Annotated in this window: 57 protein-coding genes (2 of these 57 running past the window's edge); 33 read left to right on the plus strand and 24 right to left on the minus strand. The window is 69.2% G+C overall.

Annotated elements, in window-relative coordinates:
- Both feoB and IT182_11640 read right to left on the minus strand, forming a co-directional pair.
- Positions 1–597, minus strand: the 5' end (the start) of a protein-coding gene (gene feoB / locus IT182_11635) for a ferrous iron transport protein B (protein MCC6163988.1). The gene continues 1446 nt to the left of window position 1, outside the view; 597 of the gene's 2043 nt are visible here — the first part of the coding sequence; it begins with the start codon at positions 595–597; its stop codon lies beyond the left edge, outside the window.
- A gap of 1 nt (position 598) precedes the next feature.
- Entirely contained in the window at positions 599–913 is a 315-nt protein-coding gene (locus IT182_11640; protein MCC6163989.1) for a ferrous iron transport protein A, read from the minus strand.
- Between IT182_11640 and IT182_11645 the strand changes: the two genes are divergently transcribed.
- Complete coding sequence (locus IT182_11645) at positions 912–1325, plus strand: OsmC family protein (GenBank protein ID MCC6163990.1); 414 nt, start codon at positions 912–914, stop codon at positions 1323–1325. The genes IT182_11640 and IT182_11645 overlap by 2 nt on opposite strands.
- A complete protein-coding gene (locus tag IT182_11650; protein MCC6163991.1) occupies positions 1318–2433 on the plus strand; it encodes a DUF1624 domain-containing protein in 1116 nt (371 codons plus the stop codon). The genes IT182_11645 and IT182_11650 overlap by 8 nt, the downstream gene beginning before the upstream one ends.
- Positions 2434–2471: 38 nt before the next feature.
- Here the strand turns inward: IT182_11650 and IT182_11655 are convergent, their stop codons facing one another.
- Positions 2472–5231 (minus strand): hypothetical protein, encoded by a 2760-nt coding sequence (locus IT182_11655; GenBank protein MCC6163992.1) that lies wholly within the window; start codon positions 5229–5231, stop codon positions 2472–2474.
- A 165-nt stretch (positions 5232–5396) separates the two neighbouring features.
- On the opposite strand from IT182_11655, the gene IT182_11660 reads away from it, so the two are divergent.
- Together IT182_11660 and IT182_11665 are read left to right on the plus strand one after the other, a co-directional pair.
- The gene (locus IT182_11660) at positions 5397–6293 is read left to right on the plus strand and encodes a LamB/YcsF family protein (GenBank protein ID MCC6163993.1); all 897 of its coding nucleotides are present in this window, start codon (positions 5397–5399) and stop codon (positions 6291–6293) included.
- Between the two features lie 44 nt (positions 6294–6337).
- The gene (locus IT182_11665) at positions 6338–8476 is read left to right on the plus strand and encodes a S9 family peptidase (protein MCC6163994.1); all 2139 of its coding nucleotides are present in this window, start codon (positions 6338–6340) and stop codon (positions 8474–8476) included.
- Positions 8477–8488: 12 nt separating this feature from the next.
- Here the strand turns inward: IT182_11665 and IT182_11670 are convergent, their stop codons facing one another.
- The 7 genes from IT182_11670 to argC form a co-directional block, all read right to left on the minus strand.
- On the minus strand, positions 8489–8710 hold the full coding sequence (locus IT182_11670) for a hypothetical protein (protein MCC6163995.1): 222 nt from the start codon (positions 8708–8710) through the stop codon (positions 8489–8491).
- A gap of 10 nt (positions 8711–8720) precedes the next feature.
- Complete coding sequence (gene argF / locus IT182_11675; protein ID MCC6163996.1) at positions 8721–9650, minus strand: ornithine carbamoyltransferase; 930 nt, start codon at positions 9648–9650, stop codon at positions 8721–8723.
- 133 nt (positions 9651–9783) lie between these two features.
- Positions 9784–10992 carry a bifunctional glutamate N-acetyltransferase/amino-acid acetyltransferase ArgJ gene (gene argJ / locus IT182_11680; protein MCC6163997.1) on the minus strand — a complete coding sequence of 403 codons (1209 nt, stop codon included), beginning with the start codon at positions 10990–10992 and terminating at the stop codon, positions 9784–9786.
- Positions 10989–11594 carry a GNAT family N-acetyltransferase gene (locus IT182_11685; GenBank protein MCC6163998.1) on the minus strand — a complete coding sequence of 202 codons (606 nt, stop codon included), beginning with the start codon at positions 11592–11594 and terminating at the stop codon, positions 10989–10991. Before IT182_11685 ends, argJ begins: the two co-directional genes overlap by 4 nt.
- Before the next feature lies 1 nt (position 11595).
- Entirely contained in the window at positions 11596–12807 is a 1212-nt protein-coding gene (locus tag IT182_11690; protein ID MCC6163999.1) for an acetylornithine/succinylornithine family transaminase, read from the minus strand.
- Between the two features lie 59 nt (positions 12808–12866).
- The gene (gene argB / locus IT182_11695; protein ID MCC6164000.1) at positions 12867–13655 is read right to left on the minus strand and encodes an acetylglutamate kinase; all 789 of its coding nucleotides are present in this window, start codon (positions 13653–13655) and stop codon (positions 12867–12869) included.
- Positions 13652–14653 carry an N-acetyl-gamma-glutamyl-phosphate reductase gene (gene argC / locus IT182_11700; GenBank protein ID MCC6164001.1) on the minus strand — a complete coding sequence of 334 codons (1002 nt, stop codon included), beginning with the start codon at positions 14651–14653 and terminating at the stop codon, positions 13652–13654. Before argC ends, argB begins: the two co-directional genes overlap by 4 nt.
- 139 nt (positions 14654–14792) lie before the next feature.
- On the opposite strand from argC, the gene argR reads away from it, so the two are divergent.
- From argR to IT182_11725, 5 genes are all read left to right on the plus strand, one after another.
- Positions 14793–15275 carry an arginine repressor gene (gene argR / locus IT182_11705; protein ID MCC6164002.1) on the plus strand — a complete coding sequence of 161 codons (483 nt, stop codon included), beginning with the start codon at positions 14793–14795 and terminating at the stop codon, positions 15273–15275.
- A 15-nt stretch (positions 15276–15290) separates the two neighbouring features.
- Positions 15291–16319, plus strand: coding sequence for an argininosuccinate synthase (locus IT182_11710; GenBank protein ID MCC6164003.1), 1029 nt, complete (start codon positions 15291–15293; stop codon positions 16317–16319).
- 59 nt (positions 16320–16378) lie between these two features.
- The gene (argH, locus tag IT182_11715; GenBank protein ID MCC6164004.1) at positions 16379–17758 is read left to right on the plus strand and encodes an argininosuccinate lyase; all 1380 of its coding nucleotides are present in this window, start codon (positions 16379–16381) and stop codon (positions 17756–17758) included.
- A gap of 84 nt (positions 17759–17842) precedes the next feature.
- Positions 17843–18541 carry a hypothetical protein gene (locus IT182_11720; GenBank protein MCC6164005.1) on the plus strand — a complete coding sequence of 233 codons (699 nt, stop codon included), beginning with the start codon at positions 17843–17845 and terminating at the stop codon, positions 18539–18541.
- A 22-nt stretch (positions 18542–18563) separates the two neighbouring features.
- The gene (locus IT182_11725; GenBank protein MCC6164006.1) at positions 18564–19340 is read left to right on the plus strand and encodes an enoyl-ACP reductase; all 777 of its coding nucleotides are present in this window, start codon (positions 18564–18566) and stop codon (positions 19338–19340) included.
- A gap of 55 nt (positions 19341–19395) precedes the next feature.
- On the opposite strand, the gene IT182_11730 is transcribed toward IT182_11725, so the two are convergent.
- Positions 19396–20115: a hypothetical protein gene (locus IT182_11730; GenBank protein MCC6164007.1), complete on the minus strand. Its 720-nt coding sequence runs from the start codon at positions 20113–20115 to the stop codon at positions 19396–19398.
- Complete coding sequence (locus IT182_11735) at positions 20108–20566, minus strand: hypothetical protein (GenBank protein ID MCC6164008.1); 459 nt, start codon at positions 20564–20566, stop codon at positions 20108–20110. The genes IT182_11730 and IT182_11735 overlap by 8 nt, the downstream gene beginning before the upstream one ends.
- Positions 20567–20662: 96 nt before the next feature.
- Between IT182_11735 and IT182_11740 the strand changes: the two genes are divergently transcribed.
- A complete protein-coding gene (locus tag IT182_11740; GenBank protein ID MCC6164009.1) occupies positions 20663–24862 on the plus strand; it encodes a DUF11 domain-containing protein in 4200 nt (1399 codons plus the stop codon).
- Positions 24863–24888: 26 nt separating this feature from the next.
- Here IT182_11740 and IT182_11745 read toward each other — a convergent pair whose 3' ends face one another.
- The 3 genes from IT182_11745 to IT182_11755 are packed head-to-tail and all read right to left on the minus strand — an operon-like array spanning position 24889 to position 28912.
- Positions 24889–27501 (minus strand): CHAT domain-containing protein, encoded by a 2613-nt coding sequence (locus IT182_11745; GenBank protein MCC6164010.1) that lies wholly within the window; start codon positions 27499–27501, stop codon positions 24889–24891.
- An 8-nt stretch (positions 27502–27509) separates the two neighbouring features.
- The gene (locus IT182_11750; protein ID MCC6164011.1) at positions 27510–28454 is read right to left on the minus strand and encodes a hypothetical protein; all 945 of its coding nucleotides are present in this window, start codon (positions 28452–28454) and stop codon (positions 27510–27512) included.
- Positions 28451–28912 carry a sigma-70 family RNA polymerase sigma factor gene (locus IT182_11755; GenBank protein MCC6164012.1) on the minus strand — a complete coding sequence of 154 codons (462 nt, stop codon included), beginning with the start codon at positions 28910–28912 and terminating at the stop codon, positions 28451–28453. Before IT182_11755 ends, IT182_11750 begins: the two co-directional genes overlap by 4 nt.
- A gap of 66 nt (positions 28913–28978) precedes the next feature.
- Between IT182_11755 and IT182_11760 the strand changes: the two genes are divergently transcribed.
- The 5 genes from IT182_11760 to IT182_11780 all read left to right on the plus strand — a co-directional run bounded on the left by IT182_11760 (position 28979) and on the right by IT182_11780 (position 34465).
- Positions 28979–30046, plus strand: coding sequence for a HupE/UreJ family protein (locus IT182_11760; protein ID MCC6164013.1), 1068 nt, complete (start codon positions 28979–28981; stop codon positions 30044–30046).
- Positions 30043–31737 (plus strand): carboxypeptidase regulatory-like domain-containing protein, encoded by a 1695-nt coding sequence (locus tag IT182_11765; protein ID MCC6164014.1) that lies wholly within the window; start codon positions 30043–30045, stop codon positions 31735–31737. Before IT182_11760 ends, IT182_11765 begins: the two co-directional genes overlap by 4 nt.
- Before the next feature lie 78 nt (positions 31738–31815).
- The gene (locus IT182_11770) at positions 31816–32235 is read left to right on the plus strand and encodes a DUF5615 family PIN-like protein (GenBank protein MCC6164015.1); all 420 of its coding nucleotides are present in this window, start codon (positions 31816–31818) and stop codon (positions 32233–32235) included.
- A gap of 87 nt (positions 32236–32322) precedes the next feature.
- Positions 32323–33516, plus strand: a complete 1194-nt coding sequence (nagA, locus tag IT182_11775; protein ID MCC6164016.1) for an N-acetylglucosamine-6-phosphate deacetylase — start codon at positions 32323–32325, stop codon at positions 33514–33516.
- A gap of 46 nt (positions 33517–33562) precedes the next feature.
- Positions 33563–34465 (plus strand): DUF4097 family beta strand repeat protein, encoded by a 903-nt coding sequence (locus IT182_11780; protein ID MCC6164017.1) that lies wholly within the window; start codon positions 33563–33565, stop codon positions 34463–34465.
- A gap of 92 nt (positions 34466–34557) precedes the next feature.
- Here the strand turns inward: IT182_11780 and IT182_11785 are convergent, their stop codons facing one another.
- Complete coding sequence (locus tag IT182_11785) at positions 34558–35250, minus strand: 7-cyano-7-deazaguanine synthase (GenBank protein ID MCC6164018.1); 693 nt, start codon at positions 35248–35250, stop codon at positions 34558–34560.
- On the opposite strand from IT182_11785, the gene IT182_11790 reads away from it, so the two are divergent.
- Positions 35236–35901, plus strand: a complete 666-nt coding sequence (locus IT182_11790; protein MCC6164019.1) for an HAD-IA family hydrolase — start codon at positions 35236–35238, stop codon at positions 35899–35901. The genes IT182_11785 and IT182_11790 overlap by 15 nt on opposite strands.
- Here the strand turns inward: IT182_11790 and IT182_11795 are convergent, their stop codons facing one another.
- Complete coding sequence (locus tag IT182_11795; protein MCC6164020.1) at positions 35902–36576, minus strand: metal-dependent transcriptional regulator; 675 nt, start codon at positions 36574–36576, stop codon at positions 35902–35904.
- A 2-nt stretch (positions 36577–36578) separates the two neighbouring features.
- On the minus strand, positions 36579–37724 hold the full coding sequence (locus IT182_11800; protein ID MCC6164021.1) for a glycosyltransferase family 4 protein: 1146 nt from the start codon (positions 37722–37724) through the stop codon (positions 36579–36581).
- A gap of 75 nt (positions 37725–37799) precedes the next feature.
- Between IT182_11800 and IT182_11805 the strand changes: the two genes are divergently transcribed.
- From IT182_11805 to IT182_11820, 4 genes are all read left to right on the plus strand, one after another.
- A complete protein-coding gene (locus tag IT182_11805) occupies positions 37800–38231 on the plus strand; it encodes a hypothetical protein (protein ID MCC6164022.1) in 432 nt (143 codons plus the stop codon).
- 229 nt (positions 38232–38460) lie between these two features.
- A complete protein-coding gene (locus IT182_11810) occupies positions 38461–39201 on the plus strand; it encodes an SIMPL domain-containing protein (protein ID MCC6164023.1) in 741 nt (246 codons plus the stop codon).
- Positions 39202–39303: 102 nt separating this feature from the next.
- Positions 39304–40752 carry a molybdopterin-synthase adenylyltransferase MoeB gene (gene moeB / locus IT182_11815; GenBank protein MCC6164024.1) on the plus strand — a complete coding sequence of 483 codons (1449 nt, stop codon included), beginning with the start codon at positions 39304–39306 and terminating at the stop codon, positions 40750–40752.
- 244 nt (positions 40753–40996) lie between these two features.
- Entirely contained in the window at positions 40997–41212 is a 216-nt protein-coding gene (locus IT182_11820; protein MCC6164025.1) for a hypothetical protein, read from the plus strand.
- 45 nt (positions 41213–41257) lie between these two features.
- Here the strand turns inward: IT182_11820 and IT182_11825 are convergent, their stop codons facing one another.
- Both IT182_11825 and IT182_11830 read right to left on the minus strand, forming a co-directional pair.
- A complete protein-coding gene (locus IT182_11825; GenBank protein MCC6164026.1) occupies positions 41258–43972 on the minus strand; it encodes a serine/threonine protein kinase in 2715 nt (904 codons plus the stop codon).
- A 19-nt stretch (positions 43973–43991) separates the two neighbouring features.
- Positions 43992–44132: a hypothetical protein gene (locus IT182_11830; protein MCC6164027.1), complete on the minus strand. Its 141-nt coding sequence runs from the start codon at positions 44130–44132 to the stop codon at positions 43992–43994.
- 126 nt (positions 44133–44258) lie between these two features.
- On the opposite strand from IT182_11830, the gene IT182_11835 reads away from it, so the two are divergent.
- From IT182_11835 to IT182_11875, 9 genes are read left to right on the plus strand one after another with little or no spacing between them, the layout of a single operon-like run.
- Positions 44259–45668, plus strand: a complete 1410-nt coding sequence (locus IT182_11835) for a F0F1 ATP synthase subunit beta (protein MCC6164028.1) — start codon at positions 44259–44261, stop codon at positions 45666–45668.
- Positions 45668–46057 (plus strand): F0F1 ATP synthase subunit epsilon, encoded by a 390-nt coding sequence (locus tag IT182_11840; protein MCC6164029.1) that lies wholly within the window; start codon positions 45668–45670, stop codon positions 46055–46057. The genes IT182_11835 and IT182_11840 overlap by 1 nt, the downstream gene beginning before the upstream one ends.
- Positions 46050–46385: an AtpZ/AtpI family protein gene (locus tag IT182_11845; protein MCC6164030.1), complete on the plus strand. Its 336-nt coding sequence runs from the start codon at positions 46050–46052 to the stop codon at positions 46383–46385. The genes IT182_11840 and IT182_11845 overlap by 8 nt, the downstream gene beginning before the upstream one ends.
- Positions 46378–46671, plus strand: coding sequence for an ATP synthase subunit I (locus tag IT182_11850; protein ID MCC6164031.1), 294 nt, complete (start codon positions 46378–46380; stop codon positions 46669–46671). Before IT182_11845 ends, IT182_11850 begins: the two co-directional genes overlap by 8 nt.
- Positions 46672–46693: 22 nt before the next feature.
- Positions 46694–47389, plus strand: a complete 696-nt coding sequence (locus IT182_11855) for a F0F1 ATP synthase subunit A (GenBank protein ID MCC6164032.1) — start codon at positions 46694–46696, stop codon at positions 47387–47389.
- Complete coding sequence (locus tag IT182_11860) at positions 47386–47667, plus strand: F0F1 ATP synthase subunit C (GenBank protein MCC6164033.1); 282 nt, start codon at positions 47386–47388, stop codon at positions 47665–47667. The genes IT182_11855 and IT182_11860 overlap by 4 nt, the downstream gene beginning before the upstream one ends.
- 1 nt (position 47668) lies before the next feature.
- The gene (locus IT182_11865) at positions 47669–48454 is read left to right on the plus strand and encodes a F0F1 ATP synthase subunit delta (GenBank protein MCC6164034.1); all 786 of its coding nucleotides are present in this window, start codon (positions 47669–47671) and stop codon (positions 48452–48454) included.
- On the plus strand, positions 48447–49991 hold the full coding sequence (locus IT182_11870; protein ID MCC6164035.1) for an alternate F1F0 ATPase, F1 subunit alpha: 1545 nt from the start codon (positions 48447–48449) through the stop codon (positions 49989–49991). Before IT182_11865 ends, IT182_11870 begins: the two co-directional genes overlap by 8 nt.
- A complete protein-coding gene (locus tag IT182_11875) occupies positions 49978–50880 on the plus strand; it encodes a F0F1 ATP synthase subunit gamma (protein MCC6164036.1) in 903 nt (300 codons plus the stop codon). Before IT182_11870 ends, IT182_11875 begins: the two co-directional genes overlap by 14 nt.
- A 111-nt stretch (positions 50881–50991) precedes the next feature.
- Here IT182_11875 and IT182_11880 read toward each other — a convergent pair whose 3' ends face one another.
- Positions 50992–51585, minus strand: a complete 594-nt coding sequence (locus IT182_11880) for a DUF4256 domain-containing protein (protein ID MCC6164037.1) — start codon at positions 51583–51585, stop codon at positions 50992–50994.
- Between the two features lie 66 nt (positions 51586–51651).
- On the opposite strand from IT182_11880, the gene IT182_11885 reads away from it, so the two are divergent.
- The 4 genes from IT182_11885 to IT182_11900 all read left to right on the plus strand — a co-directional run bounded on the left by IT182_11885 (position 51652) and on the right by IT182_11900 (position 53994).
- On the plus strand, positions 51652–51825 hold the full coding sequence (locus IT182_11885; protein ID MCC6164038.1) for a hypothetical protein: 174 nt from the start codon (positions 51652–51654) through the stop codon (positions 51823–51825).
- Between the two features lie 41 nt (positions 51826–51866).
- Positions 51867–52355: an Rrf2 family transcriptional regulator gene (locus tag IT182_11890; protein MCC6164039.1), complete on the plus strand. Its 489-nt coding sequence runs from the start codon at positions 51867–51869 to the stop codon at positions 52353–52355.
- A 15-nt stretch (positions 52356–52370) separates the two neighbouring features.
- Positions 52371–53579: a cysteine desulfurase gene (locus tag IT182_11895; GenBank protein ID MCC6164040.1), complete on the plus strand. Its 1209-nt coding sequence runs from the start codon at positions 52371–52373 to the stop codon at positions 53577–53579.
- Positions 53580–53667: 88 nt separating this feature from the next.
- On the plus strand, positions 53668–53994 hold the full coding sequence (locus tag IT182_11900) for an iron-sulfur cluster assembly accessory protein (GenBank protein ID MCC6164041.1): 327 nt from the start codon (positions 53668–53670) through the stop codon (positions 53992–53994).
- A 127-nt stretch (positions 53995–54121) separates the two neighbouring features.
- On the opposite strand, the gene IT182_11905 is transcribed toward IT182_11900, so the two are convergent.
- The 3 genes in view from IT182_11905 to IT182_11915 are tightly spaced (each overlapping or abutting the next) and all read right to left on the minus strand, a layout consistent with a single transcriptional unit that may run on beyond the window.
- Positions 54122–55441 (minus strand): cation:proton antiporter, encoded by a 1320-nt coding sequence (locus IT182_11905; protein MCC6164042.1) that lies wholly within the window; start codon positions 55439–55441, stop codon positions 54122–54124.
- A complete protein-coding gene (locus IT182_11910) occupies positions 55441–56619 on the minus strand; it encodes a hypothetical protein (protein MCC6164043.1) in 1179 nt (392 codons plus the stop codon). The genes IT182_11905 and IT182_11910 overlap by 1 nt, the downstream gene beginning before the upstream one ends.
- On the minus strand, positions 56616–56820 hold the final stretch of the coding sequence (locus IT182_11915) for a PDZ domain-containing protein (protein MCC6164044.1). Its footprint extends 1136 nt past the window's final position; the window shows 205 of its 1341 coding nt (coding positions 1137–1341); its start codon lies beyond the right edge, outside the window; the stop codon is at positions 56616–56618. The genes IT182_11910 and IT182_11915 overlap by 4 nt, the downstream gene beginning before the upstream one ends.

Below are 56820 nucleotides of genomic sequence, written 5' to 3' on the forward strand. Positions count from 1 at the left end.
CAACGCATCGGGTGAAGGTCGGGCTCGGAGAGCCGACCCTACCTCATCGAGTGCGGCGGCGAGTGCGGTACGTACGTCGTGGAGACCGTCGCCGCGGCGCGCGACGACCGGCACCACGCGACAGCCCAGGCGCGACGCCAGTTTCCGTGCGTCGATGGTGAGCCCGCGCGCCTGCGCGAGGTCCACCATGTTGAGCGCGACGACGACCGGCAGGCCGTGCGCGAGCAGCTCTCCGGTGAGTACGAGGTTTCGGGTGAGGTTGCACGCGTCGACCACCACGAGCACCGCGTCGGGCCGACGGTACACGCCCGTTCCCTGCAGCACGTCGCGGACGATGCGTGTCTCGGGCACGTCGAGTCCGAGCTCGTACACCCCAGGCAGGTCGATGACGTTCACGACGCGATCGCCGGGAAGGGCCGTTCGCCCCATGCGCAACGACGTGGTGGTACCGGGGAAGTTCGACGTCTTCGCGCGGACGCCGCAGAGGCGGTTGAACAGCGTGGTCTTGCCGGTGTTGGGGTTACCGATCAGGACGACGCGGGCGTCGCTGACCAAACCGTCCGGCGTGGCGGGCGTCGCCTGCGTCACCGTGGCCACGTCAGGCGCCGGCGGGATCGGGCTCGACGAGGATGCCGTCGGCCACCGCGCGCGACAGCCCGATGCGCGTCGATCGCACCTGCACGATGCACGGGTCGCCGGCCTTGCAGAGCGTGAGCCGACTCGCTCGCGTGATGCCGAGCGCGCGCAGCAGATCGCTCGATCCCGCGTCGAGCTCAGTGCCGCGGAACCGTACGATTGCTCCTGGCGCGAGTGAGCTCAGTGGAACGGGTGTGGAGTCTGACGTGGCAGCCATGGCGCCCTGCCGCGCCATCCTAGCACGCGCCTTTCGCACGCCGTAGAATCGTCTGACCATGGCCAAGCCTCCTGTAGACGCCACCCTCACATGGACGCACGATCTCGTCTTCGAGACGCAGGTGGCGGCCGTGCCCGGTCCCACGCTCGACGGCGATGCCGCTGTCGCCACGTCGCCCGTCCAGGCCCTCGCGCTCGCGCTCGGCGGCTGCATGGCGATCGATCTCGTGGTCATCCTGAAGAAGGGCCGCCACGATCTCCGCGGCCTCTCCCTGCATCTGGTGGGCACGCGAGACGATGGACCGCCGGCCTACTTCACCAGCTACACCCTGCGGTTCACCGTCACGGGGGGCATCCCCGACGAGGCCATCCAGCGCGCGATCGATCTGTCGCGCGACAAGTACTGCTCGGTGTGGCACAGCCTGCGGCAGGACACGCCGCTCGACGTGACGTTCACGCGCGTCGATGCCTGAACCCGTGGAAGCCGGCGGCGCCCCGGTGCCGCCGACGCGCACGCGCGCGGGCTACATCGACTGGATGCGGGGGCTGGCGGTCCTCGTCATGATCCTCGCGCACGTCATCGACGCGTGGACCGTGACAGGTCCCGCGCGGCAGACGCGCGGCTACTTCTGGTTCATGGTGATCGCCGGCATGGGCGCGCCGATGTTCCTCTGGCTCGCCGGTCTCGCGGTCCCACTGGCCGCGCACGCGAGGATGCGTCGCGGCGCGTCGGTCGCCGACGCGAGTCGCGCCCTGCAGCGGCGCGGCTGGGAGATCTTCGGGCTCGCGCTGCTGTTCCGCCTCCAGGCGTACGTGTTCAGCTCCGGCGCCTCGCTCGCCGGTCTGCTGAAGGTGGACATCCTGAACGTCATGGGCCTGTCGCTGGTCGCGGCGGGGTGGTGCTGGGGACGATGCCGCACGTCGGCGGGGCGCATCGCGTTGGCATCAGCGGTGATGGTTGCCGTTGTCGTGCTGTCGGCGCCACTGCGCGTGTGGCAGTGGCCTGGCCTGCTGCCGGACGCGATCGAGTGGTATCTGCGACCGGCACCCGCGCGTACCACGTTCACGCTGTTTCCGTGGAGCGCGTTCGTGTTCGCGGGGCTCGCGCTCGGCGAAGCGCTCGCGACCCTCGGGCGAGACGCGCACGCGCAGTGGCGGTTTCACGCCGCATGCGCATTCGGCGGTCTTGCCCTCGCCGGTGTGGCCTACCGGCTCTCGTACCTGCCGACGCTCGTTCCGGGCTCGGCGTTCTGGACCACCTCACCCGCCTTCTTCGCGATCAGGACAGGTGCGCTGATCGCCACGCTCGGCATCCTCTACTTCGCGCTGAAGCCGGGCGGTCTCTGGGATCGCGTGACGATGCCGCGTGCGTGGAGCCCGATGGAGTTGTTCGGGCGGACGTCGCTGTTCGTGTACTGGGTACACGTCGAACTCGCGTACGGCATGCCGTCCAAGCCGCTGCACAAGGCCCTCTCGTTCGAGGGCGCGCTCGTGGCGTGCGCGCTCTTCACGGTGTTCATGCTGCTGCTCGCCATGGCCAAGACGAAGCTCTGGGACAGGCAGACACCGTGGCGCACGTAGGGGCGGCCCTCCGGGCCGGCCGCCCCACGCGTCCGGTGTCACCAGGCGGGGGCCGTGGCCGTGGCGGTCGGTAGTGTGCGCGCCGGGCGATCGTTCCAGAACAGCACCGCCGCGTTGAACAGCATCCCGAATTCGCCGTGGTTCTGCCACCTGTAACACGGGTTGGTGGCGAACGCGACGATGCGACCCTTGCCGACGGGCGTGTCGAGGATGGCGGCCCTGCGACGCGTTTCACTGGCGCCGCGCATCAGGCCGCTGAGCACACCCTCGTCGCCACCCGTGAACCGCATCAGTATCTGCCCCTCGTCTTCCTCGGGGACCTGGAACAGCGGTCCGTTCGCGTAGCGCACAGGCACCTCCTTGGAGGCATACCCGAAGAAGATCGGATGCTCGGGCTTCTGGATCTCCGCCCGGACGATGGGACCCGGCGCGTAGAAACCGGCGCTCGGCCGTCCTGCCGTCACCGTCCGGAGCAGGCCGAATTCCGCGGGCATGTACGACGAGGCGCCGAGCGTGATGAGTACGCCGCCGTCCTCGACGAACGCCTGCAGCGCGAGCACGCCTTCGAGACCCATGCCGCCGGAGATGTCGTCGGTCTCGCCATACGTCCCGAGCGAGGGGAACTGCGCGTCCTTGCGATACGGCAGCGGACGACCCTTGCTCTCCACGTCGTACACCAGCGACTTCCCGGTGGTGGCCTGCGTGGGAATCAGGATGACGTCGTAGGACGACCGCAGCGATCCGCGGCGGATCCGTTCCTTGTAGATCAGGTCGTACGGGATGCCGAACTCGTCGAACGCGTGGCGCACCCAGCCCACTTCCTGCGTGCGACCCCACGTGGAGAACATCGCGAGTCGTGGGAGATCCACCGGTACCGTCGCCACGTCGGGCATCGTCGCCAGCGCCGTGGCGTCGAGGCCGACGCGTGCGATCGCGTCGGTGAACGTACGTCCCGCGCTTGCGGGAATCAGGAATGAGCCGGCGGGAATGCTCCCATCGCCAAGCGTGAACGCCGACTGCGCCGCGCGGACGTCGACTGCCGATCCGAGCGCGAGGCGCAGGCGCAGCATGTCGTTCGAGCCGTGGTGAGCGACGAGCCAGCCTGCCGTCGCCGGTCCGCCCGCGACGCTGCCCGTCCGCGCCGTACTCGTCGCCGCCGTCATCGCGGCGTCGAAGATCGCCTTGTCGGCCGTGGGCTTCACGTCCACCTGCAGCATCAGCCCCATCGTCCAGCCCGTGTCGTCGTAGGTACGCAGCGACGGGTCGGGGAACGTCTGCTTCTCGAGCAGCGTCTTGACGAGGCGGCCGTACGGCTGGTCGCGTCGCACCACGAACGAGCCCGCCTGATACGTGCCGTCCGAGAGCGTGACGTCCCTGGTGAGCGTCGAGATCTCGATCCCCTGCCGTCGCAGCAGCGTGAGCAGCAGCTCGACGCGCGTGTGATCCTTCTGCCCCGCGGGCACGATGAAGGCGAACGGCGCGTCAGTGCGCCCCGACTCGAGGCTGTTGCGGCTCTTGCGATAGAAGTTCTCGACGATCACCTCGGGGAACGCCGCCGCGTACTGCAGCGCCGAGAGGACGGCCGTCTGCATGTAGTTCGTGTTGTTGCGCATGGACCACACGACTTCGCGGTAGGGCGGCAGCGGGCGATACCATTCCCGGCTCGTCTGCCCGGCACCCTGCGGCGGTGCCACCCGCCGCTTCATCGTCGTTGCCCCGCCGTTGCCGAACGTCTCGTACATGCGGACGAGCCCGTTGTGGTTGGACGACATGAACGCGAGATAGCCCGGCGACCACATGTCCACGAATCCGTGCGTCCACACGCCGGGCATGCCGTACTTGGTGAGCTGCGCCATCTCGAAGTTGGCAAACATCGGCAGCTCGCCGTACACGATCGGATCGAGGTTCGGATTGTGCGGCGCCTGCCCGGAGAACGTGTACAGGAATGGCACCGACTCGTGCAGGTCGTGCATCACCGGCGGGTGCGTCTTCAGGTACCACTCCAGGTGCGCTCGCATCGTGACCTGCGAGTAATTGATGTCGCGATTGTTGTCGTGGAAGATGTACTTCCCCCAGTACGGCGGTCCGTAGATGCGGTCCTTCTCCTCGGTGATGTCCACCATGTGCTGCCGGTACCAGTCGATGTAACGGTCGCGGCCGTCAGGGTCGCTGGCCGGCGTGAAGCTGACGATCACGCGATCGCGGATCTGCCTGAACAGCGGGCCCTCGCTCGCCACGAGGCGATACGCCAGCTCCATCAGCATCTCGGGCGGTCCCGTCTCGCCGCTGTGCAGGCCCGCCATGAGGTGATACATCGGCGGCGTCGTGGCGATGAGGCGCTTTGCCTCGTCCTCGGACAGCCCCCGCGGATCGGCCAGACGCCCGAGGCTCGCGATGTGCGCGTCGAGCTGCTTCATCGTGGACTCGCCGGCCACGTAGACCACCGTCACGTCGCGCCCCTCGTCGGTGGTGCCGATCGTCGTGACGCGGATCCGCGGAGACGCCTTCTCGAGCGCGCGATAGTAGGCAAGGGCCGCGTCCGTCTTCGTCAGGCGCTTCGGCGTGCCCACGTGATATCCGAGCACGTCCTTCGGCGTCGGGATGCCCTTCACGATCGGCAGCTGATCGACGAGCGGACTCAGGAACTCCGGCGACGTCGTCCACTCGCGGATGCTGCTGGCGAAGTCCGCGTCGAACGTCTCGCGAGGCGAGTGGACGGGCTGAGCGTGAGGCAGCGCGCCGGCCAGGGCGACCAAGCCGATGACGAGCGCCCAGGGGCGAAGTCTGGAAACACACATGGCGCGCACTATACCGCCACCGACTCCCGGACCGCCCGTTCGGCAGTCTGGTGCCACGTTCGTGATCGCGATGCCAGATTCGTGATCGGAGCGTCGTCGCACGCCCTCGATCGCCGCGGATTCGAGGAATTCCGGGCGAATGCATGCTGGCATGCCGGTTGCCCCATGGAAGGCGTCGACGGTCTGTTTGTGGCACGATGCCACAGTGCTGGGGAGCCAGAGCGTCGGCAGCAGGGGCTGCGCGATTCTGCGCGGCCTCTGCCCGTTCTCTCTCGTCCTCCTCTCCACCCACCCTGGCGAGGACGCGTGAACCCCCGTCTCGACATCAACGCCGACCTCGGCGAACACGACGGTCCGCCAGACGATGCGGCGCTGGCGCTGGTGCGCGTGGTGACGTCGGTCAACGTGGCCTGCGGTGGACATGCCGGCGACGAGGACAGCATGCGGGGCACGGTGGCAGAAGCCGTGCGATGCGGCGTCACGATTGGCGCGCACCCGTCGTATCCGGATCGCGCCGGCTTCGGCCGGCGCGTCGTGCCGCTGTCGCCCGACGCGATTGCCGCGTGCGTGGCCGTGCAGGTTCGCGTGCTGTGTGACTGTGCGGCGCGCGAAGGTGGCGTGGTGCGCCACGTCAAGCCGCACGGCGCGCTCTACAACGTCGCGTGGGTGGACAGCGATGTCGCCGCGGCCATCGTCGCCGGCATCGACAGCGTCGATCCTGGCCTGGCACTGTATGCGCCGTACGGGTCGGCGCTCGCGCGCGCCGCCGCGTCGCACCGTGTGGTATACGAGGGCTTCCTCGACCGTGCGTACGAAGACGAGGGCACGCTCACGCCGCGAGACGTGGCGGGGGCCGTGCTGCACGACGCGGACGTGGCGTGCGCGCGGGCCGTCGAGTGGGCACGAACCGGCATCGTCACGACGCGCACGGGCCGCGCGCTCGCGCTGCCGATCGACACGTTGTGCGTCCACGGCGACACGGCGGGTGCGCTGGCGCTGGCGACGCGCACCCGTGCGGCCCTCGACGCGGTCGGCGTTCACGTGATGCCATGGGACGCGTGATGGTTGCGCGCAGAGGGGACGCGCACACGGACGCGCAGGGCAGGATGAGAAACGAGGCTGAGACGGGCATGATGCAGCGGACGTGGCAACGGGTGCGACAGGCGGCGGTGTGGGTGGTGCTTGGCGGCGCGGTGGTGCATGCGCAGCCGCGTGGCCTGGCGCCTGCCGACTACTACAAGGAAGTGGTGGTCGAGGACGTCGCCGTGCGTCCGCAGGGCGACATGGTGGCGTTCACCGTGATGACGATCGTCGAGACGGACAACGCGCGGCATCGCGAGATCTGGCTGCAGCCGCTCGTGCAGGGACGTCCGAGCGGCGATGCCTACCGTTTCACGTCGCCGACGGAGAACTCGACGAACCCGCGCTGGAGTCCCGACGGCGCGCTCCTGGCCTTCACGTCGCGTCGCGACAAGGACGAGAACACCGCGTGGTTCGCGCGCGTCGGCGGCGCGGGCGGCGAGGCGTTCCACATCGACGGTGTCGGCGCCGACCCGGTGTGGTCGCCCGACGGCAAGTGGATCGCGTACGTCAAGGCGCCGACGCGCGACAAGGACGGCGATGGCGTGGCCGACAAGAAGGAAGAGCGCGAGGGGTGGATCGCACCTGACGCCGTCTCGAAGACGCTCGACGCGAAGCGCTTCGACGGCCGCGTGGTGACGTCCACGCGCTACAAGTCCAACGGCACGCTCCCCTGGATGCCGCACTACTCGACGCGCGACGTCGCGCAGATCTTCGTCGCGCCGGCCGCCGGCGGTGCGCCCGCGCAGGTCACGCGCCTGGCGTTCGCGCCGTCGCAGATCGGATGGTTGCCCGACAGCGAGACACTGATCTTCGCCGGCGACGATCAGCAGGACAACGAGCGCAACACCGAGCTCACGAGCGACCTGTTCGTCGTGAGCCGCACCGGTGGGGAGCCGCGCCGGCTCACCACGAATCCCGGCGCGGAACGCGCGCCGGCCGTGTCGCCGGGCGGCGACCGGCTCGCCTTCCTCCACCAGTCGCGCGCCGGCGCCGAGACGGATCTGATCGTCGTGGACCTCGCGCCGGACGGCAGCTTCCGTGGCACGCCACGCAATCTCACCGCCTCGTGGGACCGCGTGCCCGGCGCGCCGCGCTGGACACCCGACGGCCGCCGCCTGCGATTCGACGCCGAATCCAACGGCAACGCACACGTCTTCGAGGTGGCGGTCGACGGCACGCCGCGCGTGCGCGCGGTCACGACGGGCGACGTCCAGATCCGTGCGGCATCGGAGAGCCGCGACGGCGCCGTGATGGCCTATCGACTCGACTCGCCGTTGTCGCCGGCGGAACTCTACGTCTCGGCCGGAGATGGCAGCGCGGCGCGCCAGGCCACGCGCTTCAACGCGGCGTGGCTGGCAGGCGTCACGCTGCAGGCGCCAGAGCGCCTCACGTGGAAGGTGGCCGATGGCACCGAGATCGAAGGGTGGCTCGTGAAACCGATCGGTTACGTACCAGGACGATCGTACCCGTTCGTCCTGAAGATCCACGGCGGGCCGCACACGCAGTACGGCAACACGTGGTTCTCGACGTTTCACATCCTGTCGGGATCCGGGTTCTTCGTGCTGTACCCCAATCCGCGTGGCTCGTCGGGCTATGGGCACGCCTTCACGTACGCGACGCGCGGCAAGTGGGGTGAACTCGACAGCGAGGATTACCTGCGCGGCGTCGATGCCGTCCTCGCACGCTACCCGGACATCGATCCGAAGCGCCTCGGCGTGTCGGGCGGCAGCTACGGCGGCTTCATGAGCAACTGGCTCAGCGCCACAACGACGCGATTCTCCGCCGTCGTGACGAGCCGGTCGATCACCAACTGGGAGAGCTGGTACGGAACGTCGGATGCGCAACGGCTCACCGAGTACGAGTTCGGCGGTACGCCGTGGGAGGCGCGCGACGTCTACCGGCGGTTGTCGCCGATCTCCTACGTGGAGCGCGTGACCGCGCCGACGCTCATCATCAACGGCGAGAACGACTGGCGGACGCCGCCGGGCGATGGCGAGCAGTGGTTCATGGCGCTCAAGAAGCGCAACGTGCCCGTCGAACTCGTGAACTACCCGCGCTCGACGCACGACCTCTCGCGCACGGGCGAACCGTGGCTGCTGGTGGATCGCCTGGAGCGCATCCGCAGCTGGTTCGTGCACTGGCTCGCCGACGTCAAACGGTAGGTCGCATCGCCCCTACGCCCGTTCGACTCTGGTGACCTGATTGAGGAGGACGTGCAGGTTGACGCGGTCGCCCGGGTGCAGGCCTGCGTCGACGTCCTCCGCCCCTACACGCGCGACGTGCACGACCTCGGCCTCATCGTCGGCCTTCACGTAGTGGACGTCGTAGGAGACCTGCCCGTGGATGCTGACGGGCTGCACCTTCGTGAGTACGCCGATCTGGATGCCGCGAAGCATGCGTCTATTCTCACCCGCCCATGAGCAGCATGAGCAGGGCCTTCTGCGCGTGCAGGCGATTCTCTGCCTGATCGAAGATGATCGAGGCGGGCCCGTCCATCACCTCGTCGGTGGCCTCTTCGCCGCGATGCGCCGGCAGGCAGTGCATGAAGACGGCGTCGCCGGCGGCCTTCATGAGGGCGGCGTTCACCTGGAACGGCGCGAACACCTTGCGCCGGTGCTGCGCCTCGGCCTCCTGGCCCATCGACGTCCACGCATCCGTGTACACCGCCGACGTGCCGGCCACGGCGGCCTTCGCGTCGCGGAAGACCTCCAGCGTGGCGCCATGGCGCGCGAGCCCGCGCAGCTGTTCGTCGATCGCCGCGGGGAACTCGTAGTCGCGAGGCGCGGCGAGGCGGACGTGCATACCCAGCATCAGCGCGCCCTGCGCGAGCGACGTCGCGACGTTGTTGCCGTCGCCGACGAAGGTGAGCGTGTGCCCCTTCAACTCGCCGAAGTGGTTGCGGAGCGTGAGCAGGTCGGCCAGTGCCTGACACGGGTGCTCCTCGTCGGTGAGCGCGTTGACCACGTGCAGCCGCGGGGCCGCCGTGGCGAACTCCACGAGGCGATCCTGCGCGAACGTGCGGATCACGACGCCGGACACCCAGCGTTCGAGGTTGCGCGCCACGTCGGCGATCGGTTCGCGTTCGCCCATCGCCACGTCCTGTGGCGGGGCGATCACGTCGCCGCCGAGTTCGCGCACGGCGATCTCGAACGTGCACCGCGTGCGCAGCGACGGCTTCTCGAAGAGCAGCGCCACGTGCTGGCCAGCGAGCGCCGTCGCGCCGAAACTCCTGATCCCGCGTGCCCGCTCCTGCTCGAGCAGCGCCGCTGCCTGCAGCACGTCGGCCAGTTCCGCCGGTGAGATGTCGGTGAGCGAGAGGAAGTGCTGCGTCCGCAGCGTTCGTATCGCCGCCGGCTTGCGTGAGCCCCGCGTTACCCGCGCCGTACGTGTCGTTCGAGCCATGTCCCTGGTCCTGACGTCCCTGGTCCTGACGTCCCCGGTCCTGCGTGTGGTGTCCCGCGCCCTGTCGTCAGGTCCGATACTCCGCGTTGATCGTCACGTACTCGCGGCTCAGGTCGCAGGTCCACATCGTGGCTTCCTCGCCGCCGCCAGTGCCGAGGTCCACGCTCACGCTGATGTCCTTGTTCCGCAGGTACTCGGCGGCCTGCGGCGCGCGTTCGTCGAACGGACGCCCGCCCTCGAAGAGAACGACATCGCCGATGCGGACGGCTGCACCCTGGAGATCGAAGCCCACGCCTGCGCGTCCTGCCACGGCCACGAGACGACCCCAGTTCGGATCGCCGCCGTGGATGGCGGTCTTCACCAGCAGCGAGTTCGCGATGGCGCGTGCGGCCTGCTTCGCCTCGTCATACGTGCGCGCACCGGTGACGGTCACCGTCACGAGCTTGGTCGCGCCCTCTCCGCCGCGCACGATCTCGGTGGCGAGGAAGCGCGCGACTTCGTAGAGCGCATCGGAGAGCAGCGGAGCCTCGGCTTCGCCGATCGTCACGCCGCTGGCACCGTTGGCAAGCAGCGCCACGCAGTCGTTGGTGGAGCACTCGCCGTCGACGGTGATGGCGTTGAACGTGTGGTCGGTCACCTCCGCCAGCACGCGTTGCAGCAATGGCGCGGGCACTGCCGCATCGCACGTCAGCACGCCGAGCATCGTGGCCATGCGGGGCTCGATCATCCCCGAACCCTTGGAGATGCCGCCGACGCGGAACGTGCCCTTCGGGGTGGTCACCTCCACGGCCCGCTCCTTCGGGAACGGGTCGGTGGTCATGATCGCGTGCGCCGCGCGGGCATGGCCGTCGCGCGACAGGTCGTCTGTCGCGGCGATGATGCCCTGCGTCACGGTGCGCGGATCGAGCTGCACGCCGATCACGCCCGTGGACATCACGAGCACCTCCTCGAGGTCGCACTCCACCGCACGCGCCGTTTCGGCGGCCATGAGGTGCGCAACCTGGCGGCCCTGATCGCCCGTGCAGGCGTTGGCGCAGCCCGAGTTGATCACGACAGCGCGGGCGTGCCCGCCGGACGCGCGCAGGTGCTCGCGAGAGACGACGATCGGCGGCGCGACGGCCAGGTTCGTGGTGAACACGGCAGCGGCCGTCGCCGGCGTGTCAGACACGACGAGCGCGAGGTCGAGCCTCTCGGGATTGGCCTTGATGCCGCAGTGCACGCCGGCGGCCCGGAAGCCGGCCGGCGCGGTGATGCCACCTTCAATGGTCGTGATCATCGATGCAGGACGAGGACGGAGGACTCCGCGGTGCGGGGTTGAGCCGCGCGACGGCTGGTGCGCACGGCAGACATGCTGCCGACCTGCGTGCCTCGCAGCGGCAGCGCGACGGCGTACTGCCCGCACGTCCGGAACTTCGGACACGCCACGCAGTCTGTCGCAATCTTCTCGGGCAGCCACGTGTGCGGCACGATCGTGAAGCCGAGGCGCACGAAATGCGCGGCTTCGTGCGTGAACGCGCACAGCGTGCCGAACTGCTCACGGCGCGCCGTGGCGCCGAGCGACTCGATCAACGCCGGGCCGAGCCGCTTGCCGCGGTGCGCGGCGTCGATCACCAGCGAACGCACCTCGGCGACGGTGCCGCTCAGCGGCGCCAGTTCCGCGCAGCCGACGAGCGCATCGCCCGCCACGATCACGAGGAAGCGCTCGGCATGACGGCGCAGGTCGTCGAGCGTGCGCGGCAGCAGGTGTCCTTCCTCGAGGCTCGCCGTGATCAGGGCCAGCATCGCCTCGGCCTGCGCCGGCGTACCGCGCTGGATCGCGTACCCATCCGGCAACGCGTGTGCCGGCGCCACCTCGATGGGTGCCAGGGGGACGGGCATGTCAGGCTCCTTCGACGGCCGTGAGCGCGGCGTCGAGGCGCGAGATCGCCTCGGCGATCTCCGCTTCGGTGATCACGTATGGCGGCAGCAGGCGCACCACGCGCTCGGCCGTGCGATTCACGATCAATCCGCGTTCGAGCGCGGCGGGTACCACGGGAGCGGCGTCGCGGTCGAGCACGAGTCCCTGGATGAGGCCCGCGCCGCGCACGCCGACGACGCTCGGATGCCGATCCGCCAGCGATCGCAACGCGTCGGCGAAAATCGGGCCCATGCGCCGCACGTGATCGAGCAGGCCGCCTTCGAGCGCGTCGAGCACCGCGAGCGCCGCACGGCACGCCAGCAGGTTGCCGCCGTACGTCGTGCCGTGGTCGCCCGCGCTGATCGCATTCGCGACACGCGACGACACGAGTACCGCGCCGACGGGCACGCCGGCGCCGAGTGCCTTGCCGACCGAGATCAGATCCGGCGACAGGCCGAGCGTGCGCGAGTGGAACATCTGTCCGGTGCGGCCGAGGCCCGACTGCACCTCGTCGGCGATGTAGAGCGCGCCCGTCTGCTCGCAGGCGGTGTTGATCGCCGCGACGATCTGCGGCGGCAGCGGACGTACGCCGCCCTCGCCCTGGATCGGCTCGGCGATGATCGCGGCCGTCCTGTCGCTCACGGCCGCGAGCAGGTCGGCGGGATCCTCGTTCGACACGAAGCGCACTTCGGGCACCAGGGGCTCGAACGGCGTCCTGTAGTGCTCGTCCCACGTCGTCGACAGCGCACCCATCGTCCGGCCGGAGAAGCCACGCTCGAACGCGATGAACTGTGGGCGCGGCGTGCCGGCCGTGTACCAGTACCGTCGCGCGAACTTCAGGCAGCCTTCGACGGCCTCGGTGCCGCTGTTGCAGAAGAACGCACGCGCGAGGCCCGACGCCTTCGCGAGACGCTCGGCCACCACGCCCTGGTACGGGTGGAAGAACAGATTCGACGTGTGGACCAGTTCACCGACCTGCTCGCGCACGGCAGCAACCAGTGCGGGATGCGTGTGCCCGAGCACGTTCACCCCGATGCCCGACAGCATGTCGAGATAGCGCGTGCCGTCGTCGGCCACGAGCCATACGCCCTCGCCACGCACGAACACCACCGGCTGACGCCTGTACGTCTGGAGGACGTAGGCGGCTTCAGTGGCCTGGACGGTGGTGGCAGCGGTGGCGGAAGCAGATGACATGGGAACCTCGGGAATGTCAGGATTTCAAGAGTTCAGGATTTCACGATTGCAGGGAAGGTTCAGCGGATGCTGGTGCCGCGGCGTTCGACGATCGACGGGGCCGTCCGGCCGTCGACGATGGTGACGGTGGCGACGCCACGGGCATGAGCCGTGGTGGCGGCGCGGAGTTTGGCGATCATGCCTGCCGACGCCGTGCCGTCCTGCATCAGCGCGTCGGCCTGCGCCGGCGTCAGCGATGCGATGGTCTGTCCCGCGCCGTCGAGTACGCCGGCCGTGCCGCCGACGAGCAGCAACTCACGTGCACCGATGGCGGCGGCCACGTGCGCGGCGAGCGTGTCGGCATTCACGTTCAGCACGCCATCGCCTGCGGACACGCCGAGACTGGCAATCACGGGCACGTAGCCTCCTGCGACCAGGTGCGACACGACGTTGGCGTCGGCCGTGGCGTCGGGTTCGCCGACCAGTTCGAGATCCACCTGTTCACCGGCGGCGGTCACGTGTGCCGCCACGCGCGTCGATCGCGCGAGCGCCGCATCGACGCCCGTCAGGCCGACAGCCTTCAGACCGAGACCGACAAGGTGCGCCACGAGCCGCGTGTTGATCGTGCCCGCGAGCACCGCGACCACGGCGTCGAGCGTGCGCGCGTCGGTGATGCGCAAGCCATCCACCGATCGCTTCGCCACGCCGCGACGCGCGAGCTCCGCGTCGATCTCGCGCCCGCCGCCGTGCACGACCACGAGCGGGCCCTGCGCGGCGATGGTCACGAGCGCCTCGCCGACCGCGGCGATCCGCTCCGGCGTCTCGACGAGTTCGCCGCCGAACTTCACGAGCACCGGCGCGGTGCTCACAGCAGCCCTTCCTCGATCGGCAGGCCGTACATCAGGTTGAACTGCTGGACGGCCTGACCGGCCGCGCCCTTCAGCAGGTTGTCGAGCACAGCCACGACGATCAGGCGGCCCGTCACTTCATCCACCTTCCAGCCGATGTCGCAGAAGTTCGTGTGCGCGACGTGCTTGATCTCGGGCAGTCGATCGCCGGTGAGCCGCACGAAGAACGCGTCGGCGTACGCGGCGGTCATCGCCTCCTGCACCTGTGCGGCCGTGACGCCCGGCGTCAACCGCGCATACGTCGTCGACAGGATGCCGCGATCGAGGGGCACGAGGTGCGGCGTGAACGTGACGCGCAGGCCGAGCGCCTGTTCCATCTCCGGCGTGTGCCTGTGACCGAACAGCGCGTACGCCGCCACGCTGCCGTGGTTCTCCGAGAAATGCGTGCGCTCGCTCGCACCCTTGCCGGCCCCGGAGACGCCGGACTTGGCGTCGACGATGACGTCGCCCTGCAGCAGGTTCGCCTGCGTGAGCGGCAGGAGTGACAACAGGGCGGCAGTCGGGTAGCAGCCAGGGCAGGACACCAGTCGCGCCGACGGCAGGAGCGCCGCGTCGAACTCCGGCAGGCTGTACACGGTGCCGTCGGGCATCGGGTCCGGCGTGGACGGATAGAACCGCGACCGCAGGGCCGGATCCTTCAGGCGGAAGGCACCCGACATGTCGATCACGCGATGCCCGCGCGCCAGCAGTTCGGTCGCGCTCGTAGCCGCGAAGGCTTCCGGGGTTCCGAGGAACACGACGTCGCAGCCTGCGAGCGCGTCGGGGCTGTAAGCCGTGACCTGTCCGTCCCAGATGCGCGCCAGGCCCGGCAGGGTGCGGGGCTGATCGGCTTGACTCGATCCGAGCGCGACCTTCAGGTCGGCCGCCGGGTGTCTGGCGAGGAGTCGCACGAGTTCCTGGCCGCCGTATCCCGTGGCGCCCACCACTCCGACTCCGATGCGTTGCGTCCCCTCAGTCATGTGAATACTTATGCAGAAAGACGCCAAGTATGGCGCTGTGGTCAGACAACTGCAAGAGAAATCTTTCAGGTGATTACAGCGGCATACGCGCAGGGCTGGCGCGGCCGCCCCGTCGTGCTAGACTGCATATCTCTGCATAATGATGAAAGGCACGAGACACGGCGTCATCCGTGACGTCATCCAGCGTGAGAGCATCACCAGCCAGGAGATGCTGCGGCAGCGGTTGCGGGCCGAGGGCGTCGAGGTCACGCAGGCGACGCTGTCGCGCGACTTGCGCGAGATGGGCGTCGTCAAGCGGGCCAGCGACGGGGCGTATCAGCGGCTCGTGGCGGGCAGCCTGTCGGCGGGCGATGCGATCGGTGCGCTCCAGCGCACCACCGCAGAGTTCCTGCTGCGCGTGGATCGGTCCGAGCAGCTCGTGGTGCTGCGGACCGACTCCGGGCAGGCGGCATTGCTGGCCATCGCGATCGATCGTGCGGCGCTGACCGAGGTGCTCGGCACCGTGGCTGGCGACGACACCATCCTGGTGATCTGCCGAGGCGCGGAGGCGGCCGAGGCGTTCCTGCAACGACTCGAGACGTGGCGCTCCGGCGCATCGCTTCGCGTGGCGGCGTTCCGGTAAGGACGGAAACGACACATGACACAGCAACGGGTGGTGCTCGCCCATGCGGGCGATGCCGCCACGCTCTGCGCGATTCCCTGGCTCGCGCGAGAGGCGGAAGTGGTCACCGTGACGGTGGACGTCGGGCAGGGCGAGAGCCTGCTGGCCGTGCGCGAACGTGCGCTCGAAGCGGGCGCGGTCCGCGCGCACGTGCTCGACGCGCGCGACGCCTTCGCGCAGGACGCCGTGCTCCCGGCGCTGCGCGCGGGCGCGATCGGTTTCGACGGCGATCCGCACGCCGCGGTACTCGCGCTCCCCATCGTGGCGTCGCAGGTGGCCATCGTGGCAGCGATGGAGCAGGCCGACGCGCTCGCGCATGGCGGCAGCGGCCAGGCGGCCGCACGCATGTCTCGATTGCTGGCGGCCGTGTCGCGCATCCCGGTGCTGCCGGGCGTGGAGACGATGCCGGTCGACGCGCGGCAGGCGGCAGTCAGAGTGCTGCAACTCGATACGGAGGCGGGACCCGTCGCCCGCGCCACGCTCTGGGGCCGCTCGATCGCCGTCGACGGATCGCTCGACGCCCCGCTGGACGAGGCGAAGTTCTCGCAGACGCGTGCGGCACTCCGTGCCTCGGAGGCTCCGGCCACCGTGGAGATCGGCTTCGACGCCGGCACGCCGCGTCGCGTGAACGGCGTGACGATGTCGCTCGTCGAGTTGCTGAGCAGTCTCGATACGATCGCGGCGGCGCACGGCGTGGGCCGCGTGGACGTGCTCGTGCCCGAAGGCAATGGCGTGCGACGGGAAGTGGCCGAAGCGCCGGCTGCGACCGTGCTCCAGATCGCCTTCCGCGAACTCGAATCCCTCACGATGCCCTGGTCGCTCCGCACGCTCCGTCGTCGTCTCGCCGAAACGTACGTCGACCTGCTGCGCACCGGCGACTGGCACGGCGCCACGCGCGACGCCATCGACGCCCTCGCCGACAGGGCCCTGCGTCACGCCACGGCCACGATCCGCTTACGCTTCTACAAAGGCAGCGTGCAGGTGGTGGGGCGGAATGCCGAATGACGAATGCCGAATGGCGAATGCCGGGAACGTCCTTCAAGCCGTAAGCTGTGACTGAATCAATGTCGAATCTGTGGTCGGGTCGTTTTGCCAGTGCTCCGGATCAGGACGTGTTCGCGTTCGGGGCGTCGTTTGCCTTCGACCGTCGTCTCTTCGACGACGATGTGGAGGGGAGTCGGGCGTGGTCGGAGGCGTTGCTGCGGGCGGGTGTCCTGTCCGCCGACGAGCAGCGCGCGCTCGACGAGGCGCTGACGGCGCTGCGCGAGGCGGCCGCCGCCGATCCCGCGTTCGTGTCGGGAGACGATGAGGACGTCCACGCGTTCGTCGAACGTCAGCTCGTGGCGCGTGTCGGCGCAACGGGCAAGCGTCTGCATACTGGACGTTCGCGCAACGAACAGGTGTCCCTCGACCTGCGCCTCTATCTCCGTCGCCGCATACGTGATCTGCAACGGCGCCTGCTGTCGCTCGTCGAGGCGTTCTGCGCGCGTGCGGCCGAAGCCGGAGACGCGCCGCTGCCGGCGTACACGCACCTGCGCCGCGCGCAGCCCGTGCTCGAAGCGCACTACTGGCTCGCGCACGCGTCGGCGTTCCGACGTGCGTGCGAGCGGTTCGATGCCGTCTACGCCGAAGCCGACGCGTTGCCGCTCGGCTCTGGCGCCATCGCCGGCAACTCCTTCCCGATCGACGTCGAGTTCCTTCGCACGCGTCTCGGGTTCTCGCGCGTCGTGGCCAACAGCATGGACACGGTGGCCGATCGCGACTTCGTGTCGAGCTTCCTCCACGCGTGCGCGCTCGTGATGATTCACGTCAGCCGCCTGGCCGAGGACGTGATCGTGTACGGCTCGGAGGAGTTCGGGTTCTTCGAGCTCGACGACTCGGTGACGACGGGCAGCAGCCTGATGCCACAGAAGAAGAATCCGGATCCGATGGAGCTCGTGCGCGGCAAGACCGGACGCGTGATCGGGCGGCACACGGGGTGGCTCGTGTCGATGAAGGGCCTGCCGAGCGGATACAACAAGGATCTGCAGGAAGACAAGGAAGCGGTGTTCGACACCGAAGACACGGTGGCCGGCAGCCTCATGTCGTGCGAGGCCGTGGTGCGGACGCTGCGCGTGCGCCGCGACGTCACGCAGCGCGCGGCCGGCGGCTTCATGCTGGCCACCGACGTGGCGGACTACCTCGTGCGCAAGGGCCTGCCGTTCCGCGACGCGCACGAACTGGTCGGTGGCATGGTGCGTACACTAATCGAGCAGCGGCGCGACATCGAATCGCTCACGCCGGACGACTGGCGCTCCTTCTCGCCGCTGTTTGCCGACGATGTGGTGGAGACCGTGACGCCGCTGGCCTCGATCGGCGCGCGCCGGACGCCGCAGAGCACCGCGCCCGCCGCCGTGGCGGCTCGCCTGGCCGAGATGCAGGAGTGGATTGCGCGGCAGGGATGATGTGTTAGTATCCGGTGACCTCCTTTCCGTTGGGTCTGTCGCGGAGATCCCGACCCCCCTGGGACGTACTTCCGGGAGCTGTTGATGCAAGAACGCCGGCTTCAGCTGGGTGATGTGCTGGACGACTACTGTCCGCGCGAGAAACGCCTTACCAACCATGTGATCGTCGCGCTCGTCGGCGACGAGGTACGCACGACCCGGTGCGCGACCTGTGATTTCGAGCACGTGTACAAGGCAGGCAAGGTGCCTGTGCGCCGCAAGAAGGCCGACCCTCAGGCGGCCTTGTACAAGACCGTGCTCGACAACATCACCGGTCGCGACAGCGAGACGGGCGAACCCGTCGCGCCCGTGGCGGCTTCGGTCGACGCGCCTGCGAGCCCGCCACGCGTGGTGACTCCGTCGGCCGGGCCCGGAGGGCCGACCCTGCCAGCGCCGGCCGCGCCTGAAGAGCCGGTTTCGCCGATGGCGGCCGAGGATGATCAGCACGGAGAGCCGGCGCGCCGCGAGGAACCGGTACACCGCCACACGCTGATTCGCGCCACGCTGCCGAAGGTCGACGGACAGATCCCTGAACGCAAGCCCGCCGACTTCACGCTGTGGAACGTGTCGCGCCAGCCGCAGGGCCGGCGCGGACGTCCGCGTCCGACGCCGCAGCAGGGTCCGCTGACGTGGAGCGGATACTCGCCGTACGCCAACGGACATCCGTCGGGCAAGAATCCCCAGCAGGGACAACAGGGCGGACAGCCAGGACGTTCGCGCTCCAATCACCGGCGCGGCCGCTGAGGCCGCCAGAGGAACAGCCCGCATGTCGGACTTCTCGGGACGCACCGGCCTCATCGTCGGTGTCGCCAACAAGCGCTCGCTCGCCTGGGCGATCGCGCAGCAGGTCGACGCCGCCGGCGCCCGCCTCGTGCTCACCTACCAGAACGATCGACTGAAGGAGAACGTCGACGAACTGGCCGCGCAACTGACCACGCCGCCGATCCTCCTGCCGTGCGACGTGAGCCGCGACGAGGATCTCGTGAGCCTCGTCGAGGCGCTCGATACGCACGTCGACGGGCTCGACTTCGTCGTCCATGGCGCGTCGTTCGCGCCGCGTGAAGCGCTCTCGGCACCGTTTGTCGAAACGTCGCGAGAGGCGTTCCGCATGGCGCTCGACATCAGTGCCTACTCGCTCGTCGCCCTCGCACGCGCCACCGCACCGCTCATGGTCCGCAAGGGCGGCGGCAGTATCGTCACGCTGTCGTACCTGGGGTCCGATCGCGTGTTCCCGAACTACAACGTGATGGGCGTGGCCAAGGCGGCGCTCGAGTCGTCGGTGCGCTACCTCGCGGCCGACCTCGGCCCGCAGAACATCCGTGTCAACACGATCTCCGCTGGTCCGGTGAAGACGCTCGCCGCGTCGGGCATCTCGGGCTTCTCGGGCATCCTGCAGGTATACCGCGACCGCGCCGCGCTCAAGCGCAACATCGACGGCGGCGACGTCGCCGGTGCCGCGATGTTCCTGCTCTCGGACTGGAGCAAGGGCGTCAGCGGGGAAGTGATCTACGTCGACGGCGGCTACAGACCGATGGGCATGTAACAGGCCGTGTTCGCGGCGCAGGGCACACGGGCCAGGCAAGCCCTGCCCGCTCGGCCTACGTCGCGACGCGCCACTGTTCGGTGCGCAGATGCTCGGCGGGCACGCCGAGCTGCGACAACTGGTGTGACAGGTCGTCGACCATCGACGGCGGTCCGCACAGGAACGACAACGGCGTGGCCGGCGTCGTGAATCGACGCAGGAGCGCGGCGTCGATGCGCCCCACCCGGCCGTGCCAGTCGGTCAGCGCGTGGCGGGTCACCGTGACGATGGCATCGCCGCCATGCGTGTCGTGCCACTGCGCGAGCTCGTCGGCGTAGGCCACGTCGGCCAACTCCTTCACCGAATAAATCAGATGCCGTGGCGCGCGATGGCCCCGTGCGCGGGCTTCACGTGCGAGCGACCGCAGCGGCGCGAGACCCGTGCCGCCGGCGATGAGCAGCATCGGCGTGTCCGGCAGCACCTCGGGCAGCAGGAACTCCCCGAACGGTCCTTCGAAGTCGATGCGCGCACCGACGGTCACGCCATCGAGATGCCTCCCGAGGCCGCCGCCTGGCTGCGTGCGTACGAGGAACTCGATCGTGCCTTCGGTTGACGTGTCTGACGGTGCTGACGCGATCGAGTACGGACGCCTGTCGCGCTGGCCGTGCAGGCCGATCGCCGCGGCCTGTCCTGCCTCGTAAGCGAACGGGATGCCGTCGAGATCGAGCACGAGCCGCCGCGCGCCCGGCGGCGTGTCGACGAGCGCGCGAACCCTGAGCGTGAGCGCGTCAGGCACCTGGCCTCTGCTTGTAGTAGTCGGTCTGACAGGCCTCGATGAGCGCCTTCATGCGGAGCGCATCCTTCTTCCGATGGCCGGCGCAGCGGATCGGATTGACACCGCCGGTGGTCTCGATGAACACGTCCGAGAAGAACATGTTGGTGTCGATCCGTACCGACGCGACGTGCGCCATGTGGATCGAGTGTTCGAGTCTGCCCACCCACTGCGGCGTGTAGTGCACCACGCTGGTCGGCGTGATGTGCACCTGCACGGGGAGCAGCCGGTTGCCCGCGCTCAGCCGGCTTGCGCGGAACACGTCTCCCGCGGCAAACGGCCGGCCCTTGCGCCAGATGACGAAGGCGCCGACGGCCGCCACGCCCACCAGGCACCCCACCAGCATTGCCACGAGTCCCGACGCCGTCAGCACCCCGGCAGGATACCGCAGCATCGCCGGCAGATCGCCGCGCATGCTCCTGCATTCCCGCCGTCCGGTTTCGACGTCCGGCATTCGGTACCGCTCCGTTCTTCCGTTCCTGCCCTCTCGTGCGTATCACCGGGGGGCGTGATGACCGAGCGACGAATGGGGCGATGGTGGATGACGGCCGGAGCATGCGGCCTGCTGGCGGTGGGGTCGTGGGGTGGACGTGCGATGGCGCCAGGGGCGCTGCGTGCCTCGTCGGATGTGGAGACGCGTCCCGCGGCCACGGTCGGGAGCGGGCGCGCGCTGCCGACGCAGGAGGCGCTGATGCAGATGGCTGCCGCGCCGCTGCACTTCGAACGCAACCGTGGCCAGGCACCTGCTGACGCGACATTCGTCGCGCGCGGTGCCGGATACACCGTGCTGTTGTCGGGCTCGGCGACGACCCTCCTGCTCGAGACTCGAGACGCCGGTTCTCCGGACGACGGACGTTCGCGCTCCACCGTCGTGCGCACGCGACTGGTCGGGGCCGACACACCCGCCTCGGTCGACGGTGAGGCGGTACTTCCCGGTACGGTCAACTACTTCCGCGGCAACGATCCCGCGCGGTGGCAGCGCGACGTCCCGACCTTCGAACGCGTCCGCGCCGAGGCCGTGTATCCCGGAATCGACGTCGTGTACTACGGCAACCAGCGGCAGTTGCAGTATGACTTCCGCCTGGCCGCGGGTGCGCGTCCCGACCGGATCGGGCTGGCATTCGACGGTGTCGACGATATGTCGATCGACGCCAGCGGCGATCTGGTGCTGCGCGTTGGCGAGCAGGAACTGCGCCAGGAGCAGCCGTTCACGTACCAGGACGGTCCAGGCGGCCGCGTCGAAATCGCAAGCCGATTCGTGATGACCGGGCCCAACCAGATCGGGTTCGAGGTCGGCGACTACGACAGGCATCTGCCTCTGGTCATCGGTCCCGTCGTCACGTACTCCAGTTACTTCGGCGGCGACAGCGAGGAGATCCCGTTCGACGTGGCTGTTGGCCCTGACGGCAGCGTGTACGTCACGGGTGTCACGAGCGATCTCGCAGCGTTTCCCACCGTCAACGCGTTCCAGCCGACGAGCGGCTCGCAACCCGACGCGTTCGTGACCAGATTCCAGCCCAACGGCAACTCGCTCGCGATCGTGTACTCGACGTACCTCGGAGGGAGCGGAATCGAGAACGTCGTCAGTGGCGTTGGTCACACGGGTGACGTGGCGGTCGACGCCGCAGGGACGGCGCATGTCACCGGCGTCACGCGGTCCGCCGACTTCCCGGTGACACCAGGCGCGCACGACACGACGTTCGGCGGCCCCAACCAGTCCGACGCGTTCTACACACGTATCAGCAGCACGGGACAACTGCTGTACTCAACGTACGTCGGAGGTATTGCCACCGACGCGGGGTTCGGCGTGGCACTCGGCCCGGGCGGCGTCGCGTATGTCGTCGGCTACACGGCATCGGATGCCGTCACCGAACAGGCGCCGGTCACCAGCAACGCCTACGACCAGATCATGGACGGAGGCAGCGATGCGTTCGTCGCCAGGTTCACGGCCGCCGGTGTCCTCGACTACTTCACCTACCTCGGCGGCACCGGAGGCGAAGCGTCGTTCTACACAGGGGCCATCGCCGTGGACCAGGCTGGCTACGTCTACGTCGCTACCGACAGCAGCAGTTCGAACAACTACCTGCCGGCCAACGGGTTCGACACCACGGTCGGCAATCTGTCTGCCGGCGGATTCTTCGTCACGCTCGATACGACGCGCATCGGCGCCGCACAGTTGCTCTACTCCACCTACATCACCGGCACGAACGGCCAGCTCTGGCCCTATGGGGTGGCGGTCAACAGCGCGGGCATCGCCTACATCGTCGGCGAGACGAGCACGAGCATCGGCTTCCCGATCAAGAACGCCGTGCAGCCCACTTACGTCGGTGGCAATCGCGATGGCTGGCTGATGAAGATCGATACGACGAAGACGGGCACCGATTCGCTCCTGTTCTCGACGTATCTCGGCGGCGATCAATCGGACGTCGCGCACGACGTTGCCATCGACCACCTCGGACGCGCCGTCGTCGCCGGGACGACGTTCTCGAGCGGAACCGGTGTCGTGGTCAAGTTCCCGCTCGTCCAGCAGGTGGCCAGTTGTCCGACGTTCGTGCGCATCTCGCCCTTCGTCACGATCTTCAAGGCCGATGGATCCGGGTACGACCTGTCGTCGTGCTACGTCGACAGCTATGTGTTCTACGGCGTCGCGACAGGACCCAATGGCGAAATCTGGCTCGTCGGCAACACCAACGACAACCTCACCAACCCGCCGACGACGGGCGGCGTGCCCATGGTGAACGCCGAGCAGGGGACGTACGGGCGCGACTTCCCCGGTTCCGGCGGCGACATGGACGCGCTCGTCGTCCGCCTGTCGCCATCCACGGATCTCGCGATTGCCAAGGCCGCTGCGCCCAATCCCGTCCTGCCAGGCGGCACGCTCACATACACGCTCACGGTCACCAACGCGGGCGGCGAGACGGCCTCGAGCGTCCAGGTCGCCGATACGTTGCCCGCGACGACAACGTATGCGTCGTGCGTGGCCACCAACGGCGGCGTGTGCGGCGGCAGCGGCAATGCCAGGACGGTCACCTACGCGACGTTGGCCGCCGGCGCGTCGTCCACCATCACGATCGCGGCGACCGTCAACGCCAGCGTCGGCGCCGGCGCGACGATCAGCAACACGGCGACGGTGAGCAGTGCGATGCATGACCCGGTGCTGGCCAACAACACGGCGACGGCTGAGGTCTCGACACCCACCCTCGATCCCGCGGGAGACGCCGATGGCGACGGGCTGACCAACGAGTTCGAGACGCGGTACGGCCTGAATCCGTTCTCCGGCGGTTCGGGCCATGGTCCCGGTGACGACCCTGATGGCGACGGCCGCACCAACACCCAGGAACAGGCAGACGGCACGCATCCACGCGGGTTCGTGATCACCTACCTGGCCGAAGGCGCGACCGGGCCCTTCTTCGATACACGGCTGGCCATCGCCAATCCGACCTCGTCGCCGGCGCTCGTGCTGACGCGCTTCCAGAAAGGCGACGGGACGACGATTCGTGACTACCGCATCGTGCCGGCGATGCAGCGCGCGACGATTGACGTGGAGACGCTGGCGGGGCTCGACGCGGCGGAGTTCTCGACGCTGATCGAAGCCGACGTCCAGGTGGTGGCCGACCGCACCATGACGTGGGACGACACGGGGTACGGCAGCCACGCCGAGCGCGGCATCCTGACGCGGACGGCGACGAAGTGGTATTTCGCCGAAGGCGCCACGTTCGACAGGTTCAACCTGTTCTACCTGATTCAGAACCCGAATACGCAGGCCGCGCAGGTGCGCGTCACCTATCTCCTGCCGTCCGGCAATCCGCTCGTCAAGGACTACGTGGTGGCACCGCAGAGCCGATTCAACATCTGGGTGGACAGCGAAGGCCGGAACGATCCGGCGCTCGCGCCACTGGCCAGTGCTGAGCTGTCGGCGATCGTCGAGTCCACCAACGGCGTCCCGATCATCGCCGAACGCGCGATGTATCTCGATCAACCCGGCCGCCCGCTCGGCGCAGGGCATGAGAGTGCCGGCATCACCGCCCCATCCACGCAGTGGTTCCTGGCCGAAGGCGCCACCGGGAGCTACTTCGACATGTTCATCCTGATCGCCAACCCGGAACCCACCGACGCGACAGTGCAGGCCGACTTCCTGCTCGGTACCGGCCAGGTCCTCACGAAGACGTACACCGTGGCGGGCAGGAGCCGGTTCAACATCTGGGTCGATCGCGAGGATCCGCTGCTTGCCGACGCGGCGCTGTCCACGCGCATCACGTCCACCAACGGCGTGCCGCTCATCGTCGAGCGCGCGATGTGGTGGCCTGGCCCGACGTCGGCGACGTGGCAGGAGGCACACAACAGTCCCGGAGAGACCACGACGGGCACGCGATGGGCGATGGCTGAAGGTGAAGTCGGCGGCGCACGCAAGACGGCGACCTACGTGCTGATCGCCAACACGTCACCCTTCGCGGGCATGGCTCGCGCCACGGTGCTGTTCGAGGACGGCAGCGCGCCGATCGCGAAGGTCTTCCCGCTCGTCGCCAACAGCCGGGCGAACGTGACGCCGGCGGTGGACTTCCCGGAAACGGCAGGCAAGCGCTTCGGCATGCTGATCGAGAGCATCGGCGCGACACCGGCACAGATCGTTGTCGAGCGCGCCATGTATTCGGATGCCGGCGGTGTGCGCTGGGCAGCGGGCACGAACGCGCTGGCGACCAAACTGCAATAGCACGCGGGAGAGCCTGACGCGACGTGTCAGTCGGGCTCTCCGATCAGCGCGAAGCCGGCCCAGAACACGGGATGCTCGGGAATGACCACGACGCCAGCCGGCGTCGTGGCGTGCACGCGGCCGGCGCGCAGATCGCGCAGCAGACCGAGTTGCGCGTTTCGCAGGGCGCGGCTCTTCGAGGCGCCCGCGAGCCAGTGCCGATAGAACGCAGGCAGCAGCCGATTCGTCGGTTGGTCGGCCACGTCCCAGAGGCTGGCGACGACCGAAGCGCTTCCCGCGTAGATGAAGGCGCGTGCGAACGTCGAGATGCCGTCGCCCGGCATGAGGCCGCCTGCCGACCGGCATGCGCTCAGCACGACGAGGTCGGCGTGGAGATCGAGAGCGTAGACCTCCCGTGCCGTGAGGAGGCCGTTGGCGCCATCGCCTGGCGCTGACGAGGGTGCAAGCGCGAGATAGGACTGGAGCGGATCCTGCTCGCTCACGACGGCGTGCGTTGCGAAGTGCAGCACGGCCTTGCCGGCGACGGTGTCGCGGAGTGCGGCTTCGGTCGCTTCATGCGCCGCAAGGACGGTGGCCCGACCGCCGGGCATCACGCGCGCGATCGTCGCGACCTCGTGGCGCGCGCCGGGCAAACGCGGCAGCGGGCGATCGAGCGTCGGCAGGCGAGGAAGGACGGGGTCGGCGACGAGCAGGGCCGCACCCGTCCGTGCATCATGCCGTCTCTGACGTGCGGTGAAAGGCAGCACCGCGCCGGCCGGCGCGTAGTGGATGGCGTGGTCTTCCAGCAGATAGCGGCCGTTGGGACCCTGCAACGCCGCGAAGCTGACACCCAGCAACGGCCCGTGCGCCACGATCGTCAACAACGATCCCGGCCTGCGCGGCAGCACGTCCCGCACCGGCCGCACGAGCAGATCGTAGAGCTTCGGTCCTGAGTGCCGTGTCGACGCCGATCCTGAGTCGAAGGGGTCGAAGGCCTGTTGCACCAGTGCGCGCAGCCGTGCGCGGAGTATCGGTACGCGGCGGACGTGTACCGCGCCATCTCTGGTCACCACCCAGATGAACAGTTCGTCGTCGCTCACCCAGTAGACGAGGAACGTGGACTGCAGGCGCGCGGCCGCTGCCACGAAGTCGCTCACGGCAGCGGGATCCGGCGTCGCCACGTGGTCGATGGTCGTGTGGTCGGCGGAGGCGTCGCGGCCGGCGAGCAGGTCGAGCAGCGCACGCGATCTGGCGAGCTCGGCGGTTCCGAGTGACTCACGCGCCAGCCCCTGCTGCACCTGCAAGGCAATCGCCTCGCTGTATACGCTCGACTGCACGCGACTGAAGTCCTGCCTGAAGGCATCGGTCGGCACGAGGCGTGTCCGGATGTCTTCGAGCCGCGCGAGCGCCGCCTGCACGTCGGCGAGGGCGGCCGGGACGTTGCCCAGTGCGGCATGCGCACCAGCACGTTGCTGCAAGGCTTCGGGACAGGTATCGGGCCGCGACGCGCACGCCTCCACGGCGCGCGTCGCCGCGTCGAGGGCCTCGCGCGGCCTGGCCATCTTCCGATAGGCGAAGGACAGACTCGTGTAGCGCTCGGCGGGATAGACGTCGACACCGTTGGCGATGACGCGCTCCAGCGCCGCCGCGCCGTCCGCGAACTGTCCCTGGCTCAGCAGCAGGCCGGCGAGATTCGCCCTGACGAGATCCTGCACACGCAGCGAGCTCGATTGCTCCGCGAGCACCAGCGCCTGGTCGTAGGCGTCGCGCGCCCCGCGCAGGTCGCCAACACGCTGCCGGGCGGTGGCGACCGCATTGAGGCTCTGGATCAGCGCGAACGGGGCGCCGGCCGCCCGGTGCCGCGCGAGCGCTTCGAGCTGGAACTTCAGCGCCTCGTCGAGCCGACCGTGCGCGCGATAGACCCGGCCGATGCTGTTGTAGACGGTGCCGAGCGCAACGCCGTCGGTGGTGGCCGACAGCACGGTCTCGGCTCGCAGCAGCGCCTCGAGCGATTCTTCGTACTGTCCCTGCGTGAACAGGTGATCGCCAAGGCTCTGCCACGCGCGTCCTTCGAGGACACGATCCCCAACAGCACGTGCGTCATCGACCACGCGGGCGAGCAGCGGACGTTTCTCCGCGAGCGTGAGTGGAGCCACCCTGATCAGTTGCAGCGTCGCCACCGCCCGCCCGCGACGATCCTGCGCGGCGGTGAAGGCGGTCACCGCGCGTTCGGCGCCCTCACGGGCCTCGGCGCGCAGACCCGACACGTACGCGGCCACGCCCGCGAGATGACTGGCGCGCCCGATGCCGCGATCGTCGGCGAGGCGCTCGTAGATCGTCAGGGCCAGCAGCGCTTCCTCGCGCGCCGCCGCATACTGCGTCCTGGCATGGAAGATCTCCGCGATCGCGACGCGCGCGTCGGCTTCTTCGCGCGCAAGTGCGAGGGCGATGGCCCGTGCGCGAGCGGCTTCCAGCAGCTTGAGTGCCGCGTCGCGCGAACCGTCACGCAGCAGTCGCCCCGCCGTGTCGAGTTGCTCACGAATCGCTGCCGCATCCGGCGTGTTGTCCACCTGCATCTGCGGCGCGGCGCGGACCCATGGGGTCGCGGCCATCGTCACGATGAGACACAGCGAGGCGACGATCGCGTGCCGGGCGGGCATGTGATGTATCAGCGATGACTGACGGGTTCGTCTGTGAGCCTGTCGAGCGCGTCGCAGGCGCGCGCGGTCCGCGGCGCGCGTCGATCGCAGAGGGCCTCGAAACGCGTCCGCGCATCAGCGACGTGTCCTGCCCGGTGCTCGGCGATCGCGCGATAGAACGCCACATCGTCGGCGAACGTGGGATCGACGACTGCCTCGGCGGCAGTGAATGAGGCGATCGCCCCGCGCGCATCGTCCAGGAACAGGCGGGAGACGCCCTGATAGAAGAGGACTTCGATCGAACGCGGATACCGGGGCTCGAGTGCCGTGAGGGCTGCGTTTGCGGCGACGTAGTCGTCTCGTCGGTACGCATCGAGTCCTGCCGCGAGATCGGTCAGCAGCGGGTTGTCGGCGGCAGCACCACGCCATGTCAATGCCGTGAGGCCGAGACGCACCGGTGGCTTGTCCAGCGGCAGCACGACCGGCGGGGGAGTGGAAGCCCGCGTGGCATCCGCGTTCGAGGCCGGAGATGTCGACGGTCGGGTCTCTTCGAGCCTGGCAACAGGCGTGTCACCGCTATCGCCGACGATCACCCACGCGACCAGCACGGCAGCGGCCAGTGCCGGTGCAAGGACCAGCGGCATGAGCCAGCGGCGTCGTGGCTCGACGCGGGAGGGTGACTGCGATGTGGTTTCGGCCTGGATTCGCGCGAGCAGACGTCGGGCGGCGTCCGCATCGAGCGGAGCGTCGGTTTCACCGAGGCCGTCCGCCAGTGCACGGCTCCATGGACTCGCCGACAGATGGTCGTCGAGCGCGGCCTGCAGGTCGTCTGGCAGTACACCGGCTTTCGCGGCGCGCAGCAGGTCGATCGGCGGGTCGTCGCGGTGCCGCGCCCGGATGACGTCGATTTCGTCCTGCGCATCAGCGAGGAACTCGCGCTCCTCGGGGGTCCATCCGTCTCGGGGGAGGCTCATGTGTCCACCACTCCGTTCGCCCTCCGCAGCAGCGTCAGCGCGTACTGCAGGTATCCCTTCACCTGGTTCTCCGTGAGTCCCGTCTGCGCCGCGATCTCGGCGCGCGTCATGCCGTGCGCGTAGCGCAGCATGAGGCACGTCCGGTGGACCGGCTTGAGGTCGGCGTCCTCGAGCACCCACTGCTCGAGCGGCGGCGCGGCGGTGGGCAGGCGCGCGATCGACTCGACGTACCGCTGTTCCACCATGTGCCGGCGCCATCGATCCCTGGCGCGATTGCGGACGACGGCGAACAGCCACGTGGGCAGCTGCGGCTGGTCGATGGCGTCGAGGTTCCGGTGAAGCGCCATGAATGCCTCGGCGGTCAGATCCTCGGCGACGTCCCGCTTCCCTGACACGCTCATGGCGAACCGGAACACCGCCTGCACGTGCTGGTGATACAGCTCCTCGAAAGTCGCCATGGACTGGAGTGATGAGGCGAGACATCGAAGACTACCATGCGCCGAGCGCGCGAGTAGAATCGGCGCGTGCGTCCGCTTCGGGTCGTGGTTGCCTGTCTTGCGCTGCTGTGCAGCGGCGCGTCAGCATCCGCGCATCCGGGCTCGATGGCATTCTGGAAAGTCACCATAGACGACACCGAGGCCCACAGCCAGATACTGGTGTCGCTGCTCGACTTCGGCTGGACCGACGCGGATCTCGCGCGCCTCGACGGCGGAGGTGAGCCGTCGCAGGCGCGCCGCCTGACGATCGGCGCGCGGTTGCTGGACCACTTCGTCATCGTGCAAGGCGGTGCGGCCACGCCCGCACGCGTGGTCGACGCGCGCGTCGTACCGGGAGGATCGCTGGAAGTCGTCGCCGTGCATACGCTGGCCGGCGGCGCGCGTGCGCTCGCGCTCCGTTCCTCCTTCCACGAACTGACCGACAACAGCCATCGCGTGATCGCGCGTGTGGACCATCTCGCCGACGTGGAGCCGCTGGTGCTCAGCGTGTTCGAGCCTGAGCATGTCCTGCCGGATGCCGCGCCGGCATCCCGATTCCACGCCATCGCTCCTGCCGGCTCGTTATTCGCAATGCTGCTGCTCGGCATCGAGCACATCCTCACGGGCTACGACCATCTCGTGTTCCTGCTCTGCCTGTTGGTGCCGGGCGGCACATGGCGCTCGCGCGTCGCCATCGTCACGGCGTTCACCGTGGCGCACAGTCTCACGCTCATGCTCGCGGCGGCGGATGTCGTGACGCCTCCCGCGCGCTTTGTCGAGGCGGCCATCGCCGTGAGCATCGGGTATGTCGCCGTCGAGAACCTGCTGCACGTGGAACCACACACGCGCTGGCCCACGGCCTTCGGCTTCGGGCTGATTCACGGCTTCGGCTTCGCCGGGATGCTGCACGAACTGGACATGCCCCTGGGCCAGTGGCTGTCATCCGTAGCAGCGTTCAACGTCGGCGTCGAGATCGGCCAGCTCGTCGTCGTGGCGATCGCCGTGCCGCTCATCGCCATCATCGCCAGGCACTCGTGGCATCGGCGGCTCGTGCAGTCGACCTCCGTCGTCGTGTGTGGCCTGGCGATCGTCTGGCTCGTGGAGCGCCTGTCATGACCGTGTCTTCGCCATCATCACCGGCCGTCGGCACCTTCCGTCGTCGCGTCGCCGTCCTGATGCCCGCCGCTGCGGCGATCGTGCTGGCTGCGCTCCTGTTCCACACGACACATGCCGCCACCGACGGCACGCTGCAGGTGACGATCGTCGATGCCGCCTCGTCGACGCCGACGCCGGTGCGTGTACGCATCAAGGACGCGGCTGGCACGCCGATCGGCAAGCCCGTGCGCGGGGCCATCACCGTGCCCGGCGCGGCGCTCGGTATTCCCGCCGAGGCGCTGGCCGTCATGTACGGCCGAGACGACGTGGCCGATGGCTTCGCCAGTCAGCCAGACGGCGCGTTCTACGTGGATGGCGCGTTCACCGTGGCGCTGCCACCCGGCGACTACGACGTCGAGATAGCCAAGGGTTACGAGTTCGTGCGCCACCGCGGACGCGTGCAGGTGAGGGCAGGCGGCACAACGGCGGAGCGATACGTGTTGCGCCGCTGGGCCGACATGCCGGCCCGAGGCTGGTACTCGTCGGACGATCACATCCACCTGCGCCGATCGCCGCGCGAGGATCCGCTGATCCTGCGCTGGATTGCGGCAGAAGACATTCACGTCGGCCACCTGCTGCAGATGGGCGACTTCTTCACCACCTTCTTCACGCAGTACGCCTTTGGCGAGAGTGGCCGGTACGAGGAATCGGGCCACATCCTGTCGCCCGGCCAGGAGGAACCGCGGACGCCGGAGATCGGGCACACGATCTCGCTCGGTGCGTCGGCCTTCGTGCGTCCGCGCGAGCGCGACTACTATCGCTACGACCGCACGTTCGATCGCGTACGGGAGCTCGGTGGCGTGTCGGGGTACGCACATCAAGGCGCCACGTTCCACGGCTGGCGCGGCATGACACTCGACGTCCTGCAGCGCAAGATCGACTTCCTCGAATTGCTGCAGTTCTGCGCGCCGGACGGCCCGCTCGTCACCACCAACTACTACCGCTTCCTCGACCTCGGGTTCCCGTTGACGGCGACCGCCGGCTCCGACTTTCCCTGGTGCGGCAGGAACCGGAAGTTCGGTGCTGCCGAGGACGAGGGGCCGCACATCGGCGACGCGCGCTTCTACACGTACGTCGATGGTCCGCTGACGTTCGATCGATGGCTGGCGGCGTTGAAGGCAGGCCGGACCTTCGTCACGACGGGTCCATTGCTGGAGCTCCTCGTGGACGAGGCGCTGCCCGGTACGACGCTCGAGCGGAAGGATGGCGATCGCGTACAGGTGGTCGTCGAGGCACGCGGGCACGCCACCGACGTGCCGCTGCGGACGGTCGAGCTCGTCGTCCACGGCAACGTGATTCGTACGGCGTCGGCGACCGATGCGGGGCAGTCGTCCGAACGCATCAGGCTCACCCATGAACTGCGAATCGATGGGCACGGCCTGTGGGTGGCGGCGCGCGCGCACGGCGGGCCGACGCAGGTGGCACACACGACGCCCGTCTACATCCGGGCCAACGGCCGTGGGTTCCACAATCCCGCCACGGTGCGGACGCATCTCGAGCAGTCGTCGGCGTATCTCGACGAGATAGAGGCCGCGCTCCTGACGCCAGGCCCGGCCATCGACTATCAGATCACCCGGCATCCCGAGGCCCTGCGCGAGCGGGTTGCGGAGGTGCGCGCCATCCTGGAGCGCCTCTCCGACCAGTTGCGCTGACGGAGGTATCCTCGATGCCCTGTCCAATTGGCGCCGGCAAGCAATCGTCATTCATCATTCGTCATTGAGCATTCGTCGATGGGGACGCTCTCTTCGGAGCTCGGGCCGCTGCGGGCGGCACAGGCGCGGGGGCCGTTGATCTACGCCGACGCGAACGTACCGGTCCCGCTCGTGACATTCATGCGCGACAGGCTGGCGTGGGACGTGCTGCACGTCATCGACGAACCCGCCTGGCGCCGCGCCACCGACGTCGCGCACTACCACCGCGCACGAGAGCTCCACCGCACGCTCGTCACGCTCGACCACGACTTTCTCGACGACCGCCGCTTCCCGCCCGCCGACAGCCCCGGTGTCATCGTCATCGACACGCCCGACGAGCGTCGCCAGCGGAAGATCCTCGCCGCCCTCGACCCGCAGCTCCGCCCCACCTCCCGCCTCGCCCCACTCGCAGGGAAGAAGCTGCTCGTGCATGGGGACGGACGGAGTAATGCCGAATGACGAATGACGAGTGCCTGTCGCGCCGGAGCGCTGCAGGCGCGAAGGCGGGCTGCCCTCTTTTGTCCTGCCATCCGTTACTCTTCCTGAATGTTGATCCTTGACGGTGCGCATGTGGTCCTGCCTGACAGGGTGTTGAGCCCGGGGCGGATCGTGATCGAAGGGGACCGCATCACCGATGTGGGACCGGGCAAGGAGGGTGGGGCGTTCGCTGGGCGGTGGATCGTGCCGGGATTCATCGACGTGCACGTGCACGGCGTCAACGGCGAGGACGTGCTGGCAGGGCCGGGACGCGTGGCGCGCGTGGCGATGCACCTGCCGCGGTTCGGCTGCACGTCGTTCACGCCCACCACGTTCGCGTGTCCACCTGCCGAGCTCGAGACGCTCGCGCGCGACATCGAAGCCGCGATGGCGGCACCGGGCACCGAGTCCGCGCGCGTGCTGCCGGCGCACCTCGAGAGCAACTTCATGGCGCCCGAGTACCGTGGCGCGCAGCCGCTCGACGCCTTCGTGCTCCCGCCTGGGGCACCGCCGGAACTGGCGACGCCAGGCACCGCGACGACGTTCACGGCCGACGACATCATGGCCGTGATCAGCGCTCATCGCGGAGCCATCGGCACGCTGACAGTCGCGCCCGAACTGCCTGAAGGCCTCGCGCTCGTACGGACGCTCGCCTCGCGCGGACACATCGTGTCCCTCGGCCACTCAGGCGCGACGCTGGAGGAAGCGCGTGCGGCGATCGACGCCGGCGCGCGCCGCGCCACGCACCTCTTCAACCGCATGCCGCCGCTCACGCATCGCGCACCGGGCCTCATCGGCGCCGTCCTGGACGACGACCGCGTGGACGTGGAGCTCGTGGCCGACGGCTATCACGTGCATCCTGTCGTGATGCGCGCGGCGATTCGCGCCAAGCGTCCCGAGCGCGTCATGGCCATCACCGACGGACTGGCAGGGGCGGGGCTCCCCGAAGGCTCGCACTTCGAGCTCGGCGGACGCGGCGTGACGGTGCGCGAGCGCGCGTGCTTCCTCGACGATGGGACCCTGGCGGGCAGCCGGCTGACGATGGATCGCGTGTTCGCGAACCTGGTGGACATGGTGGGCGTGACGCCCCTGGAGGCGGCGATGATGACCGCCACGGTGCAGGCGCGGGCGCTCGGGCTCGGCGATCGCGGCAGGATCGCGCCGGGCCTGCTGGCCGACGTCGTGGTCCTCGACGACACGTGGCGCGTGCAACAGACGCTCCTGGGCGGCGGCGTCGTGTACGCGGCGGACCGTCAGGCCTGACGCGGTGAAACCCGGGTACCGAACCGTCCGTCTACTTCTGACAGCCATGCGACGCCCGCGCATCACCCCGCTGGCCCTGGCCGGACTGCCCCTCATGCTGGCCGGCTGCATCGTCCATGTCGATTCGGGAGGCTTCACGTCGCGCGACCAGGTGCGCGTGGCCGTCGAGGGTGTGCCGACGGTCGATCTGTCGACCTTCGACGGGGCCATCGAAGTGCGGTCGTGGAGCAAGGCCGAAGTGCTCGTGGAGATCGAGTCGCGGGCCTCGTCTCGCGACCTGCTCGATACCATCGACATCGACAGTCGCGGCGACAAGTCCGGCGCCGTGGTCCACGTCACGCTGAAGGACACGGATGGCTGGCGATTCTCGAAGCACGCGGTGAGCCGGTCGGCGCGGCTGATCGCGACGGTGCCGGCGGAGAGCCGCCTGCGTGTCAACAGCGGCGACGGCTCGGTGCGCGTGGTGCGCGTGCGCGGCACCATCGAGGCACGCACGGACGATGGGCGCATCGTGATGCGCGAGGTGGGCGGCGACGTCGTGGCCCATACCGGCGACGGGAGCGTACAGGTCGAGGATGTCGACGGCCGGTGCCGCGTGAGCACGCGCGATGGCAGCGTGCTCGTGGCGGGCCGGTTGCAGGGCGGTATCGAAGCCCGCAGCGGTGATGGCAGCGTCACCATCCGCGCGGCGTCAGGCACCATCGTCGACGAGGACTGGCACATCGAGACGGGCGACGGAGGCGTGGTGCTCACGCTGCCGGATCCCGTCGACGCGCGGCTCGATCTCGAAACGGGCGATGGCCGCATCGCCCTGGCTGGATTCCCGGAGCTTTCGGTTGCCCGCGATGGCGAGCGTCGCCGACGCCTCCAGGCAGTGCTGGGCGACGGTCAGGCCACCCTGCGCGTCCGCACCTCCGACGGCACCATCAGCCTCAAACGCACGCCATAGTCGGCCGTCCTGGCACTGACGAACGGGCTGAAGCCCGTTCGCTCCATCCGATGCGGGATGGAACAGCCTGATGCAGATGGAGGCCAGGGGTTTCAACCCCTGGCTACGTACTCCGTCGGATCTGATCCAATCGCTTCGACGAAGGCGTCGTGGCGCTCGCGGCATTTGCTGCACGCGCCGCAGTGCAGGTCGCCGACCGGATTCATGCACGACAGCGTGAGCGCCATCGGCGCGCCGACCACCTGACCCCGACGGATCACGTCGGCCTTCGTCCATTCGCGGTACGGCGTTTCGATCGCGATGCGGTGCGCGAGACCGATCGACAGCGCCGTTGCCATGGCGTCATAGAACGCAGGCGTCGCATCGGGAAATGGGTTGCCACCGAGTGGCGCCAGCGCGATGCGGGAGATGCCGTTGATCGCGCAGAAGACGGCGGTCTTGCCGAGCAGCACGATGTTCCGTCCCACGAGGTACACGTCCTCGTCGGGCGTCTCCCAGGCCGGCGGCGTCCCAGCGATCGACCAGTGCCCGGGGGCGTACACGTCGCGCACGGATGCGTCGATCAGGTGGAGCGGATCGAGCTGCGCCGCCGCGGGAAACGCCGCGAGCGCGCGTGCGAGCATCGCCCGTTCGCCAGCCTCCCAGGCGAGGCCGGACGCCACGTAGATCGGCTGTACGCGGGCGTGCGCCGTGAGATCCGCGGCAAGGACGATGCTGTCGAGGCCGCCGGAACACAACACGGCCACGCGATCGGCGTGTAAGGTGGTGGGGTGTTCTACAGGCACTTCGTCTTCGACCTCGATGGCACGTTGATCGACTCGCGTCAGGATCTCGTGGATGCCGCCAACGCGATGCTCGCCACCTATGATGCACCGCCCCTCCCGTCGCAGGCCGTCGTGGCGATGGTGGGCGAGGGCGCCCGCATGCTTGTGACGCGTGCGCTGGCCGCGGCGCGCGTCGACGCCGACGTCGACGAGGCGCTCGCCCGGTTCATCGACGCCTATGACGCGCGGCTCACGGCCACCACGCACCTCTACGACGGCGTGGCCGAGACGTTGCGCCGGCTCCACGCCGGAGCCCACGTGTCGGTGCTCACCAACAAGCCGCAGCGGCCGACCGACGCCATCCTGGCATCGTTGGGCGTCGCGCCGTTCGTCCATGCGGCTATCGGTGGCGATTCGTCGTACGGCAGGAAGCCCGCGCCCGACGCCCTGCGCGCGCTGATCGATCGCGCCGGCGCGACTGTGGAAGAGACCCTGATGGTCGGCGACTCGTGGGTGGACGTGGCGACCGCCGTGGCCGCCGGTGTCGACGCGTGTCTGGTCACTTACGGGTTCGGTTTCGCCGCCGTCGACGCCGAGCACCGCGCGCGGGCCCGCTGGTCCATCGATGCGATCGACAGCCTGCTCCCGCTGATGTCGGCGCATCAGCGCTGATCACCGCGCGGGCGTCGTGTCGACGAGCACCTTCGACGCCGCGCGCGCGCCGATCACCAGCTGTGGCGCGTCGGTCCCCTGCACGGCCACGCTGTCGGCAGCCGTGTCTCGCGACAGCACCACGAGCACCTGGCCGGGTACCAGGGCACTCTGTTCCAGGAAGCGGAGGAAATCCGCGTTCTGATCGGCGATGCGCGCCACGCGCACCGGCACGCCGAGCGGGCAGTCGGCGAGCGAGTGGTAGCTGCGCTCGTGGACGCCGCCGTCGGCATTCGGGATGGGGTCGCCGTGCGGGTCGACGGACGGGAAGCCGAGCATCTCGTCCATCCTGCCGATCAGCCGATCGGAGACGGCATGCTCCAGGTGTTCGGCCTCGTCGTGGACCTCGGCCCAGCTCATGCCCATGACCTCGACGAGGAACAACTCGATGAGGCGATGCCGCCGCAGGACGAGTCCCGCGAGCCTGTCGCCGGCGGGTGTCAGGCGCACGCCCGCGTACGGCTCGTAGCGCACGAGTCCGGACTCGGCGAGGGCCTTCACCATCGTGGTGGCCGTGCCGGGCACCACGTCGAGCGCGGCGGCGAGCTGGCCCATGGGCACGAGCGCGTCAGCCGCGATCGCACGCTGCGCGGCGTGGATGGCCTTGAGGTAATTCTCGACGGTGCTGGACGGCAGCATCAACCGTCATATGGTACCTGCGGCGAGGTGCGACAGGCGTCGGCATGGATCGCCTCGAGCCGATCGACCATCGTCTCGACGCCGTACTCGCGACGTGCGGCGGCTTCGACGGCGGCACCCATCTCGACCCTGTCGTCCCGCGTGATGGCTCGCACAAGCGCTGCTGCCAGCGTGTCGACGGACGCTTCCGTCTGTGCGTCCGGTGAGTCGAGATCCACTACCTCACCGGCGTTCGCCTTCTCGATCATCTCGGGGATCCCACCCACGCGCGTCGACACGATGGGAAGGCCCGCCAGCATCGCCTCGACGATCGCCACGGGCTGGTTGTCGGATCGGGACGGAAGGCAGAACACGTCGGCGGAGAGGAGGATGTCCCACGGGCGCGCGACGTGCCCGAGGAGGCGGATGCGCTGGCCGGTGGGATCGGTGCGGCTCGCGAGCGCGCGAAGTTCAGCCGCCATGTCGCCGTCGCCGGCCAGATCCAGCGTCGCACCGGGACACTGCTCCCACACGAGCGGCATCGCGGCCACGAGGAGATCCTGCCCCTTGCGCATCGTGATCTCGCCGACGCAGATGATGCGGGTGTCGCGCGAACCGGCGCGCGCGGCCGTGCGGGCGGGGTAGCGCGAGAGATCGAAGCCGTTAGGAATCACGTACACGTGTGGGACACCGGGAAGCGCGGCCACGCGTTGGGCCCAGTCGGTCGACGGCGAGATCACGGCCTTCGCCGTGGACATCGCGAGCGCGTCCTGGAGGTCGTAGGCCGCCGGTCGTTCGAGGTTCCAGCCGTGGCATGTCACGACGATGGCTGGCGCGCCGGACCAGTGCGCCACGGCGCCAGCCACGGCGGTATGCGCGTGCGCGACGTCGCCCGGCGACCAGGCTCCCACCAACGCGCGCAGGCCGTCGGCCGCGCGTCCGAGGCCCGCCGTGTCGCGATGGAATGTATCTCCGACGACCTGCGTGACGATGCCTCTCCGCTCCAGTTCCGCGACCTGCGCCGGATCGGACGCCCAGGGGCCTTCGGCATCGGTCGAGAGCGCCACGAGCACGGTGTGTCCACGTTTCGCCTGCTCCGTACACAGATCGACGATGGCGCGGCCGGCCCCGAGGCGGAGATGCGTCACGACATGGACGATGCGCATGAGCGGCGTCAGTCTCTCACGGCGGCCCGATGCCCGGCGGCCTGGCGGTGCCCGGTGCTGCTATTCTTCTCGGCTATGCTCGAGACGGCTGAGGTCCGCAGGCAGCTCACCCATCGGCTCGCCGAGCTCCGCAAGGCGCAGACCCTGCGCCGGACGGCGATCGACGCCGCGCGCGGTGCGTTCGACGCGGTGCTGGAGCGCGAGATCGCGCCGACCGTGCGTCAGCTCGCGCAGGCGCTGAAGGCCGAGGGCTTCGGGTTCTCCGTGCAGACGCCAGCGTCGGCCGTCAGGCTCATCTCGGATCGCTCCAGCGACAACATGATCGAGGTCGTACTGGAACTGGGCGGCGCGCAGCCGGCAGTCGTCGTGCGCAGCGCGTTCGTGCGCGGCCGCCGGCAGATCGAGGACGAGCGCGCGCTGGCAGAGGGCGACGCCATCGCCTCGCTCGACGGCGAGCGCGTGCTGGCCGTGCTGCTCGACGTCATCGAGCCCTTCATCGAGCGATAGGACGCGCGGTCCGGCTCCCTGGCCGCACACAGCATCAGGCCGTGTGACGGCAGCAGCGCGTCACCTGTTCGGCGGCGCGGCAGACGATTCACAAGCGGTCGAGGCTGCCGAGGGACCCTCATCCCCGTGGTGCGGAAGGCCGACCCGCCCGGCCACGCGTCGACTTCCGCGGCGCCGTCGGCGTCACAATGACTGCGCGCCGGCGTCCCGGGCGCCTGGAGGTTCACTCGTGCGTCATCTGATCCCCTCGCTTTACGCCATCACCTGCCTCGCGTCCGTTGCTTCTCCGGCGAGTGCCGATCAGTCACCGTACGCTCCCGACCAGGCCGCCGTACGTACCGTTGGCGACATCGCGATCGCGTCGGGCGAGGGCCGCGTGACGCGCGCGGCGGATCAGGCGTTCGTCACGGTCGCCTCCGAAGCGCGCTCGCGTCAGCCGCGTGAGGCGCAGGCGCAGAACGCCACCGTGGCCGAGGCCATCCGTACGCGTCTCCAGGCCTTCGCACTGCCCGCCGACGCCATCCGCACGCTCAGCGTGAGCATGCAGCCACAGTTCGACTGGGCCAACGGCAGGCAGACGCTGCGCGGCTACGTCGCCACCAACATGATCGAAGTCCGACTGGACGATGTGACGAAGGTGGGGGAGGTGGTGGACGCGGTCGTGGCGGCGGGGGCAACGCGCGTGACGGGCGTGCGCTTCACGCTGAAGGACATGGCGGGAGCGCAGCGCGAGGCGCTCGCGCTGGCATCGGCCAGCGCGCTCGACCGTGCGCGAGCGATGGCCAGGGGCGTGGGGCGTGACGTCGACCGCGTGATTCGCCTCGACGAGACGGGCAGCAGCCCGATGCCGCCTCCGCCCGTGATGATGCGCATGGCCGAAGCCGTCAGCGCCGACGCCCCGACAACGCCCGTCACCGCCGGCGACATCGAAGTCCGCGTGTCGGTCACGGTCCACGCTGTCATGCGCTGACGTATGACACGAGCCGGCCCGAGTCCTGCCGGGGGTTCGCTATGATCGACCGGATGGTCGATCCGGGGCGTTGCGCCGCGGACGCCCGTGCAAGGAGTTTCCGTGTCGCATACCGTTCACATCCCCACGCCCCTTCGCCAATACACCGACAAGCTGGACACGGTGCAGGTCGGCGGTGCCACCGTCGGTGACGCGCTCGCGCAGCTGACTGCCGCGTATCCGGACCTGCAGAAGCACCTCTACAACGAGCAGGGGAAGCTCCGGCACTTCGTCAACATCTACGTGAACGACGAGGACATCCGGTATCTCCAGAAGGAGCAGACGCCGCTCGGCGAGCAGGACACCATCAGCATCATCCCGTCGGTGGCCGGCGGCAGTGCAGCGACGGCGGAACTGCCCGCGCTCGAACAGGAGGAAGTGGCGCGCTACAGCCGTCACCTGATCCTTCCGGAAGTCGGGGTCGAGGGGCAGAAGAAGCTGAAGGCCGCGAGCGTGCTGTGCGTGGGCGCAGGCGGACTCGGCTCGCCCGTCCTCCTGTATCTCGCCGCTGCCGGCATCGGCCGCATCGGCATCGTCGACTTCGACGTGGTGGACCTGAGCAACCTGCAGCGACAGGTGGCGCACGGCACCTCCGACGTCGGCCGCCGCAAGCTCGACTCGGCGCACGACGCGATCAGGGCGATCAACCCGCACGTGCAGGTCGACCTGTACGAAACGGCGCTGTCATCGCAGAACGCGCTCGACCTGTTCAGGCCGTACGACATCATCATCGACGGCACCGACAACTTCCCGACGCGCTATCTCGTGAACGACGCGTGCGTGCTGATCGGCAAGCCGAACGCGTACGGCAGCATCTTCCGGTTCGAAGGACAGGCGTCGGTGTTCGCCACCAAGGGCGGCCCGTGCTATCGCTGCCTTTATCCCGAACCGCCGCCGCCGGGGCTCGTCCCGAGCTGCGCTGAAGGCGGCGTGCTCGGCGTGCTGCCGGGCATGGTCGGGATGATTCAGGCCACCGAGGCGATCAAGCTGATTCTCGGCGCGGGCGAGCCGCTCGTCGGCAGGTTCCTCATCTACGACGCGCTCCGCATGAAGTTCCGCGAGCTGAAGCTGCGCCGCGATCCCGAGTGCCCCGTGTGCGGCGACAACCCGACGGTCAAGGCGCTCATCGACTACGAGCAGTTCTGCGGCCTCAAGCCCGCCGCCGGTGCCGCACCCGCCGCCGCCCCGCAGGAGATCCCCGCCGTCACCGTCGAGGAGCTCAAGCAGCGTCTCGATCGCGGCGACGACATCGTCGTGCTCGACGTGCGCGAGCCGCACGAAGTGGACATCGTCCGCATCGACGGCACGACGGTGATCCCGCTCGGCGACCTGCCCAACCGGCTCGACGAGCTCGATCGCTCGCGCGACATGCTCGTCCACTGCAAGATGGGCGGCCGCAGCGCGAAAGCCGTCGCGCTGCTGCGCGAGAAGGGCTTCGACAGGGCTTACAACGTCACGGGCGGCATCCTCGCCTGGGTCGATCGAATCGAGCCGCAGAAATCGAAGTACTGATGGGAAGGGTGCTCGACGTCCGTGTCGAGAGTGCTGGGCTAGAATTCAATCACCTCGGGGACGAGGTGATGAAGGTGTTCAGGGTGGACTGACTCGTGGCCTCTACCCCTCCATCCGTCGTCGTCCTTGGTGGGCCAAATGGAGCCGGCAAGTGGCCGCAACTGGTCGCTACCGGTGGGACGGGCGTGGCGACACGCGTCCGCCTGCCGCAGGCCTGGCGGGCAGCTTCAGAGGGATACGACCAATGAGTAGTACGGAGTCGACCGTCACGGAATTGTTCGACGAGGGAACGGCCATCGACCAGGCACTTCGCGAGGCCGCCAGGGATGCCAGACGCTTCCACAAGGCGATCGGCAATCCGATGGCCACGTGGAGGGACGGCAAGGTGGTGTGGGTACAGCCGGAGGACATCGTCGTCGATACTCCGGCTGAGGCAAGCGACCGTCCCGACCGGCAGTAAGTCCAGGTACTGAGCAGGGCGGAGGACGCCGCCCTGAAGGGCCTGTCACTCGAATCGCGCGGCGGCTGCACGCACGTCGTCGAGCAGTTTCACGTCCGCGTCGGCGAGCAGTTGTCGCTCGCGCAGCGACTCGAGGAGGCGGAGGGCCTCGAGGTAGGCGCCCTTCGCGGCGGCGCGTTCGCGCTCGCGTGCGGCGCCGGTGGTGGCGGCCGCCGCTCGCGCGTGCAATTGGCCGCGAAGCTGGAACGCGAGCGACAGGTTCCGACTGGCGCGGCGGTCTTGCGGGAACTCGATCACGAGCTGCGAATACAGGCCGGTCGCCTCGCCCGCGCGCGCCAGCGCCGCCCCGCGATCATCCCGAGCGGCGAGCGCCTCGGCCAGGCGCATGTTCGCGAGCGCGAGTTCGCCCCGAAGACGGCCGTTGCGCGATTCCGCGTCGGTGATGTCGCGCAGGATGCGTCGCGCCGCTTCGAGGTACCCGACGGCCTCGGCCGGCCTGTGCAGGTTCACCGCCGCCTGTCCCAACCGCGAATACGAGCGCGCGAGCTGCTGCTGCGCGCGCATGTTCGCCGGATCGCGCTCGGCCACGGGCCGGATCACGTCGAGCGCGCGCGCCGCAAACGCGTGCGACGTCTCGTCGTCGGCATCCTCGTAGACGCTGCTCGTCAGCCAGTACGTCGACCACAGCCCGCTGCGCAGCGGCAGATCGTCGGGGTGCGCGGCGACCAGCGGCTCGTAGATGGCGGCGGCCGCCGCCATCTCGCGCTCGGCCTCGGGCAGACGATCTTCCCAGGCGAGCGCCAGGCCGAGTTGCGCGTGCGAATCGCCGAGCAACCGCGCGACATCGCGCTCGCGATCCGGGCCGGCGCGCAGGGGCTCGACCAGCGCAATCGCCCTGCGGAAGTAGGGGAAGGCACCCGCATAGCGGCTGCTCGTCGACAGGTTGCGGCCAAGATCGTGCTGGACCTGCGCGAGCGCCACCGTCAGCGCGACGTCGCCAGGCGTCGCCGTTGCGAGCGCGTCGTACTCGCGCAGCGCCAGGTCCAGATCGCGCCCCGCACCCTCGTAGTCGTTGGCTTGCGCGCGGATGTTCCCGAGGATGCGGGCGTTCTCGGCCAGGCCGCGCCGTAGCGTCGCGTCGCCGGGCGAGGCGGCGAGCAGCGCGTCCCGAATCGCGCGAGCCTTCTCGTAGCTCGCGATCGCCTTGCCGATCTCGACGAGGTTCGGGTTGCTCGGATTGCCCTGCAGATCGCCCATCTTCTCGTAGCCCGCCGCGATCTCCGCCTGGAGCCGCGGATCCCCGCCCGCCTCGAGTGCGAGGCGATCGAGGTGCTCGAGTGCCCGCTGCAGCATCACTTCGCGGGCCTCGGTGGCGCCGTGCAGGCGTTCGACCAGCGGACCGATCTCGAACAGCAGCGAGCGCGACAGCGCGCGGACGTCGTCGAAGCGTCTGGTGGCGCGATCGCGTTCGGCACGTGCGACCTGCGCCTGCCACATCGCCATGCCGGCGCCGGTCACGAGCGCGAGGGCCACCAGCATCGCCGCAGACACCGCCACCCTGTTGCGGCGCACGAACCGCGACGCGCGGTAGCGAATCGTCTGTGGCCTCGCGGTGATGGGGCGCCCCTCGAGATGGCGCCGTACGTCGTCGGCGAACGCCTCGACCGAGGAGTACCGCCGCTCGGGTTCCTTGCGCAACGCCATCAGGACGATGGTGTCGATGTCGCCGGCGAGGAGTGGCGCCGTCGCGCGCGAGGCGGGCTCCTCCGCACGCCCCACCACGCGGCTCGGCGGCGGCGGCATCACCTCGTCGAGCGTCTGCACCGCCTCGTCGATGTTGCCGCTGTCGAGTTCGAGCGGACGCGTGCCCGTGAGCAGCTCGTAGAGCACGACGCCCAGGGAGTAGACGTCGGTGGCGGTCGTGATCGGGCCGCCGCGCACCTGCTCGGGTGACGCGTAAGCGAGTGTGAACGCGCGCACGCCCGTCATCGTCTGCTCGCCGGCCCCGCGCGTCGTCCGCGTGTGGCCGGTGCCGTCCCCTTCCGCCGACGTGTCGACGATCTTCGCGAGTCCGAAATCGAGCAGCTTCGGTGCGCCGTCTGCCGTCACGAGAATGTTCGACGGCTTCAGGTCGCGGTGGACGACGAGCTGCCGATGGGCGTAGGCGACCGCGGCGCAGACGTCACGGAACAGGCGCAGGCGGGCGTGAACGTCCAGCCGCGCCCGGTCGGCGTGCACGGGCAGCGGCACCCCGTCTACGTACTCCATCACCAGGAACGGCTCGCCGTACGGTGTCACGCCTCCGTCGAGCAGCCGTGCGATGTTGGGATGGTTCAACGAGGCGAGGATCTGTCGCTCGCGTCGAACGCGGCGTTCCAGCTCGGAGTCCAACAAGGTCTGGCGAATCAGCTTCAGCGCGACGCGGTGTTCGAACGCGCCGTCGGCACGCTCGGCGAGGAACACGGTGCCCATCCCGCCACGGCCGATCTCCGACACGATGCGGTAACTGCCGAACAGACGTCCGACCGCAGGGGCCGTCTCGCGCGCGCCGCCCAGCGCGTCGGCGAGATTCACCGTGTTGGGGGCGAGGACGGGATCGCGTTCCTCGTCATCGGCGGCGGCCAGCAACGACGCCACCTCGCTGCGCAACGCGTCGTCGCCGGCGCATGCCGCGTCGAGCCACCCGCCTCGCGACCCCGGCGCCTGATCCAGCGCACCGGCGAACACGTCCTTCACGCGCTGCCACTGACTGGGATCCATGGTGACCTGCGACGCCGCGTCACAGGATATCGGCAATCGCCGCACGGTCGCGACCCTGCCGGCGGAGCGCGAAGCTCGTCGCGTCCTCCGCGATCGAGCCCACGTGCCCCGCGAGACGCGGCGGCGACGGCATCACGCGGCACCACAGCATCGTGCGCAAGCGACCCTGATCGCGGCGCTGGTGAGGGATGCCCGGCGGGCGCGGAGGCCTGCGGGTCGACACGAAGGCCCTGATGTCCGATACAGTGACACCAGGAAAATGGGACTGTCTCAGCCGCCGCCCCGAATGCACCACGGCACCGACCGCGTGGATGACGTGCGAACTGACCGGGGCACGGGGTGGATCGTCGCGGTCCGGGGAAGCGTCGTCGATGTGCACTGCCCGGCTGGTGTGCCCGCGGTCAACCATCGACTCGAGGCCGGCGGCGACGGCGAGGTCGTGCTCGAGGTGGTGAGTCACGTCGATGCGCACACGGCGCGCGCCATTGCCCTGACGCCCACGCGAGGCCTGACCCGCGGCGAAGCGGTCAGGGAGGCAGGCCACACGCTCGACATGCCCGTCGGCGCCGCGCTTCTCGGTCGCATGTTGAACGTCTTCGGTGACGTCATCGATGGTGGCCCCGCGCTGTCCACGCTGCCGCGACGCTCGATCTACCAGCGGCCGGTGCCGCTCACCCGGCAGGCGACGACATCCGAGACGCTCGTCACCGGCATCAAGGCCATCGACCTGCTGTCGCCGCTGGAGCGGGGCGGCAAGGCCGGGCTGTTCGGCGGCGCCGGCGTCGGCAAGACGGTCCTCATCGCCGAGTTGATTCACAACATGGCGCGACAGCACCGGGGCGTCAGCCTTTTCTGCGGCATCGGCGAGCGCTGTCGCGAGGCCGAGGAGCTCTATCGGGAGATGCGCGAGGCCGGTGTGCTGGCCAACACCGTGATGGTCTTCAGCCAGATGAACGAGCCCTCGGGCTCCCGCTTCCGCGTCGGACACGCCGCGTTGACGATCGCCGAGCACTTCCGTGACGTCCAGCACCAGGACGTGCTGCTGCTCATCGACAACATCTTTCGCTTCATCCAGGCGGGGTCGGAGGTTTCGGGACTGCTGGGACGCATTCCGTCGCGCGTCGGATACCAGCCGACGCTCGCGAGCGAACTGGCCGAACTCGAAGAGCGAATCAGCAACACCGAGAACGGCGCCATCACGTCGATCCAGGCCGTGTACGTCCCGGCCGACGACTTCACCGATCCGGCCGCCGTGCACACTTTCGCGCACCTCTCGGCCTCCATCGTCCTGTCGCGCCGGCGCGCCAGCGAAGGACTGTACCCGGCGGTGAACCCGCTGCTCTCGACGTCGAAGATGCTGACGCCTTCCATCGTCGGCGACCGGCACTACCGGGTCGCGCAAGCCGTGCGGCGCACGCTCGCCACCTACGAGGAGCTGAAGGACATCATCGCGATGCTCGGGCTCGAGGAACTGTCGCGCGCCGATCGACGGACGGTGCAGCGCGCGCGCCGGCTCGAACGGTTCCTGACGCAGCCGTTTCACACCACCGAGCACTTCACTGGAGTGGCGGGGCGGACCGTGAGCCTGCAGGACACGCTCGACGGCTGCGAGCGGATCCTTGCCGACGAGTTCTCGGACCGTCCGGAGCGGACGCTGTACATGATCGGCGCGGTGGGCGAGGTGGTGGCCGGATGATGCACCTGAAGGTCCTGCTGCCGACCAACGTGGTGGTCGATGCCCCGGTGCGCAAGGTCAGTGCCGAGGGCCAGCACGGCCATTTCACGCTGCTGCCGCGGCACGCGGACGTCGTCACCGTGCTCGTGCCAGGCCTCCTCGCCTGGCTGGACGACGAGGAGCGCTTCGCGGCGGTGGACGGCGGCCTGCTGATCAAGCGCGGTGCCGACGTGACGATCGCGACCGAACGGGCGGTGGTTGGCTCCGGACTCGGTGAGCTGCGCCGGACGGTCGAGCAGGACTTCCGCGCCACCGACGAGCGCGAACGGGTGGCACGCGGCGCGATGGCCAGGCTCGAAGTGGACTTCATCCAGCGCTTCATGGCGCTCGAGGAGCGCACTCGTGTCTGAGGAGAGGGACCACGGACGGAGTCTCAGCCGCGAGATCGGCCGCAAGGCAGCGCGCCGGTTGCGCGCACGCGGGCGGGCGGGCCCGACGTGGGCCGGCCTGGGCGCCTATGGCGTGGTCGGCTGGTCCATCGTCATCCCGACGCTCGCGGGGATTGCGCTGGGCGTGTGGGTGGACGACAGGTGGCCGAGCCGTTTCTCGTGGACGCTGATGCTGATCACGGCAGGCCTGCTCATCGGATGCTGGAATGCGTGGCGCTGGGTGACGAGCGAGCAGCGCGCGATTCGGGACGCAGACGGCAGCGTGCCCCGGGAGGACGAGGATGACTGAGGAACTCGGCCCGTGGAGCCTCGCGATCGGCGGCGGGGCCGCGGTGGCAGTGCTGTATCTCACGAGCCTGTGGTGGACGGTCGCGCGCGTCGCGCGCACGCGGCATCCGGCGCGCCTCGTTGCTGTGAGCTATCTACTGCGGGCGCCGATCGCCGCGCTTGCGCTGTTCGCCGTTGCCGCCGGCGATGCGCCGCGTCTGCTGGCGGCGCTCGCCTCGTTTCTCGCTGTCCGTACGGTGGTCGTCCGGTCGGTGCGCAGCGGTGGGTATTCGGCGTCGACGAGATGATGCACGCAAGGGAACGATGATGGTGGAGATCACGCCGGACCAGATCGTGTACGTGCAGTGGGGTGCCGTCGCGCTCAACGCCACGGTCGTGTGGACGTGGGTGGTGATGGCGCTGCTGGTCGCCGGGTCGTGGGCCTTGACCCGGGCGATGGAGACGAGCGATACGCCCTCGCGCGGTCAGCACGTGATCGAGGCGATCGTCGCGCTGATCCTGGGCCAGATCCGCGACGTCAGCGGGCGTTCGCCGGAGACCCTCCTGCCGTTCGCGGGCACCCTGTTCCTGTTCATCGTCACCTCGAACTCGCTCACGATCGTGCCCGGCTTCCACGCGCCCACCAGTTCGTTGTCCACCACCACCGCCCTGGCGCTGTGCGTGTTCATCGCCGTGCCGGTGTTCGGGATCCGCGAGCAGGGCCTGCGGGGCTACCTCCGGCACTATGCGCAGCCGTCGGTGTTCATGGTGCCGCTGACATTCATCGGAGAAGTGTCGCGGACGGTGGCGCTCGCGCTCCGGCTTTTCGGCAACATGATGAGCGGCGTCGTGATGGCTGCCGTCTTCGTCGGCCTGGCGCCGTTGTTTTTCCCGGCCGTCCTCCAGGCCTTCGGCCTGGTCATCGGCGTGATTCAGGCCTACATCTTCTCCGTTCTGGCCACGGTCTACATCGCCTCGGCGACGCAGGTCCACACCGGAGCGGCAGACACCAGGGAGGGGACATGAACGAACTCGTGTGGGTGGGCGTCGCGTCCATTGTCATGGCCGGCGTGGCGGTGAGCGTCGGCTCGATTGCGCCGGCGCTGGCCGAAGGCCGTGCGGTGGCGCAGGCGCTGGCCTCGATCGCCCAACAGCCCGACGAAGCGAACGGCATCAGCCGGACGCTGTTCATCGGCCTGGCGATCATCGAGACGTCGGGCATCTATTGCTTCGTTATCGCCATCATTCTGCTGTTCGCCAACCCGGTCTGGACCACGATGCTGGCGCGCGCCTCCGGGCAGTGAGATGCTGCTCGACCCGTTCACCATCGCCGCCCAGATCGTCAACTTCCTGCTGCTCCTCTGGTTGTTGCGGCGCGTCCTCTACGGGCCCGTCACGCGCGCGATGCTCGCGCGCGAGGCGCGCGTGCGCGCCGAACTTGACGACGCCAGGCGACAGCGTGCCGAGGCGGAGCGCGAGCGCGCACAACACGAGGAGGAACTGGCCGCCTTCACGGCCGGGCAGGAGGCGCGCATGGGAGTCGCGCGCGCAGAGGTCGAGCAGTGGCGTCACGCGCAGATGGAGGCCGCGCGCCTCGAAGTGGACGCCAGGCGCGAGCGCTGGCAAGGCGCGCTGGCGCAGGAGCAGCAGGCCGTCGTCCGCGAGGTGCGGCGCCGCGTCGGTCACGAAATCCTCGTGCTGACGCGTCAGGCGCTCCGCGATCTGGCCGGCAGCGCACTCGAAGACCGTATCATCGCGCGGTTCCTCGAACGACTCCACGAGCTGCCGGCCTCTGCGCGCGACCGCCTGGCCACCGCCGCACACGAGGACGGCGCGCGGGTCCATCTCCGCACCGCCTGCCCGCTGGTGGACGAGGAGCGCGCGCGCCTGAGCGAGGCCGTGAGTGATGCGCTCGGCGGGCGGCTCGCCGCGTCGTTCGAGACGACGCCAGACCTCGGCAGCGGCGTGGAGATGCGTGCGGGAGGGTTGACGGTGGCGTGGTCGCTGAACGAATACCTGGCTTCGCTCGAAGAGCGGCTGGGTGCCGCATTCGGTGACGACCTGCGGGTCGACGACGGTGGACATGGCTGACCGCCCGCTGGTTGCCGAGATCGACCGGGCGCTCGACCGCCTCGCCGCGCTGGCCGGCCACGACGAACCTGGGCTGACGATCCGGGAAGTCGGCACCGTCGAGTCCGTCGGCCATGGCACCGCCGTGCTGTCCGGCCTGCCGGGCGTGCGGTCCGACGAACTGGTCGAGTTCGCCGGCGGCGTCCTCGGGATGGCGTTCAACCTGGACGATCGCGAGGTCGGCGCGATCCTCCTGGGCGAGAGCCGAGCACTGAAAGCGGGCGACCAGGTGCGCCGCACGGGGCGCGTCACCGACGTGCCCGTTGGCCATGGGCTGCTCGGGCGCGTCGTCGATCCCACCGGCCGGCCGCTCGATCGGCACGGTCCGCTCCAGGCCTCCGTGCGCTGGCCGGTCGAGCGCGATGCCCCGGCCATCCTCGACCGTGCCCCCGTCAGCGTACCGCTCCAGACCGGCCTCAAGGTCGTCGATGCGTTGGTGCCCATCGGGCGCGGTCAGCGGGAGCTGATCCTGGGCGATCGCCAGACGGGGAAGTCCACCGTGGCGGTGGACACCATCCTGAACCAACGCGGTCAGGACGTCATCTGCGTCTACTGCGCGGTCGGCCAGCGCAGCGCGGCCGTGGCCCACGTGCTGGCCGAACTCGGCCGACATGGCGCGCTCGCCTACACCGTCGTGGTCGTCGCGTCGGGCGAGCAGGCGCCAGGCCTGCAGTTCATCGCGCCCTACGCCGCGACGAGCATCGCCGAGTTCTTCATGGAGGAAGGACGCGACGTCCTGATCGTCTACGACGACCTCACCAAGCACGCACGCGCATACCGGGAGCTCTCGCTGCTGCTGCGGCGACCGCCCGGGCGCGAAGCGTTTCCGGGAGACATCTTCTACGTCCATTCGCGGCTGCTCGAGCGCGCCACGCACCTCCGGCCCGGGCTCGGCGGCGGATCGCTCACCGCGTTGCCCATCGTCGAGACGGAGGCGCAGAACCTGGCTGCCTACATCCCCACCAACCTCATCTCCATTACGGACGGCCAGATCTATCTTTCGCCGGAGCTCTTCCAGAAGGCGGTCCTGCCTGCCGTCCATGCCGGGCTGTCGGTGTCACGAGTGGGCGGCAAGACGCAGTTGCCGGCCTACCGGGCGATCGCCGCGGACCTGCGCCTCACCTACTCGCAGTTCGAGGAACTCGAAGGTTTCGCGCGCTTCGGCACGCGCCTGGATGAGGACACGCGGCGCACGCTGGCTCGCGGCCGGCGGATCCGGGAGGTGCTGAAGCAACCGCCGCACGCGACGCTCGCCGCGCCGGCACAGATCGTCACGCTGCTTGCGGTGACGGCAGGCCTGTTCGATCCGATCGCGCTCGATCGCGTCGCCGAGGCCGAACAAGTCGTGCGCGACACCGTCCAGGGCAGCCTCCCCGAGATCTGGCGCGCCATCGAACGTGGCGATCGCATGACCGACCAACAGCGCGACACCGTCATTGCCACCGTCCGTGCGCGTCTCGATTCCACGTTCGAGCACCGGGCCGATGCCGACGACTGACGCCATTGAACGCCGCCTCGATACGGCCGGCGATCTGCGCTCCATCGTTCGGACGATGAAGGCCCTCGCGGCCGTGAACATCCGTCAGTACGAAGAGGCGGCGGTCTCCATCGCGGACTACGCCCGCACCGTCGAGCTCGGCTTCCAGGCGCTGCTGCGCGTTCGGCCCGGCACGCTGGATGTCCCGGCCGTCCGGTCTTCGCCGCCCTGCATCGGCGCCATCGTCCTGGGATCGGATCACGGGCTGTGCGGCGCGTTCAACGAGCAGGTGGCGGCGTTCTATTTCGAACGGCGCGCGGCCGACCAGCGAACCGAGGGCGAGCGGTTGATGGCGCTCGGGCTCCGGGCGGCCGGCCGGCTCGAGGACCTGAAGCAACGGCCGGCGGTGGTGCTCACGCTGCCGGCGTCGGCGGTGCGGATAGCCACGCTCGTTCGCGAGGTGCTCGAGCACGTCGCCGCGTGGCGCGAAGCCGGGGCCGTGGACACCGTGCGGGTGTACTTCAACGCGCCGCACGGCCAGGCCGGGAGCCAGCCGCGCGAGGAGCAGTTGCTCCCGCTTGATGGCGCACGCCTGCGCGCGCTTGCGGCCCGTCCGTGGCGGCCGCGGGCGACGCCGGCGCTCGCGGGCGACTGGGACTCGCTCTTCGCGGCGATCGTCCGGCAACACCTGTTCGTGACCGTCCACCGAGCCATCACGCTGTCGCTCGCCAGCGAGAACGCGAGTCGCCTGGCAGCGATGCACGCCGCCGAACGGAGTATCGACGAACGCCTCCACAGCTTGCGCGGCCAGTTCAATCGCGAGCGACAGGCGTCGATTACGACCGAACTGCTCGACATCGTGTCCGGCTATGAGACGCTGGCCGCCCGCGCGCGACCGCCCGTGCGATGAGTCACCGACCCCAACGCCGCGCGATGGCGAGTTGTTGACGCAAGCCTGAACGGTACGGAGCTGGTGACATCCGCTCCGGCGGTGCGTCTGACTCAGCCTGATGAATGCCGCTCAGACGGTCAGCGCGCCACGGAACGCGCGCGCGGCGTAGTAGGACTCCGCGCCGTTGTGGTACGTGAAGACGTGGCCGTAGCGGCGATCGCAGAAGATGGCGCCGCCGCGTGCACGGATGTCGGCGGGTGTCTGCACCCAGCTCGACGTCTTCGTGTCGAAATCACCCAGCGTCTGCAGCTTTCGATACTGCGCTTCGGTGAGAATCTCGATCCCCATCGCGGCCGCCATCTCCATCGCGCTGGTCTTCGGCTTGTGTTCCTTTCTCGCCTCCAGCGCATCCCCGTCGTAGCACACGCTGCGGCGGTCCCTGGGACTCTCCGCCGAGCAGTCGTAGAAGACGTATTCGCCCGTCTTCGTGTCGTGGCCCACGACGTCGGGTTCGCCGCCCGTCCGTTCCATCTCGTGGAGCGACCACAGCTTGTCAGGATTGGCGGCAAGTCTTTCCTGAATGGCGGTCCATCCGAGACCGCGATGACGGCTCATGTTCTGCTCGAAACGCACGCTCAACGTTCCAAACAGCGCTGCCCGTTGTTCCGGCGACAGTGCCTGTCGCGTCTCGCTGCCACGCTTCTGCGTTCGCTGTGTCGGCATGTGGACTTGATCCGATTCGGTGAGTGGGTTGATTATGCGGGCTGATCGGGCCCCAGGAGACCAACGATGCATCACAAACGACGTCGTCCCAAGCACCAGCGCGCGGGCTGTCTCTGGTGCAAGCCGCACAAGGACGAACGGCTGCCGAAGTTCGTCCGACTGAAGGGGCTCACGGCACCGCGTCGTCTCAGCAGCGCGGCGGGGTGCGCCGGGAACGGGCCTGGCACCTGTCCGCCGTAGCCTCTTTCCTCCGTCCTCCCTCCTTCGGCTACAATGGACAGGTGCTCCGCCTCTCCAAGAAGACCGACTACGCCCTGATCGCGATGAAGCACCTCGCGCTGAACGGGGACCGTGGTGCGTCGAGTGCGCGAGAGATTGCCGAGCAGTACGACATTCCCGCCGAATTGATGGCCAAGGTGCTGCAACGCCTCGTGCGGCGCCAGCTCCTGGTGTCGCACCAGGGGACGCGCGGGGGCTATCAGCTCGCGCGGCCGTCCGTGATGATTTCCGTGGCGGACGTGATCCAGGCCGTCGATGGTCCGCTCACCGTGACGGCCTGCTCCACAGACGACCACGCGTGCGAGCAGTTCACCAAGTGCAACGTGCGCGATCCGCTGTGGCGCATCAAGGATCGCGTCCTCACGGCGCTCGCGAGCTGCACGCTCGCCGAGATCGTCGACGAGTCGAGCGCGCCGACGATGCCCGTGTCGCTGTCGCGGCGCACGGACGGCAAGCCGGCCTCGCCGGCCGCCGAACCCGTCAAGCCGTAAGCGCTCGACAGCCCGATGTCCCTGGGCACCGCTCCACTCCCCACGTCGTCACCGCTCTTCTTCGACGCTCACTCCACCACGCCGTGCGATCCGGCGGTGGTCGAGGCGATGCTGCCGTACTTCACCGCGCGCTTCGGCAACGCCGCGAGCCTGCAGCACCGCTTCGGCTGGGAAGCGCAGGAGGCTGTCGAGGAGGCGCGCCAGCATGTCGCGACACTCGTCGGCGCTCGCTTACGCGACGTGATCTTCACCAGCGGGGCGACCGAAGCCAACAACCTCGCGCTCGTCGGCACGATCGAAGGCGTGCGGCAGGCTCGCGGAAGAGACGATGCGGCCGTTCCGCACGTGGTGACGCTGGCGACCGAGCATCCCGCCGTGCTCGATCCGTGCGCCTGGCTGGAGACGCAGGGCGTACGCGTGACGCGCGTGCCGGTGCGGCCGGACGGACTCGTGGATCTGGACACGCTCGCGGCGGCGACCGTGCCCGGTACCACGCTCGTCTCCGTGATGGCGGCCAACAACGAAATCGGCGTGCTGCAGCCGCTGGACGCGATCGCCAGGCTCGCGCACGACGCAGGCGCGTTCATGCACACCGATGCGTCGCAGGCTGCCGCGTTCGTGCCGATCGACATGGCGGCGCTGGGCATCGACATGCTCTCGTACACGGCGCACAAGCTGTATGGCCCGAAAGGTGGCGGCGCATTGGTCGTGCGTCGTGCGTCGAAGGTGCCCATCGCGCCGCTCCATCACGGTGGCGGCCACGAGCGGGGGTTGCGATCGGGCACACTCAACGTCCCGGCCATCGTCGGCTTCGGACATGCGGCGAAGCTGTCGCGCGAGCGGCGAGACGAAGATGTCCCGCGCATCAGCGCGTTGCGCGACAGGCTGTGGACGCGTCTGCGCGAGGCGCTGCCGGGCGTGCACCTGCGAGGGGCCGCCGAGCCGAGGCTCCCGCACAACCTCAACGTCGGCTTCGACGGGCTGTCGGGGCGCGATCTCGTGATGGGGCTGACCGACGTCGCCGTGTCGCCGGGCGCCGCGTGCGCCTCGACGTCGGCCGCGCCGTCGCACGTCCTCCTCGCCATCGGCCTCACGGAAGCCGAGGCGAAGAGCTCGCTCCGCTTCGGCCTGCTGCGCACCACCACCGAAGCCGAGGTCGACATGCTGGCGGACCGCCTCAGCAACCTCGTGTCAGCACTCCGGTCGCAGCGGTCGTTGCGCTGACGAAGGGGCTGAAGCCCCCTCGCTCCATAGGGGACGGCGTCCGCAAGCCGTACGCCGTGCGCCCCTGCTACACTCACGAGAGGGACCTATGTACATCACGCTCGATGCCGGACGACAGATCACCAAGCTGCTGGACAAGCAGGGCCTCCAGGGCGGCGGCCTGCGCGTGGGGGTCAAGGCCGGTGGCTGCAGCGGACTGAGCTACATCTTCGAATGGGCCGCCGAGCCGGCCGAGAAGGACCAGGTGTTCCAGGGGCCCGACGACTCGCGGATCTTCGTCGATCCCAAGAGCTACCGCTTCCTCGAAGGCACGCAGCTCGACTACGACACCAGCCTCCTCAGCAAGGGCTTCATCGTCGTCAATCCGAAGGCCAAGTCCACCTGCGGCTGCGGCACGTCGTTCTCCCTCAGCTAGCCTTCGATGCGGCTACGGCCGTGCGTCGACGCACACCACGCGCATCCCGGCCTGTCGCAGCAGGATGCTCGCAGCAAGTGCCCCGCGATGCCGGCGCCGATGATGGCCACGTCGTGGCGCTGGCCGTTCATGGCGAAGCGCCGGCGTGTCCCTGAAGGTCCATGCGCCCGACCTCGCCTGCCTTCGTCAGGGCCGACCGGAACAGGATCGGACCGATTGTTTCGTGGATCGTGATCATCGCGAGCACGAGCGCGTAGAGGCGTCCGCCCCAGTCGGGGAACTCGGCGTTGATCAGGATCACCAGGCCGAGCGTCACGCCCGCCTGCGACACCAGTCCCATCCACGCGAGGCTCGGCGGTTCACCGGTCAAGCCGGCCACGCGGGCGCCGATGCGGGCGGTCCGGCGAATCAGCAGCAGGCGCACCACGGACACGGCCAGCGCGAAGAGACCGACCTGCGCGAGCGCGTCGAGGTGCAGGTTCGCGCCGGCGGCGGCAAAGAACAGCACCAGCACGGGCAGCGCACCGCGCTCCACGGCATGGCGCAGCGCATCGCCTTCGGGCGGTGCGATGTTCTCCACGACGAGGCCCGTGGCCAGCGCCGCGAGTAACGGCTCGAAGTGCAGTGACGCGCCGACGTGGCTCAGCACCACCGCCACGCCGAGGAGCACCACCGTCACCTCGCGTCCGATATAGCGCAGGTAGAACGCGAAGCCCGCGCCGACGATGCCGCCGAAGGCGAAGGATCCGAAGATCTCCCACGCGAGGCCCGACAGCATGCCGTGCCCGCCCTGCGCGCCGCCGACGGCGAACCGCACGCCTTCCATCGACAGCGTGAAGAGCAGGATCAGCATCAGGTCGGCCAGCACGACCAGCGCCAGCACGAGTTCGGTGAGCGGGCCTCGTGCGCGGCTCTCCGTGATCACCGCGATGCTGACGGTGGGCGAGAAACTGACGATCACCGTTGCCGCGAGCGCCGACATCGCCGCGCGCGGCACGCCGGTGGCGTCAGGCGCGATCGGCAGCCACGGCCACGTCATGAAGAACAGCAGCGACAGGGCCGTCCACATCAGCACCAGCATCACGCCGCCCATCGTGAGCATCGCGCGCAACTGTGGACGCAGCCTGGCGAAGTTGATCTCGAGGCCGGCGATGAGCGCGATGAGCGCGATCGCCAGGCCGTTGATCACCTGGAGTTCGCGCGCCATCACGGGCGTGAGGATGGCTCCGGCGTACGGGCCGCACGCGACGCCGAAGAACAGGTAACCCGAGATACGCGGAAGTCTGAAGCGCTCGAACAGCTCGCCCGTCAACGACGCCGCGATCAGCGCGAAGCCGATCGCGAGCGCCGTGCCGGCGCCCGCACCGGCGACGGCGTCGCCCGCGGCGGGCGTTCCGGTGACGAGCCAGGCCGTCGCGAGGATGATGACGAGCGCGAGCAGGCGCATCAGCGATCGTCCGTCGGGCGCAGGACGAGCGACAGCGCTTCCGACGCGAGAGTGGCGATGACGACCGCCGTGAGCAGCGTGACGGCCGCTTGCGTGCGAACGGCCTGAGCCAGATGGAGGGCCACGGCGATGCCGAGAAGGCCGGGGGCCGTGAGCTGGAGACCGAGCTCACTCGCCGTCACGAGGCCCTGCACGCGCATCGCCAGCCACCCACCCATCAGCTTCCCCGTGAACCTGAAGAGTACGAGCGGTGCCGCGATCCACACCGCCTGCACGGATGCCTCGCATGACGCACCCGCGACGAGCAGCAGGACCACGATGAGCGGATGCTGCACGCGCCGCAGATCCGTACGCACCACGCGATCGGCGTGGCCGGGCAGCCAGACCCAGACGAGTCCCGCCATCAGACCCGCCAGCAGCGGAGAGAGTCCGAGGAACGCCGACGTGCCGCCGATCAATGCGGCGGATCCCGCGATGAACAGGTTGCGCTCGGCCTGCGAGTGCGCGCGCTCGAACAGCAGCCAGCCTGCCGTCCCGACGGCGGCGCCGAGCAGCAGCGTGCGCAGCAGCCACGTCAGTGCCGTCCACAGTGGCACCGGGGCCGCACTCCCCAGGATCACGACGACCACGCCGCTCACCACGACCGGCACCACATCGTCCAGATCGGCGATCCGCACGGCCATGCCATGCGTCGGCGACGACTCTTCGGCGCCGCCCGCAGACGACACCGACGCGCAGAGGCCCAGCGTGAGCGCGAGCAGGCCCGCAGGCAGAGCGATCGGCAGGTCCCAGGCGGGCAGCAGGAACAGGAATGCTCCCGCCACGACACCCATCGTGACGAGCGCTTCGACACTGGCCGCCACGAACAGCCGTCGATCCTGTCGCTCGCGCAGATCGAGCGCGAGGCCCGCGAAGATGCCGAGCACCGCCAGCGCGATGGTGACGACGGCGTCGAGCGAGCCGAGCACCGGTGCGCTGAGCACGTTGCCGAACGACGGGCCGAGCGCCACGCCAATAGGCACGAAGAGCACGGCGGGTGCCACGACAGGCGTCATGCCGAGCATCGCGCGCGTGCGCAACGACCGCAGCCAGGGCAGGGCAGGAGCCGTGGGCGTCGGCAGGGCGGCGTCGATCGCGTCGAGGCCGCCGACTTCGCGCCAGTCGTCGCGCCGGCTCATCGCACCACGGCCACGAGGCGCGTGCGGGCCTCGTGTTCGACAGACAGCACGAGCGCCGCGCGCGGTGCGAGTGCCGCGAACGCCGCCGTCACGTCGCGGGGTTGCGGCGCGGGCGTGCGGCCGATCGCCACGATGCGGTCGCCGGCGACGAGGCCGCCGCGCGCCGCTGCCGAATCGGGCTGCACGGAGACGACGGTTGAC

Source organism: Acidobacteriota bacterium (assembly GCA_020845575.1).
Lineage (GTDB): Bacteria > Acidobacteriota > Vicinamibacteria > Vicinamibacterales > Vicinamibacteraceae > Luteitalea.

Coding starts and splice junctions, on each gene's coding strand:
- IT182_11645 (MCC6163990.1), top strand. CDS start 912: ATGGCCAAGCCTCCTGTAGACGCCACCCTCACATGGACGCACGATCTC.
- IT182_11640 (MCC6163989.1), bottom strand. CDS start 913: ATGGTCAGACGATTCTACGGCGTGCGAAAGGCGCGTGCTAGGATGGCG.
- IT182_11650 (MCC6163991.1), top strand. CDS start 1,318: ATGCCTGAACCCGTGGAAGCCGGCGGCGCCCCGGTGCCGCCGACGCGC.
- IT182_11655 (MCC6163992.1), bottom strand. CDS start 5,231: ATGTGTGTTTCCAGACTTCGCCCCTGGGCGCTCGTCATCGGCTTGGTC.
- IT182_11660 (MCC6163993.1), top strand. CDS start 5,397: ATGGAAGGCGTCGACGGTCTGTTTGTGGCACGATGCCACAGTGCTGGG.
- IT182_11665 (MCC6163994.1), top strand. CDS start 6,338: ATGAGAAACGAGGCTGAGACGGGCATGATGCAGCGGACGTGGCAACGG.
- IT182_11670 (MCC6163995.1), bottom strand. CDS start 8,710: ATGCTTCGCGGCATCCAGATCGGCGTACTCACGAAGGTGCAGCCCGTC.
- argJ (MCC6163997.1), bottom strand. CDS start 10,992: ATGATCACGACCATTGAAGGTGGCATCACCGCGCCGGCCGGCTTCCGG.
- IT182_11685 (MCC6163998.1), bottom strand. CDS start 11,594: ATGCCCGTCCCCCTGGCACCCATCGAGGTGGCGCCGGCACACGCGTTG.
- IT182_11690 (MCC6163999.1), bottom strand. CDS start 12,807: ATGTCATCTGCTTCCGCCACCGCTGCCACCACCGTCCAGGCCACTGAA.
- argC (MCC6164001.1), bottom strand. CDS start 14,653: ATGACTGAGGGGACGCAACGCATCGGAGTCGGAGTGGTGGGCGCCACG.
- argR (MCC6164002.1), top strand. CDS start 14,793: ATGATGAAAGGCACGAGACACGGCGTCATCCGTGACGTCATCCAGCGT.
- IT182_11710 (MCC6164003.1), top strand. CDS start 15,291: ATGACACAGCAACGGGTGGTGCTCGCCCATGCGGGCGATGCCGCCACG.
- argH (MCC6164004.1), top strand. CDS start 16,379: ATGTCGAATCTGTGGTCGGGTCGTTTTGCCAGTGCTCCGGATCAGGAC.
- IT182_11720 (MCC6164005.1), top strand. CDS start 17,843: ATGCAAGAACGCCGGCTTCAGCTGGGTGATGTGCTGGACGACTACTGT.
- IT182_11725 (MCC6164006.1), top strand. CDS start 18,564: ATGTCGGACTTCTCGGGACGCACCGGCCTCATCGTCGGTGTCGCCAAC.
- IT182_11735 (MCC6164008.1), bottom strand. CDS start 20,566: ATGCGCGGCGATCTGCCGGCGATGCTGCGGTATCCTGCCGGGGTGCTG.
- IT182_11740 (MCC6164009.1), top strand. CDS start 20,663: ATGACCGAGCGACGAATGGGGCGATGGTGGATGACGGCCGGAGCATGC.
- IT182_11745 (MCC6164010.1), bottom strand. CDS start 27,501: ATGCCCGCCCGGCACGCGATCGTCGCCTCGCTGTGTCTCATCGTGACG.
- IT182_11750 (MCC6164011.1), bottom strand. CDS start 28,454: ATGAGCCTCCCCCGAGACGGATGGACCCCCGAGGAGCGCGAGTTCCTC.
- IT182_11755 (MCC6164012.1), bottom strand. CDS start 28,912: ATGGCGACTTTCGAGGAGCTGTATCACCAGCACGTGCAGGCGGTGTTC.
- IT182_11765 (MCC6164014.1), top strand. CDS start 30,043: ATGACCGTGTCTTCGCCATCATCACCGGCCGTCGGCACCTTCCGTCGT.
- IT182_11770 (MCC6164015.1), top strand. CDS start 31,816: ATGGGGACGCTCTCTTCGGAGCTCGGGCCGCTGCGGGCGGCACAGGCG.
- nagA (MCC6164016.1), top strand. CDS start 32,323: ATGTTGATCCTTGACGGTGCGCATGTGGTCCTGCCTGACAGGGTGTTG.
- IT182_11780 (MCC6164017.1), top strand. CDS start 33,563: ATGCGACGCCCGCGCATCACCCCGCTGGCCCTGGCCGGACTGCCCCTC.
- IT182_11800 (MCC6164021.1), bottom strand. CDS start 37,724: ATGCGCATCGTCCATGTCGTGACGCATCTCCGCCTCGGGGCCGGCCGC.
- IT182_11805 (MCC6164022.1), top strand. CDS start 37,800: ATGCTCGAGACGGCTGAGGTCCGCAGGCAGCTCACCCATCGGCTCGCC.
- IT182_11820 (MCC6164025.1), top strand. CDS start 40,997: ATGAGTAGTACGGAGTCGACCGTCACGGAATTGTTCGACGAGGGAACG.
- IT182_11825 (MCC6164026.1), bottom strand. CDS start 43,972: ATGGATCCCAGTCAGTGGCAGCGCGTGAAGGACGTGTTCGCCGGTGCG.
- IT182_11835 (MCC6164028.1), top strand. CDS start 44,259: ATGCACCACGGCACCGACCGCGTGGATGACGTGCGAACTGACCGGGGC.
- IT182_11840 (MCC6164029.1), top strand. CDS start 45,668: ATGCACCTGAAGGTCCTGCTGCCGACCAACGTGGTGGTCGATGCCCCG.
- IT182_11850 (MCC6164031.1), top strand. CDS start 46,378: ATGACTGAGGAACTCGGCCCGTGGAGCCTCGCGATCGGCGGCGGGGCC.
- IT182_11860 (MCC6164033.1), top strand. CDS start 47,386: ATGAACGAACTCGTGTGGGTGGGCGTCGCGTCCATTGTCATGGCCGGC.
- IT182_11865 (MCC6164034.1), top strand. CDS start 47,669: ATGCTGCTCGACCCGTTCACCATCGCCGCCCAGATCGTCAACTTCCTG.
- IT182_11870 (MCC6164035.1), top strand. CDS start 48,447: ATGGCTGACCGCCCGCTGGTTGCCGAGATCGACCGGGCGCTCGACCGC.
- IT182_11875 (MCC6164036.1), top strand. CDS start 49,978: ATGCCGACGACTGACGCCATTGAACGCCGCCTCGATACGGCCGGCGAT.
- IT182_11880 (MCC6164037.1), bottom strand. CDS start 51,585: ATGCCGACACAGCGAACGCAGAAGCGTGGCAGCGAGACGCGACAGGCA.
- IT182_11885 (MCC6164038.1), top strand. CDS start 51,652: ATGCATCACAAACGACGTCGTCCCAAGCACCAGCGCGCGGGCTGTCTC.
- IT182_11895 (MCC6164040.1), top strand. CDS start 52,371: ATGTCCCTGGGCACCGCTCCACTCCCCACGTCGTCACCGCTCTTCTTC.
- IT182_11900 (MCC6164041.1), top strand. CDS start 53,668: ATGTACATCACGCTCGATGCCGGACGACAGATCACCAAGCTGCTGGAC.
- IT182_11905 (MCC6164042.1), bottom strand. CDS start 55,441: ATGCGCCTGCTCGCGCTCGTCATCATCCTCGCGACGGCCTGGCTCGTC.
- IT182_11910 (MCC6164043.1), bottom strand. CDS start 56,619: ATGAGCCGGCGCGACGACTGGCGCGAAGTCGGCGGCCTCGACGCGATC.